The following is a 57671-nucleotide window of genomic DNA, read 5'->3' on the forward strand; positions in this document are numbered from 1 at the left end:
GCAAGAATATAACGCGGCTTTAGCCAAAGAAGATGGGGATGTTTTAGAAAAACAAATTATTGCAAAAAAGATTAAAAAACATACCATTCAGAAACAAAAATACATTGGGTATCAAAACACCATCGATACTACAGGGGTTACCCAAATTTCGACTTCGGATCCTGATAGTCGCCAAATAATGACGCGAAACAACATCTCGGAAGTGGCCTATACGGTACAAACTACAGTGGATGCGCTGCATAACATTCCAATTGATTTCAAGGTGACCAATGAAAACGATTCCAAAGCCATGGGCGGCATGTTGCGCCGAAGCAAAACCATTTTAGGTCATGCTAATTTTATAGCCGTTTATGACAAAGGCTATCACACCGGCAGCGAATTTGACTACGCTAACCGTCTTGGTGTCGATGTTTTAGTGGCTATTCCTGGCGTGTCTGCACACGCACCTGATACCGCTTTTGATGTAGAATATTTTAAATACAACATAACTGCCGATTCTTATACCTGCCCTGCCCAGGAAACCCTGACCACCAACGGAAATTGGTACGCCAAAAAGAACGGCAAATCAATAACCCAGATGAAGCATTACAAAACTAGTGCGTGTTTGACTTGTCAACTTTATAAAAAATGTACCAAAAATGTCAAAGGCAGACTCATTGAACGCTCCCAATACGCTGATTTAATTTATCAAAATAAAGTAAGAATCGAAAACAATTATGAAACCTACCGCAGAAGGCAAGCCATAGTGGAACATCCCTAGCCTGTCCCGCTCTTTGCGGGAGAGTCATTAAAAGACAATGGGATTTTTATTATATCATGACCAAAAAAACCATCAAACGCGCCTCAGCCGATGTAGGATTGATTTTCTGTGCCTACAATCTGCGCCGAATTTTTAACCTGATTGACCACAGTCTATTAAAACAATATTTAAAAGTATTGGCTTTATATTTTGGGACTCTAAGAGCAATTTTTAAAGCTTTTTACGGCCTGTTTTATTTTGATAATCCTAAACCGACTTTTCCCAGAAAGAGTTTCAATTGTAGTTTAAATCATATATATTTACTTATTGATTAACAAAATACTGTTCGTTTGAAGGTTTTTAGACGAACTGACGTTATCGGTCAGCTTAAAAAACAACACCAAAAATGAAATGGACATTAATATTCATATTGACTTTCGGACTTTTATCCTGTAACAACTCAACAGATAAAAAATCCGTCAACGACAAAATTGTAAAAAACAGTTTGGTTAAAGTTGATAGTTTTCACATTGCTGAAAACAAAGAAATTTTTAATTGTAACTTTGACAAATTTTTAAACGACCCAAAAACTCCGAAACTCGCAAAAGACTTAATTAATAACACGGCGAAATATTCAGAAGAATCACTATCATACTTTATAAGCTTAAAAAGCAAAGATAAGCAAATAAGAGAATTTTATTTTAAAGCAATAACAAATTCGTATAAAATAGCTGACGGGGCATATTCAGAAGGACTGGGTTATAGTGGATTTGAATACGTAAAAAATGATACAAAAATTTTCGCTTCATATTTTGACAATGTAGAGTGTTTTACCGAAAGTGATTTAAATACTTGGGCTGGCATCGTAATGTTGGAACTAATGATCGACGGAACGGATGAAAATAATAAACCTATAATTGACGATTACATTACAAAACTGAAATCCAACTGTAAAAGCTGTACAGAAAAACAAAAGGAAACAATTAATAAGTTTGGACTGATATTAAAAGAAAAGTGGAACAATTATTTGAAAAACATAAACTAAAAGACGGAAAATAGAAAGCCGAACCGATAACAGCAACTACAACGGATTTGGGCTTTAGGCTTAATAGAAAGTTGGTTTTGTATTTGGATTGATTTGGAAAATCCGAAGATAGGGCTTAATTTAGTCCCAAACCCGCTGTAGTAGCGGGACGTCAAACTGTCTAATAACCTCCTTTCTCCCTGTTAAATAAATTGTATTAAAAATCGTTCAAATAATTTGCATAACTCGTTGGTTTTTATTATATTTAAGGATGAAATTCATCAACGGAATTGACAGAAACCAACTCCCGCTTTTTGCTTCATAGATTGATGATGCCATTGCGCAAGACAATGAAATCAGGCTCATTGACCTTTTTGTAGACAGTCTTAAACTTGCTGATTTTGGATTCGCTTTCGGTTTTGTCGAAAACGGAAGACCCGCTTACCATCCTTCGGATTTACTAAAACTCTTTATTTACGGTTACCTCAATCGCATGCGTTCTTCCAGAACTTTGGAAAAAGAATGCAATCGCAACATTGAGCTCATGTGGCTTCTGAAAGGACTCGTTCCTGATCACAATACCATTGCTAATTTCCGTAAAAACAATCCCAAAGCCATTGCTCGCGTTTTTCGGGCAACGGTAAAACTAGCCTCCCATTTTGAACTCATTGGCGGAAGCCTTGTTGCTGGTGACAGTACCAAACTCAGAGCGCAAAACTCAAAGAAAAACAATTTTAATTCTAATAAAATAGAACGTCACATTGCTTATATCGATGCTAGACTGCAAGAATATAACGCGGCTTTAGCTAAAGAAGATGGGGATGTTTTAGAAAAACAAATTATCGAAAAAAAGATTAAAAAGCATACCATTCAGAAACAAAAATACATCGGGTATCAAAACACAATTGATACTACAGGGGTTACCCAAATTTCGACATCGGATCCCGACAGTCGCCAAATCATGACTCGAAATAACATCTCGGAAGTGGCCTATACGGTACAAACTACAGTGGATGCGCTGCATAACATTCCAATTGATTTTAAGGTGACTAATGAAAATGATTCCAAAGCCATGGGAGGAATGTTACGCCGAGCCAAAAACATTTTGGGACACAACAATTTTACCGCCATTTATGACAAAGGCTATCACACCGGCAGCGAATTTGACTACGCTAACCGTCTTGGTGTCGATGTTTTAGTGGCTATTCCTGGCGTATCTGCACACGCATCTGATACCGCTTTTGATGTAGAATATTTTAAATACAACAAAACTGCCGATTCTTATACCTGCCCTGCCCAGGAAACCCTGACCACCAACGGAAATTGGTACGCCAAAAAGAACGGCAAATCAATCACCAAAATGAAGCATTACAAAACCAATGCTTGTTTGAATTGCAAACTCTTTACAAAATGCACTAAAAATGCCAAAGGCAGACTTATTGAACGCTCCCAATACGCAGATTTGATTTATCAAAATAAAGTACGAATCGAAAACAATTATGAAACCTACCGCAGACGCCAAGCCATAGTGGAACATCCCTACGGTGTTATAAAACGCCAATGGGATTTTTATTATATCATGACCAAAAAAACCATCAAACGCGCCTCAGCCGATGTAGGATTAATTTTCTGTGCCTACAATCTGCGCCGAATTTTTAACCTGATTGACCACAGTCTATTAAAACAATATTTAAAAGTATTGGCTTTATATTTTGGGACTCTAAGAGCAATTTTTAAAGCTTTTTACGGACTGTTTTATTTTGATAATCCTAAACCGACTTTTCCCAGAAAGAATTTTAATTGTAGTTTAAATCACATATATTTACTTACTGATTAACAAAATACTGTTCGTTTAGAGGTTTTTAGACGAACTGACGTCAAACTGTCTAATAACCTTCTTTTTGATTGCTTGCGTTTTTTGTATTAAAAATCACTCAAATAACTTGCGCAACTCGTTGATTTTTTGTACATTTAAGTATGAAATTCATTAACGGAACCAACAGAAACCAACTCCCGCTTTTTGCATCATCGATAGATGGTGCCATGTCGAAAGACAACAAAATCAGGATCATTGACCTTTGTGTAAATAGTTTAAAACTTTCTGATTTTGGCTTTACTTTCAATTTTGTCTAAAATTGATCCCAATCTATCAAAACCATATCTAAAAGTATTGGCTTTGCATTTTTGGATCGTAAAAGCTATTTTAAATGCTTTTTACGAGTTGTTTTATTTCAGAAATCATTAACTTCCTTTTCTCAGAAAAAAATTTAATTGTAGTTTAAGTCACATATATTTACTTGCTGATTAACTCAAACAAGGGACAACGATGGTACTTATACGAACTGCCGTTATAAAGCATTTTAATAAATTGTGTAAAAAACAACTAAAGAAAAATGAATGGAGTTGTTTTTATAATTGACTGCGGCTAAGTATAATATTTTCAAATACTAATTTTACTCATTCAAGCTCAAACGCATAATCATAGTGAATTTTCTCTACATAAAAATACTCTAAACATATCTAACTTTTTGGGGTAGTCTAATATACGTATCAGCATCTCGGCAGCAAAAAAAACCACGTTATTAAAACGAATAAGTTGTTGCGAGCAAGGCGTAAGCCGTAACTCCTTTTGGCGCTGCATCACTATTTGAAAATATATCTTCAGATGCTGTATCTAAACGAAACTCCGGAATAATTGATAAATTTCCCACCTTATAATTCAACGATAATGTATTCCCTACCAAACTTTTTCCTGCCAACAAACCAAGTGATGCAGTCGCTTCTTTAGCATCAAAATATTCTAATCTGTAAGCAACACTTAATGTTTCATTTAAAGCTAAATTCGCATATCCAACGAAAGAAAACCATTCTCCATCCAACCTACTATCAAAATCATTGATAGTCATTGCATATGTTCCGTTGAAACCTAATGAAAAAGCATCACTAATTTTTTTTGTACCAACAAAGTCAAACTGAGTTTTATTTTCATCAGAAGATGGGTTACTGCTTCCTGAAGTTACATTAAAATAAGCGCTTCCAGTATCCCCTAAAAATGCAACTTGTCCAACAAATGTTTTTTGAGAAGAACCGGCTTCAATAGTAGTCTTGAAATCTGTTGGGTTTGACACTCCTGCCATAAAACTAAACTTTCCGGAAATATACTGTGCTTTTACACCTGTATTAAAAAACGGACCGTACGTAAACGCATAAGACATACTATAGTTTTTATTATCTACTGCATCCAATAGTTCATATCCGACGTGAGTTCCAAAACTTCCCGCAGTTACTTTGAACTTATCTGAAAACTCATATGTAAAAAATAATTGTTTAATCATAAATGTAGCCGAATCATCATTATAGGTAAATTGCGACGCTCTCTTTCCGAAACCCAAGTCAACAAAAACATCTGCTTTCCCCATTTTATGAGAAGCCTCGAGACTTGCCATTCCCAATTCAAATGAGTTGTGCGAATTTGTAAAACTGGTTAAACTATTATCTATTCCGGAAAAATCATATTTGTAATAAGCATCTGCAGAACCCGCAAAAGTAGTTGCAGGTACAGGCGTTGTTTGTTGTGCAAATGTAACTGTTGTTGTTAACAGTACTGCAATCGAAGCGAATTGGTTTTTCATCTTTACTTGGTTTTAATTAGTACTCTAGTTTGGTGATTTTTTGGTTTTGGTTAATAATTTTTTCAAGAAGAGGACTTTAGTTGTTATCAAAAAACATGTTTTTCATGCTCTTTTTGATGTTCTATTTTCCTGTACCTGAAACGAATTTATTAACTTTTATTTCACTAAAATTACTATTTATAACTTTTTTACGTTGATTAAAGAAGAATTATCAATAATGAAAAATGAACAAAAATAACTGGGCATTCCATATTTAAACGAAACAATTTTAAAGATTAAACAATTACTTTTTAAACTTATACCCCTTTTTTATATAGTAAAAAACAATAAAATGGATTTTAAATAAGAAAATAACCCAAAATACATATTTTTAAATCATCATACCCCATGAAAAATAGTTTTTAATAAAAATAAACGATAATTATACTTTTCTTTAAAACATAAAAAATGAGCATAGTCAATTCATTTTTTTTTAAAAAAAAGTTCTTAATCACCAATTTAAGTGCGACTCATGACAGTCCAAATAAAAGTACCAATAGTTTTGCTTTTTTATAAAAATTTTAATTCTTAGTAAATTCCTTTTTTATTATATTTAGAACATGATTAGACTGCTGAGCAAAATCTTTGTAGTGCTGTTATTTGTCAGTTTCTCCTTTGTTTGGTAAAGTGATCAATTTGCTACTTAATCCAATGAAAAAAAATATGATTTTTACGAGCAATCCGAAAAGAACACAGAAAAAAATAATTTGGAAAACAAAACTAAAACTTTTTTTATGGTAATAATTGAAAATTTCAATAGCTTAGATTACAGCCCATTCAAAAAAAAGAACATCTATTCTTCCTACTTGTTTAAAGCAAAAGAATATACTTTAAAAAATGTGACACCTCCACCAAAAAACGGATATTCATTTTAGTTTCGCTAAAAAAATAAAATTAGGTTCCAAAAAAGCTTCAATAAATCTACCTACATCCCAAAAAAATGAGAAATATTTACACAATACTCACGCTATTAATAACAATGTCATTAGTAGCACAAACACATGAAATCACCACACATAACGGAAAAAAAATGGAGGTGAATTTCATTAAAATAGCAAATAATTTATTGTACTACACCACCGCACAAAGTCAAGAAGAAAAGAGCATTAGTCAATATGCAATTTCTAAATTGCACGAAAAATCAAAAACAGAGACGAAAACCATATCCGAAAAAATAGCGCTTTCAGGAAAAGCTGACTACACGAAAATAATCGTATTGAAACCGTCTCAAACCGAAGGCTTAAAAGAATCAGGCATTGTCACTAGTTTTTTAGGAAAAACAAAAGGAGAAACCAATCAATCTTTTTTGGATGCAGCAAAAAAAAGATTGAAACAAAATGCAGCGCTCAAAGGATCTCCATTTATTGTAATTGTTTCCGATAAACCAAAAAATTTGAAAGCGGTAATGTACACGTATTGATGATACAGCGAATGCTGTAAGTTTTTAACACAAAAAAATCGAGAGTAGATTTGCGTCTGCAAGTTCTAATCTCGATTTTCATATATTTAGCACACTACTGTTTTACCTAATAGTAACCGCTATTGGATAATCACTGATTTCATGTTCATGAATTCTTTTATTCCTACAGTTCCCAATTCTCTTCCATAACCGGATTTTTTTATTCCTCCAAAAGGAATTCTGGAATCAGAGCGAACAAGAGAATTTACAAAAACATTGCCTGCCTCTATTTTTCTGGCCAACTGTAAACCTTTCTCTCGATCTTCAGTCCATACTGAAGCAGCCAAACCATATCTGTGGTTATTAGCAATCGCTATGGCATCATTCTCATCTTTAGCTCTAACAATCGTTGCCAATGGCCCAAAAGTTTCTTCCTGAAACGCTAAATTATTTGAATCCACAAAATCAATTAGCGTAGGCTGAAAATTGCAATTATCCCGCTCCCCGCCCACTATTAATTTAGCACCTTGATGTAATGATTTTTCCAATTGATCCGCTAATTTATCGGCTATATCCAAGCGGGCCAGAGGTCCCATTTGTATTCCTTGCTGCAATGGATTTCCCTGCTGAATTAATTGTATTTTTTGTGCAAACAGTGCGGCGAATTCATCCGCTACTTTTTCGGTAACTATAAATCGCTTGGCACAGATACAAGCCTGACCAGCGTTGAGCATTCTGGATTGTGTTGCAATTGTTACCGCTTTTTCGAGATTAGCATCATTCAAAACGATAAAAGCATCAGAACCACCCAATTCCATTACCGACTTTTTGATGTGCTTTCCAGCCAACGAAGCCACGGAAGAGCCTGCCATTTCACTTCCAGTTAATGTAACGCCGCAAACAATATCAGCAGCAATTACAAGCTCGACTTGAGGAATGTCAATCACAATTTGTTGAAATACACCTTGGGGAAAACCAGCTTCTAAGAATGCGTTTTCAATAGCTTTAGCGCAGCCTGTAACATTTGGAGCATGCTTTAAAAGTGTAACATTCCCCGCCATAATTGCCGGAGCAGCATAACGTAATACTTGCCAAAACGGGTAATTCCAAGGCATAATGGCAAACACGGCGCCCAATGGATCATAAACCGACATGGATTTGAAAGGGGTATCGTAAGTTTCCTCTTTTAGCATTTGCTCCGCGTGTTCTGAATAAAAGTCACAATTTTCCGCTGATTTTTCTACTTCGGCAATACTTTCAGATAAAATCTTACCCATTTCATTTGTAATTAGCATTCCTAATTTCTCCTTATTTACGCGGAGAATCTGAGCCAATTTTTGCATCTTGTCTGCTCTTTCCTGAAAAGAAGTAGTTTTCCATTTCTGGAAAGCGGTTTCAGAAATATTTAGTTTTTGATTGAGTTGTGCATTCGTCAATACTTCATATTCCGCAATCACTTCTTGTGAAAATGGATTTATCGATTTAAATATCATGTTTATTATATTTTAAATTCTTTGTCTGTATGTTTTAAAAAAAATGAAAATCATTTAAGAAGCAGGCAATCCGATTAATTCAAAAACAAAGACAAATAGAATAATAAAAGTAATCAAATAGAAATCTTAAGTGCTGTTTATTATTAAATTTTAAGAATTAATTTCCACAAAAATAGTATCCAATAATTCGAATATTTTTTCTTTGTCCAATGGTTTTGTAATATAGTCCATAAAACCGAATTGCATGATTCGCTCTTTGTCTTCAAAGGATGAATACGCCGTTTGGGCAATAACAGGAAGTTCCGGTTTTAATATTTTGATTTGTTCAAACGCATCGAAACCGTTTAAGACTGGCATTTTTATATCCATGAAAACTAAACTTATATGGGGGTTTTCAGCACAAATATCTACTGCTTCCTGACCATTATTAGCGCGTAAAACGGTGTGCTTTTTTGATTCTATAATTTTCTTTAGCAGCAAGAAATTAATATTGTCATCTTCCGCGATCAAAATAATCTCATTCTCATAATTTCCAGAAAAAGATATCTTTATTTTTGGGATACTTTCCACAACAGTTTCATCATACTTTAACGGTATTGTAAATGTAAAAACAGATCCAATTCCCATAGTTGATTCTACACTTATTTTTCCGCCCAGCATTTCCACATACGCCTTCGTGATAGACAAACCAAGTCCCAATCCTGTTATTTCGGTAGTTGCATTGTCTTCGATTCTTCTGAATCTGTCAAAGATAACTTTTATATGATCCTTACTAATTCCTAAACCAGAATCTTGAATCGTAAACTCTAAAACATCGTTTTCCTTATTTATAAAATATCCAAAAGAAACAAAGCCTTTTTCTGTAAATTTTACAGCGTTCGTTATTAAATTTCCAATTACCTGTTTCAGTTTTGTCTCATCGGTAACAATATTTTTCTGAATCTTATCGCTACTTTCTACTACATAAAACTCAATATCTTTTTCTTTAGGAATGGTAATTTTGATAGATTTATACAATTCGGCAATGCATTTTTCTATATTCAACCCTTTATAATTCGGTGTAATTTGCTTTGCATCAATTCTGGACATTTCAATTAAATCCTCAATAATTGACACTAAATTATTTCCGCTGTTTTTGATAATTTTCAAATATTCGAATTTCTCTTTTTCCGTCAGATTAGCATCCGTAAGCAAATCACTGAATCCCATAATGGCATTCATAGGCGTTCTAATCTCATGTGATAAATTAGCTAAAAAGGAAGATTTTAGCGTATCGCTTTCCTCTGCTTTTTGTTTGGAAATTTCTAATTGCTTCCTTTGATTACTATTCTCTTCAAAGAGATTTCCTATGTAACCAAACTCTCCTTTGGATTTTTTTAAACTATATATAGAAGTGACATTTCCGGTTTCCAGAATATTCTTAATCAATTTTAATGGATTATAAACCCATTTTTTAGTGTAAAAAGTAAAAATTAAAATATTAAACAAAGAGGCTACAACAACGATAAAAAGAATTTCTTTCGTTTTGCTATAATTTAAATTAAAAGGCCTTTTAAAAAGTAATTTGCTGACCACATTGTTTTTCCAATCTTTTAAATCCAATGCAACAGTGACAAAATCATCCTCAGCATTAACGACGTGATCCACTGCAACTAAATTAACTTTAGAACTGCTAATATTCCCAAGTGAAGTAAAAAAGGATCTGTCTAAAAGCCTCGCGATAAAAAAATAGCCCGAAGGTTTTGTTTTATTCTTTTTTGGGTCATTTGAAGGATGAATTGTTGCAGCAAAAACCTCAACAATTCCCTCAGGAATTTTTATATAAAACCTTTTCAATTTAGATTTGTAAAGTGAAGTCATCATCGCTTTTGGAATAAAATCAAAGCTTTTAAGCTTAGCAGATGTTGTCTTATTTATTATTTTTTGATTTAAACCATAAATTCCAATATAATCCACTTCGTACGATTCAAATTCGCTTACTACATACTTATTGTACCATTTTTCATCCTTTTTTTTGGTAAAATTGACTAATTCATCCCAAAATGTAACATCAATAATTGTTGCAGTATGCGTTTTAGAGTTCAGCCTGAATAATGATTTTACCTCATTATTATATTGGTCGTAGGTCACTTTATAAAAACGATTCTCTTCCTGAACGGTATAAAGGTACAATGAAGTGTATAGAATAAAAAAGAACACAGTTGCTGATGCAATCAACAACAATAATTTAAAATACGTATTTAGGTTCAATAATCTCTTCATATGACGTAAGAAAATAAAAAAATAACCAAATCATCTTACCTGTAGTTTTGTAAGATATATCACTTTTTTAGCTGGCGCAAGTTAGGCTTTTTTTGTCATAAAAAAAACTCAACAATTTAAACTAACGTACTTTATCATAAACACAATTTGTTTTTAAGTTGCTAAAATCCAAATCTTTATCCAACTTGTGCTCTAATTAAAATTTTATCTCATAGATTCAATTCCAATTTATATCTTCTTATTTTTCAAAAAATTGTCCCCCCTGACACCGAAACCAAATAATAATTATGACGAAATCTGAAATGAATAATTCTTACATCATAAAACATCATTCGGATTTTCGAATTTTTTTTCATAAAAAACCCCAAATAGTATGTAACTTTTTGGGGCAGTTCAAAAATTAATTTTTATTTAATTCTATTCAATAATTACAAAGGTATATTCCCGTGTTTTCGGTTAGGAGTAATGCTTACTTTATTTTCGAGCATGCTAAAGGTCTTTATCAATTTGCGTCTGGTGTCTTCGGGTAAAATTACCTCATCTACAAAACCACGTTGCGCTGCAGTGTACGGATTCGCAAACAAATCAGCGTATTCCGCTTCTTTTTCTAACAGTTTTGCTTCATGATCTTCGGCTTCATTTATTTCTTTCTTGAAGATAATTTCAGATGCCCCTTTAGCTCCCATTACGGCAATTTCAGCTGTTGGCCAAGCAAAATTCATGTCGGCGCCTATGTGTTTCGAGTTCATCACGTCATACGCACCACCGTAAGCTTTACGAGTAATCACGGTAACTCTCGGCACGGTCGCTTCACTTAAAGCGTACAACAATTTTGCACCGTGAACAATAATCCCGCTCCATTCTTGATCGGTTCCAGGCAAAAAGCCCGGTACATCCACCAAAACCAATAACGGTATATTAAAACAATCGCAAAAACGGGTAAATCGAGCCGCCTTTTTCGAACTGTTCACATCAAGACAGCCTGCTAAAACCATCGGTTGGTTTGCTATAATTCCAATGCTTTTTCCTGCCAATCGGGCAAAACCAACCAGAATATTTTCGGCATAATTTTTATGAATTTCAAAAAAAGAATCTTCATCAATAATTCCCCCAATCACCATGTGCATGTCATACGGTTTGTTTGGATTATCGGGAATAATATTCGCTAATGTAGTACGAACCTCATCGTTCAGGTCGTAAGGTAAATTGTGTGCTTTTTCTTTATTGCTTTGCGGCAAATAGCTCAACAAGCGTTTTAAATCCTCCAGACATTCCACATCATTAGCCGACGTGCAATGCGCCACACCCGATTTACTAGAATGTGTGCTCGCACCACCCAATTCCTCCGAAGTCACGGTTTCATTCGTTACGGTTTTCACAACATTCGGCCCTGTTACAAACATATAACTGGTATCTTCAACCATCATCGTAAAATCAGTCATTGCTGGAGAATATACAGCTCCACCCGCGCAGGGTCCCATAATAGCAGAGATTTGCGGAATCACTCCTGAAACTTGTACGTTTCGATAAAAAATATCGGCGTAACCACCCAGAGATCGAACACCCTCCTGAATACGAGCGCCACCAGAATCATTAAGTCCAATCATGGGCGCTCCCATTTTGACTGCCATATCCATGACTTTACAGATTTTTTCGGCATGGGTTTCGGATAACGAGCCACCAAAAACCGTGAAATCCTGTGCGAAAATATAGACTAATCGTCCGTTTATGGTTCCATATCCCGTAATGACACCATCCCCGTAATACAGTTCTTTTTCCATTCCAAAATCAGATGTTCGGTGTGTAACCAACATACCAATTTCTTCAAAAGAACCCTCATCCATCAAATAATTTACACGTTCTCTTGCGGTAAGTTTTTTATTGGAATGTTGTTTTGCAATTCTGTTTTTACCTCCACCCAAATGAGCTTCAGCAATTTTATCGTTTAATATATTTATTTTGTCTTTCATATTTGTTCTTTTTTAACCGCTGATCCGCTAATTTTTATCTAATTTTCCTTCAAACCATTAAGTTATTAAGAAAACTAAGTGCTGCTTTTTCTAATTAAAATTAAATCTCTTCATCGTGAATAAATATTTTAAATAGGTAAGCGTACGATTTTTTGATCTTCAAAATATTGTTTCAAAGCTACCAAAGCAGCGATTTCAGCCTCTTGCGCCATCTGTTTTTTCAACACATCCGCATTGTAATAGTTTTTTACGAAATGCGTGTCAAATTTCCCGGAACGAAACGCCTCATGTTCAAAAACAAATTTCCCAAAAGGTAAGGTTGTTTGTACACCTTCAACTTTATACGCTTCAATGGCTTTTAACATAACTTGAATCGCTTCTTCGCGAGTTTCGCCGTATGTAATCAATTTGGCTAACATTGGATCGTAATAAATAGGAATATCCATTCCTTGTTCAAAACCATTATCCACACGAATTCCCTCACCAACGGGCAATTGATACACATCCAAATGACCGACACTTGGCAAGAAATCATTCATAGGATCTTCGGCATACACACGTAACTCCATCGCGTGCCCTTTTATTTTCAAATCTTCTTGTTTGATTGCCAATGCTTCTCCTCTGGCAACTCTGATTTGCAGTTCTACCAAGTCGGTTCCGGTAATCCATTCTGTAACGGGATGTTCCACTTGCAAACGCGTGTTCATCTCCAAGAAGTAGAAATTGTTATTTTCATCCAATAAAAATTCGACGGTTCCCGCTCCTAAATAATCACAGGATTTGGCCACCAAAACAGCTGCTTCACCCATTTTTTTACGCAATTCCGGTGTTAAAACCGAAGAAGGCGCTTCTTCAATTACTTTTTGATGACGACGCTGGATGCTGCATTCTCTTTCGAATAAATACAAAACATTTCCATGACTGTCTGCCATCACCTGAATTTCGATATGTCTTGGCGAGCCCACATATTTTTCGATAAAAACCGAACCGTCTCCAAAGGCAGCAATCGCTTCACTTATGGCGCGATCCATCTGAGATTCGAAATCAGCTTCACTTTCAACTACTCGCATTCCTTTTCCACCTCCTCCGGCCGATGCTTTAATTAAAATTGGAAAACCAATTTCCTTGGCAACGACTTTTGCTTTTTCGACATCCGTAATGGCTTGGTCAAAACCGGGAACCATTGGAATATTGTATTGCTTAACGGCATCCTTAGCCGCTAATTTACTTCCCATTATTTTTATTGCTTTCGATTTTGGACCAATAAAAATGATGTTATTTTTCTCCGCTTCTTCGGCAAAATCAGCATTTTCACTCAAAAATCCGTAACCCGGATGAATGGCGTCCACGTTTAAAGATTTCGCAACCTCTATAATTTTACTTCCTAATAAATAGGATTGACTCGAAGGGGCTTCTCCAATCCAAACGGCCTTATCCGCAAATTTTACGTGCGGTGCATTTCTATCGGCCGTTGAATATACTGCTACGGTTTTTATGCCCATCTTTTGTGCGGTTTTCATCACCCTGATGGCGATTTCCCCTCTATTGGCAACTAATATTTTTTTCATTTTATATTTTTTAACCGCAGATTCGCTAATTTTAATTCTCTTACAATCAATTGTATTGCAGAATTCAATATTCAATTTTTAATTAGTGAATGAGTGGTGTTTTATTCAAATTCAATTAACAACTGTCCTTTATCCACGGCATCTCCCATCAGTACCGATATGGTTTTGATAACGCCATCACGTGGAGAGAGAAAACTATTTTCCATTTTCATGGCACCCAAAATAATAAGGTTATCATTCTCTTTTACAGTTTGTCCTACCACAACACTGATTTCTAAAATCAATCCGGGCATAGGTGCTTTGATGAAATTGACTTGTTTGGTAAGTCCGGTTTCAAATCCCATTTCCTTAATCAAAATATCCAAAGGATTTGAAATAGCAATGGTGTACGTGTTGTTGTTTACCTTGACGGTGTAGTTTTTTTGAAGAAAATCAGAAGTGATGATTTCCGCGTGATAAGGAGTGTTTTCAAGTAATACGTGGAATTTATTCTTCTCTACACTTACTGCATCTAGTTGTGAAACACTTTCCTTTTCCAAATCAAAATGAAAAGTGTCGTTTACATTAACTTTATAACCAATACTCATTTGTTTCTATTTTAGAATCGTAAAAATAAGTAAAAGAAAACGTTTTCGTAATCGAAAAATAAAAGTTTTATGCTAATTTACTACAGTTTAACGAAACAAATTTATAAAACTAATAATCCAAACTCTCCGAGGGTTTTAATTGGTTTTGAGTACCAAAATAATTCAAAGTCTTCCAGAAATGATTCAAAATCAGCTTTAACTTCTTGGTAATTATAAATTTTAGCATTAGAAACGGAGATTTTCTGTAACATTTCTACCAACCATTCTCCTTCATTTTTATTAGTTTGAATAGAGAAACTTTCCTTTTTATCATGAAAAGTCAGGGTCATCATTTCCCAAGAATTTCCTTTTTTAGATTTGGTAAAGTGTTCTAAAAATGGCTTCCCGCCCAACCAAACGATTTTTGCTGTAGGTTTAATATTGAATTCATTCTCTTCCTGAAGTGCATCAAAAATAAAATCGGGTGAAATTGTAGTCTTTGGAATTTTAAATTCGAACCAATCTTGCAGTTCATACTCAAAACAGATTCCGTGCATAAAATTAAACAAGGATTTCTTAAGTCCAAAACTGAATTTATCATGGTCAATTCCTGTTGCATCCGTATAATTAATATCGTTATTGGCGAAAGTTCCAATGATTTCTGTTTCTTTTACCACACCAAATTTCTCTGGATACAAACCCACGGGACTGTGCGCGGTCATCGCAAATTGATGCCAAAATCCCGACTGTAATACACCAACTTCAAACAATTGACGCACCATTTCAAGACTGTCAACCGTTTCTTGAATGGTTTGTGTAGGATATCCGTACATTAAATAGGCATGCACCATTACGCCTGCTTCAGTGAAATTTCGGGTGACTTTCGCCACTTGCTCCACCGTTACGCCTTTATCAATCAGTTTTAATAATCTATCAGAAGCGACTTCGAGTCCGCCAGAAACGGCAATACAACCGGAAGCTTTTAGAAGCAAACACAAATCTTTGGTAAAACTTTTTTCGAATCGAATGTTTGTCCACCACGTTACGGCTAATTTTCGGCGAAGTATTTCTAGTGCCAAAGCGCGCATCAAAGCCGGAGGAGCAGCTTCATCAACAAAATGAAATCCATTCTCGCCTGTTTGGGCAATCATTTCCTCCATTCGATCGCACAATAAATTAGCAGCAACGGGTTCGTAAATTTTGATGTAGTCCAAAGAAATATCGCAAAATGTACATTTCCCCCAGTAGCAGCCGTGCGCCATGGTGAGCTTATTCCAGCGTCCGTCACTCCACATGCGATGCATTGGATTCACAATTTCGATAACCGAAATGTATTTATCCAAAAATAAATCCGAATAATCAGGCGTTCCCACTTGTGATTGTTTGTAATCGTGTTTTAAGGAATTATTTTTATAAACTACTTTTTCTTCTTCCAATAGAAAGGTTCGTTTATAGGAATTGTAATCCGAATTTTCAATATTGGAAATTAATTCTTCAATTGGCATTTCGCCATCATCCAACGTAATAAAATCGAAAAACTCAAACACACGAGCGTCAGAAAGCGACCGCAATTCAGTATTCGGGAAACCGCCACCCATCGAAATTTTAATGTTTGGATAATGCTTTTTTACCCATTGTGCTGAACGAAAAGCCGAATATAAATTTCCTGGAAACGGAACTGAAATCAAGAATAATGTAGGCTGGATGGTCTCTATTTTTTCTTTTAAAATAGAAAGAAGAACGGTATCAATATAAGTTGGTTCCTGTTGCAGGGCTTCATATAATTCGTCAAAAGAATTCGCACTCCGCCCCAATCGTTCAGCGTAGCGGCTAAAACCAAAATTAGCATCAACACATTCGACAATAAAATCAGAAATATCTTCGAGATACAAAGTCGCCAAGTGTTTCGCTTTATCCTGCGTTCCCATCGTTCCAAAAGCCCAATCGAGTTCTTCCAGTTGTGAAAATCGAGATGCTTCAGGCAAGAAATCTTCCTGACAAATTTGAAGTGCCAAGGTTGGATTCTTCCCTTGCAGAAAAGCAATTACGGGATTTATGGTTTTAAGATATTCATCTTGTAATGCTTGAATTCTTTGGGAGTTGGATGTTAGATTTTGGTTGTTGGACGTTGTAAATGCAAACACATTCTCCAAACCTTCTTTAGAAAACAATTTCAAAATCACTTCGATACCCAAATCTGCTTGAACAGACTCAATATTTTTGGTATTCAGAAAACCTTTGATATAAGCGGTAGCCGGATACGGTGTATTCAGTTGGGTAAAAGGCGGCGTAATTACGAATAATTTGGTTTTCAAAGGGAATAAGTTTGGTGCAAAAATAAGGGATATTTATTGTTTTTCAACAAAAGAAACAACTTGCAGTTATCCGAGTAAAATTGCGTAATTATTTGAATTAAATCTCTCGAAAAACAATGTGATTTCTGCATTTTGATCCTTACCATTTCAAATATAAAATTCATACAAAAATTAATATCTTTGACTCTAAAACCCTGATTTTTTATTTACTTTTGTTTACAAAATTCCCACAATGAAGCTTAAAGTCCTACTGCTGTTTATTCTATTTCACCAATGTGTTGTTGTTTTTTCTCAAGAAACAAATCCAAATTCTTCCAAAAAAATTTTATTGGAAGATAAAAATGGTCATTTAATTCAAACTTTGGATAAGCAAAACGAGTTTTTGAAAATTCGGGAAGAAAAAAGGAAAAAAGAAATCCTGAATTTAAAAAAAGTAAATCTGAATTTGAAAGCAACAGCCACACAACAAGCTGTAGAAATGTGTACCAATGGAAGTTTCGAACAATATGAAACTATCAGTGGAAGTAGTTCCCTCAAGAATTTTCTTTATACCATAGGTGATCCTCCTGGACCAACGCAATGCCGCTCTATTACCAATACCGCCAATTCATACATCAATCGATATGACCCTAATAATATGAATATTATGGCGACTGGTGTATCTTCAAATTTGGTTGATCCTTATATGGGAGATATAAAAGCATTCGATCAATATGCCCTTAAAATTAATCATGAGAACTCCTCTACTTATGGCTCAATTGTTCAGGGTAAAAGGTTTAAAACTAATAATGAAAATTATCTAAAATTCAACTACAAAGCAGTATTACAAAGTGTATATGACAATAGTCACACTGACAATCAGGCATTTGTAAAGGCAAGGATTTTAGATAAAAACGGCGTTGTCGTAAATGAATTTTGTTTGGTAGGTGACGAAAAAAATTGCATTTTCACCAAAGTTCCGAGTCAAACTTCTTCGTACGTCACTTTATATACTGCCAATTGGCAATCTGGAATACTGGATATTTCATCTCTACCTAACAATGAAGAATTTACCGTGGAATTTATGGCTTCAAGATGTGGATTGGGTGGACATTTCGGATATATGTATGTAGATGATATTTGCTTACTGCATTCTACAGAAAATTTACAAGGATCTGTAGAATTAGATCCTTTAGATAAAGTTTGCCCTAGTTTACCGATTTCCGTGTGTGGAAATTATACCATTCCTAATTCTGGCGGAATTTCTGCATCAGTAAAAAAAATCACATTAAATATTTATAACAGTAATAACGTATCAGTTTATAGTACAGCTACAACCTCAAGCTTAGACACAACAAATAAAAAGTTTTGTTTTACACTGAATGCCACTGATTTTCCAAATAGTACCAATGCTAATTATAATGTTGGAGTACAAGTAGATTATGATATTTCTGGAACTTCTTGTGCCGGAACTACATTTAATTCGGCCACAGATCCTGATGCGAATTCTGGTTGGGATATTTCTTTTTTAAATTGCACTTCAAGTTGCAGTATTAATGTAACAACAGCAAAGATATCTCAATGTGATGCAAATCGTGACGGGATTGAAAATTTCAATTTGTCTAAAGTAAATGCTTTGGTGGTAACGTCTGCAGCAGGTTTAAGTTTTAGTTATTACAAAAATTACAATGATGCGGAAGCTAACTTGAATGCAATCGCCAATTCCTCAAGTTATCCAAGTTCAAGCACTTCTATTTTTGTTAGAGTGAGTAAAAATGCCACTTGCTACAAAATAATTTCTGCAAGTTTAGAGGTGAAAAATCCAACGGCAAATATTACAGGTATTCTAAATGTTTGTTCAGGAATCACTGTGTTAACAGCTTCTTCAGGATCATTCTATCTATGGAGTACAGGAGGTACTTCGCAAAGCATTACAGTAACTTCGACAGGAAATTATTCTGTTACTGTTACTGATTCTTTTGGATGTAGCAGCGATGCTATTGTTTCTATAGAACCTAGCCAAACTGCTGTTTCACCAATTTTGCACATCACTCAACCCTCGTGTTTTTCTACCACAGGAAGTATAAAAGTAACTTCAGCTGCATCACAATATAGTTTTAATGATGGTTTAACTTGGAGTACAAACGACACAAAGAGTAATTTATATCCTGGAACGTATTTAGTAAAAATAAAAACTATAAATGGATGTACTTCTTATTCTCAAAGTGTAACTATTACTGCTGTCTCAACTTCATATCCAAATTATAACTATACCAGTCCTTTATTTTGCGGGGATGTAGGCAGTATTAGTATTACTACTCCATCTACATACTATAGTTTTGATGATGGTGTAACTTGGGTAAATTATGCTACTGCAACCAATCTTTCTCCAGGGAATTATAAAATTCGCACAAAAGATTTACAAGGTTGCATTTCTTCGGCTAACAATGTACTTATTAGTAGTAATACGCTAGAAACCCCAATTTATACTACGACACAGCCTGCTTGTAATGTAACAGGAAGCATTACCATTAATACGGTTTCAGATTTTTATACTTTTGACGGAGGCACAACATGGAGTACCAACAATACAAAGAGTAACTTAGGCTCAGGAAGTTATTCTTTAGGGATAAAAAATGCTTTAGGTTGTACTTCCTATTATACCTACGTTTATTTAAATGATTTTCAATATTTCTATCCTGAATATACTACAGAGCAACCCGTTTGTGGAAGCAATGGAAGCATCACTATTACTACAGTTGCAGCTTCGTACAGTTTTGATAATGGTGTAACTTGGACTAACAATAACGTAGCAAATTTACCATATGGAAACTATCCAGTAAAAGTGAAAAATAGTGCAGGATGTATAAGCTCCACTACTTATGTTAATTTAAATCAGCCCTATTTGTATTCACCAATTATTAGCATCGAACAGCCAACTTGTGGTGTAAACGGCAAAATCACGATTAATTCTTTATCAGATTTTTACAGCTTTGACAATGGTGTAACTTGGACAACCCTCAATATTAAATCATTGCCTCCAGGGTATTACAACATAATTATAAAAAATAGCATTGGTTGTACTTCCTATCCAACTGGTGTTTATTTAAACAATCCAAATATAGCAGAACCTACTTTTACTGTCATTCAGCCAACTTGTACTGCCGCAGGAAGTATTACAATAAATACAATTGCAGATTTTTACAGCTTTGACGGGGGGTATACTTGGGGAACCACACCTTCATTATCAAATATTAATTCTTATGGATATTACAACATTTCAATAAAAAATAGTTTAGGATGCGTATCACAGAATATAGGTATTCCGATTAATAACCCTAGTCTTCCAGATCCCGATTATACAGTTACTAATCCAAGTTGCGGAAATATTGGTAATATTAAATTCAACAGCACTGCAGATTACTATAGTATAGATTATGGCACAACCTGGAGTACCAATACTATTTTTAATAATTTAAGCCCAGGATATTACTATCTATTGGTAAAAAAAGCAGATTGTACATCCAAATATATTTCTGTTTATTTAGATTCAGCTAATTTAGCACCGCCAAAATACACGATCATTCAATCAGCTTGTGATACAAAAGGCTCCATCACCATAACCACTACTGCAGATTTGTACAGTATTGATGGACAAACTTGGGTTACAAGTCCTACTTTTTCAAATCTTTCTTCTGGCTATTATAACCCTTCCATAAAAAATGCCCAAGGTTGTATTTCTAACCCGAATTCTGTAACCCTTCAGATTTTTTATCTTCCTAATCCTACTTTTACAACAACACAACCCACTTGTGGAAACGGAGGCAGCATAACTTTTATTACTACTGCAACACAATACAGCATAGATGGAGGTAATACATGGAATACCAATCCTGTTTTTACTAATCTTAATTCTGGTTCTTATCATTTAGTGGTAAAAAATGCTGCTGGATGTACTTCTTATCCTTATAATTCTTACACAAATTTAAATCCATATTATTTGCCAAATCCCGATTTCACATTCGTCCAACCAACTTGCGGTACCAATGGAAGCATTACTATTGCAACAGTTGCAGATTCATATAGTTTTGATGGTGGTAGTACTTGGACAACAAACCCCAAACTTTCTGGACTAACGTCGGGATATTACAATATTGTTATAAAAAATGCAACTGGCTGCAAATCTTTTGGCATATCGATATACATTAACCCTTTTTATCTTCCGAATCCAAATGTAAAAGTGATACAACCAAGTTGTGGAAATGGAGGAAGTATTATCATCAATACTCCTGCTGATCAATATAGTTTTGATGGAGGTGCAACTTGGACTACCAATCCTATTTTACTAAATCCTGCAGCATCATCCTATAATATTGTTATTAAAAATACGACTGGTTGCAAATCACAGTCGCAATATTACTACATTAATAAATATTATTTGCCCACACCAAATGTAACTTCCATTCAGCCAACTTGTAGTTCTCCTTCTGGGACTATAATAATAAATACTACTGCAGATCAATACAGTTTTGATAATGGCACAACTTGGACTACAAATCCCATCAAGAAAAATCTAGCTGGCGGTTCATACAATATAGTAATAAAAAACACATTAGGTTGTATCTCTTACGGCAGTTATTCCTATATTAACTCACCGCCTACCATTCCTCCAGCACCCGCTGTACAGATTGTTCAGCCCTCTTCTTGCGGAGCAACTGACGGTAGCATAACTATATCTACAACTGCCCTAAGTTATAGTTTCAATGACGGAAACAGCTGGACAACAAATCCAACAAAAATAAATGTAGGAGCTGGAACGTACATTATTAAAATCAAAACAAATTCTTATAGTTGCGAATCATCAACAACAGTGGTAAATTTAAGTTCAGGCACAACAATTGATGCTCCTGCTTATACTTCAACCCAGCCGAATTGTAGCTCTGCAAAAGGTTCTATTACTATTACTGCAACAGCTGCAACATATAGTTATGACAATGGATTAACCTACGTTTTTTCGAATACAAAAACGAATCTTTCTCCAGGAATTTATTTTATAAAAATTAAAAATTTAGCTGGTTGCGTTTCGGAAGCTGCCACAGTCACTATTTCAACATTATCTGCACTTCCAGCCCCTGCCTATAAAGCAAGTCAACCAGATTGCACCAACTTAACAGGATCATTATCCATCGATACCGTTGCCGATTTATATAGTTTTGATAACGGAATCACGTTTGGAACATCAAATACAAAATCCAATGTAGTACCAGGAACATATAATTTAATGATTAAATATAATTCTGGTTGTATTTCTCTTAGCGCACCCATTACCATAGATGCTGCTCCCGCAATTCCGGCAGCACCACAAGTTGTAGTTACAAATCCTATTGGTTGCACATCATCAGCAGGTAGCATTATGGTTTCTACTATTGCTAATCTATATAGTTTTGATGATGGTGTAACTTGGAATACGACCAATACTGCTAGTTTATCTCCAGGGAATTATTTAATCCGAATAAAATATACAAATGGTTGCCCTTCGATTGCCTATGCTGCAACCATCAATGCACCTCCAAACGCACCTTCAACTCCAATCTTAAACGTTTCTCAACCTGTGAGTTGTAGTAATCCGTTTGGTTCTATTTCCATTACAAGTGCCGCTTACCAGTATAGTTTTGACAATGGCGTAAATTATTCGACAAATCCTATTTCAGGAAATATAGCAGCTGGAACCTATTTAGTTCGGGTTAAAAATAGTAGCGGTTGCGAGTCTGTAGCATTATCCATAAAAATTAATCCTCCATCTGATTATCCAGTAAATCCTGCATTTACAACTATTCAGCCAGACTGTAATAATCCTAAAGGGACTATTATAATTACCGATATTAACGCAGAATACAGTTTGGACGATGGAGTTACTTGGAAAACAAATACGATACAATCAAATCTTGATCCTGGAACATATTATATAAAAATAAAAAATAACATTGGTTGTATTTCAAATGCCACCACAGTTATACTAATTCCTTTTACAAATTTTACTTTGAAACCTACATTAACAAATCCTCAAATTTTCTGTATCCAACAAAATGCTACTTTGAGTTCAATTGCAATGACGGGTCAAAACATAAAATGGTATGATAGTTTGACTAATGGAATTCCATTATTAAACACAACTCCATCACAAAACGGTACCACTTATTACGCTTCGCAAACCATTAATGGATGTGAAAGCGAAAGAATTCCTGTCCTAATAAACATCCAAAATACTCCTCCTCCAACAGGAAATGTAAGTCAGACTTTTTGTTCCAGTCAAAATCCAACTTTAGAAACCATCGAAATTTCAGGTAATGAAATAAAATGGTACAAATCAGACGGGGTTATTTTGTCTAATTCATATTCTTTACAAGACGGCGTGACTTATTATGCTTCGCAAACAGAAAACAGCTGCGAAAGCATAAATAAACTAGCCATTACGGTTTCACTAATAAACACTTTACCAGCAAATAATTATGAAGAATTATTGTGTGATGATTTGAATGACGGCACCGAGATAATGAATTTATCAGTTTACGATTCGAAGTTGATTTCAAATACTTTAGGATATAATTTTTCTTATTATTCGACTTTTTTAGGTGCAGAAAACCAATTGGTAATCAATCAAATTACTAATTTTTCAAATTACAAATTATCTTTAGACGAGAATAAAATCTACGTTCGCATCAATTCAAATACACCTTGTTATGCCATTATTGAATTAAAATTAACTCTTGTATCAAAACCAATTATTACAATTCCTGATGTTGTTCCCATTTGTGAAAACAATTCCATTACTATTGATGCTGGTCTAGGTTTCAACACTTATTTGTGGTCAACTGGTGCGACGACATCTTCGATACTTATCGCCAATCCCGGAAATTATTCGCTTACCGTCACTACTAATTTCAGTACAATCTCATGTTCGAATACGAAAAATTTTGAAGTACGAAAATCAAATATTGCGACCATTACTTCTGTACAGACTAAAGATTGGACCGACAATCAGAATATAATAACGGTTTTTGCGTCTGGAGCAGGTGATTTTGAATATTCAATTGACGGTATTTATTTTCAGGACAGCAATCAATTCTCGACATTATTTAGTGGTGATTACACTATACATGTCAGGGATAAAAATGGTTGCGGAACAGTCACCGATGAAGTCTTTTTATTGATGTACCCAAAATACTTCACTCCAAATGGCGATGGCTTTAATGATACTTGGAATATTAAATTTTCAGACTCGGAATCCAACTTGACTGTAAAAATATTTGACCGTTATGGAAAATTAATCAAAGAATTAAACCAAAATGGACCTTGGAACGGAACCATGAATGGACGCGAACTTCCATCCGATGATTATTGGTTTGTAGCAACCAGAACTGATGGAAAAGAATACAAAGGACATTTTAGTTTGAAGCGATAAGTATTATTTTGCTAAACATATCTTAAACCAAAAAAACCTAACTTTACTTTTTAGTACTTTAGCATCAAATTTAGAAACTCAAAACATGCCCACCGACTGTATCAGCTATCAGAACTCAGGATATTTTTCTGCTTTAATGAATGATTATTTAGAAGAAAAAAGCAATCTTCACTCTTTATACCATCGTTTTCCAACTCTTGAAAACTTCGAAGAACAAATTCAGGAGAAGCAAGCTAATTTTAATGATAAATCAAGAGCTACTTTAGTTTCCGTTTTACAAAAAGAATACGCTAAAAGCGAAACGTCGGCTTTAACAAATCAAAATATTGAAGCTTTAAATAATCCAAATACATTCACGGTTACAACTGGTCATCAATTAAATCTTTTCAGCGGACCTTTGTATTTTTTGTATAAAATCATTTCGACTATTAATTTAACAACCGAATTAAAAGCGAAATATCCAACTTATAATTTCGTACCCATTTACTGGATGGCGACCGAGGATCATGATTTTGAAGAAATCAATTATTTCAATTTTAAAGGCAAAAAATTCCGTTGGAACAAAGAAAGTACAGGTCCTGTTGGTCGATTGTCTACTGCAGGTTTAGCTGATTTCCTTGAAGTATATGCGCTGGAATTAGGCTCTAGTACGAATGCAGAAACGATAAAAAAACTATTTACCGATTCGTACCTTGCTCACGATAATTTAGCAGATGCCACGAGATTTTTAGCAAATTCGCTTTTTGGTGCGTATGGGTTAGTCATCTTGGATGCGGATAATCAAGATTTGAAACGCAACTTTGTACCTTATATAAAAGAAGAATTATTACAGCAATCTTCTCACAAATTAGTGTTGGAAACTGCTGAAAAATTAAAAGAGTACACGGTTCAGGTAAACCCACGAGAAATCAATTTGTTTTATATTGAAGATGACATCAGAGAACGCATCCTATTTGAAAACGATATTTACAAAGTAAACCATACTAAAATAGAGTTTTCTGAAACAGAAATTCTAACCCTTTTAGAAAATCATCCCGAAAAATTCAGTCCAAACGTGATTATGCGTCCATTGTTTCAGGAGGTGATTTTGCCAAATTTATGCTATATCGGCGGAGGTGGAGAAATTGCGTATTGGTTGGAACTAAAATCCTTTTTTGCTGCTGCAAAAGTAACTTTTCCAATTCTTTTATTGAGAAACTCTGTGCTATTAGCAAGCGAAAAACAAGCGAAAAAAGCAGACAAATTAGAATTGAATTGGGCGAATTTATTTTCGAAACAGCCCGATTTAGTAAATACTAAAACTACAGTACTATCAGATTTCCCAGTTGATTTAACGCATCTAAAAGCCCAATTGCAAAAACAATTTAGCACGCTTTATGAAGTAGCGAATAAAACAGATGAATCTTTTCTTGGAGCTGTAAAAGCGCAGGAATCAAAACAAATTAAAGGATTAGAAAATCTGGAGAAACGTTTGCTGAAAGCACAAAAAAGAAAGTTATTCGATATTTTACAACGCATTACCGACTTGCAAAACGAGTTATTCCCGAACCAAAGTCTACAGGAACGACAAACTAATTTCTCTGAATTTTATTTGGAATATGGTGAAAATCTGATTCCAACATTGATTAAACAACTCAAACCATTGGATAATACATTTGATATTATTGTACTTTAATCAGATTACGCTCATTTGAATGCCGTATTTGTAAAAATAATCAATAAAAAAATACTAATTTTGCACAAAATTAAAAAAAAATTAAAAGATGGCTACTAATAGAACATTTACAATGATTAAGCCTGATGCTGTTGCTAACGGACACATCGGAAACATACTTGCAATGATTACAACTGCAGGTTTCAAAATCGTTTCTTTGAAATTAACACAATTAACTGTTGCTGATGCTCAGGCTTTTTACGAAGTACACGCTGCAAGACCATTTTACGGCGAATTAGTTGAATTCATGTCAAGAGGACCAATTGTTGCTGCAATTTTAGAAAAAGAGAATGCAGTTGAAGATTTCAGAACTTTAATTGGTGCTACAAATCCAGCTGAAGCTGCTGAAGGAACTATCCGTAAAGCATACGCAACTTCTATCGGAGAAAATGCAGTTCACGGTTCTGATAGCGATGAAAATGCAGCTATTGAAGGTGCGTTCCATTTTGCTGGAAGAGAGCAGTTCTAGTATTCAGTTTTCTGTCGCAAATTAAACTGAAAATAAAAATACAAAAAATCCCATTTCAAAATTGAAACGGGATTTTTTTTTACACAAATCTCCCGTCCTGAAATAACGATACACAAAATGTCCCGTCCTGAAATAGAGATACACAAAAAACCATCATTATGGAAGCAAATATAAATTATGTGAAGCGAAAAGAGATTATAATATATCTTTATTTATGCCTTAGTCTGATTGGGTTTTTCCATTAATATGTTCCCTTCAAACAAAATAAAGGAACAAAATTAAATCAAATTTAAATAATGGGAAAAAATAAATCGGAACAGAATTACTTCTGTTCCGATTTAGCTGTTTTAAATTGTAAATCTAGTCAAACTTTTAAAGGATAACTCATTTAAAAATTATCAGGACAACATATCTTTCAACAAATCTATTATCTATGAGTCTATTATCTTTTATCTCAAATAAACTTCTAAATAAATCTTATTCTTTGGCAGCCAAATACCTTTCGGCATCAAGAGCAGCCATACAACCAGTTCCGGCCGCAGTTATCGCCTGACGATACACATGATCAGCAGCATCTCCCGCTACGAAAACGCCTTCAACATTTGTTTTGGAAGTTCCAGGAGTATTGATAATATACCCTGTTTCGTCCAATGTAATAAAATCTTTAAAAATATCTGTGTTGGGTTTGTGTCCAATAGCTACGAAGAAGCCGGTAACAGGAATATCAAAAACTTCATTAGTATTTTTGTTTAAAGCCTTTACCCCAGTAACTACCTGCTCATCTCCTAATACTTCAACAGTATCGTGGTTCATTAATATGGTAATATTCTCTGTTTTCCGAACGCGCTCTTCCATGATTTTAGAAGCTCTAAATTTTTCGCTACGCACTAACATGGTTACTTTTTTACAAAGTTTGGACAAATAGTGTGCTTCTTCACAAGCTGAATCTCCTGCGCCTACGATTACTACTTCTTGATTTCTATAGAAAAAACCGTCGCAAACTGCACATGCCGAAACTCCGCCACCCATTTTTAAATAGTGCTGTTCTGATGGCATTCCCAAATATTTAGCTGTTGCTCCTGTAGAAATAATTACGGTTTCGCAATGCAATTCTATCGTATCATTGATCCAGACTCTATGGATCTCACCTGAAAAATCAACTTTAGTAGCCCAACCATCACGTACTTCAGTTCCAAAACGTTGTGCTTGTGCCTGCAACCCCACCATCATTTCTGGACCAGTTATCCCTTCAGGATTTCCAGGCCAATTTTCTACTTCGTTAGTTGTTGTCAGCTGACCTCCTGGCTGCATTCCTTGGTATAAAACAGGATTCATATTTGCTCTGGCAGCATAAATTGCTGCAGTATAACCTGCTGGACCAGAACCTATAATAAGACATTTAATTTTTTCGATTGTATCAGACATAGTAAGTGTGAATTATAATTTTTTAACAATGCAAAAATAAGTCATAATTGCTTTATTACAGAACCTGAAGCATCAGTTTTTATTATTCTGCAATAAAAAAATCCCTTCTGTTAATACAGAAAGGATCTTTAGTCGGGGTGGCAGGATTCGAACCTGCGGCCTCCTGCTCCCAAAGCAGGCGCGATAACCGAGCTACGCTACACCCCGAAAGCGGTGGCAAATATAGCACTATTTTCGGCTTCTGCAAAACTATTTCGGAAATAAGAAATAAATTTATTTTGCTCAGAAAACGGTATAAAAACAAAACTACAGATCATATTTAAATGTCAAGTCCCATATTCCAGATGGACGTGAAAAGCTTCCCAAAATACTCCTTTTTTTTGACACAAAAGAGCAACTGAATCACGGCTACAGAAAAAAAGAAGTAGTTCCAGTCCCGAACTATGGGGATTTCAACGTACCGCTAAAATAGCTTCAGAAAATCTATTCCATTCTAAAAATGGGAATGTGTCAAAAGACAAGGAATCAAGCTTTAACAAATGTTAACAAAATAGATTTTTAGAAACCATAAATAATTGTATTTTTACGGTTCAAAATTTAGAAAAATAAATGGGCAAAATCATCGCGATTGCTAATCAAAAAGGAGGAGTTGGAAAGACTACAACATCAGTTAATCTTGCTGCTTCATTGGGAGTTTTAGAAAAGAAAGTATTACTTATTGATGCTGATCCACAGGCAAATGCGTCATCAGGATTAGGAATTGATGTTGAATCTGTCGAAATAGGAACGTACCAAATTTTAGAGCATAGTCATACGCCAAAAGAGGCCATCATAAAATGTTCTGCCATAAATGTAGACGTGATTCCATCACATATCGATCTAGTCGCCATTGAAATCGAATTAGTCGACAAAGAAAACAGGGAATATATGCTTAAAAAAGCATTAGAAAGTGTCAAAGATGATTACGATTATATCATTATTGATTGTGCGCCATCGTTGGGATTACTTACCCTGAATGCTTTGACCGCTGCTGATTCCGTGATTATTCCTATTCAATGTGAGTATTTTGCACTGGAAGGTCTAGGAAAATTGCTGAACACCATAAAAAGTATCCAAAAAATTCACAATCCGGATTTAGACATCGAAGGATTGTTATTGACCATGTTTGACTCCCGTTTGCGTTTGTCAAACCAAGTAGTTGAAGAGGTTCAGAAACATTTTAACGACATGGTTTTTGAGACAATCATTCAGAGAAATGTAAAATTGAGTGAAGCACCAAGTTTTGGCGAAAGCATCATAAACTACGACGCTACAAGTAAAGGCGCAACCAATTACCTGCATCTGGCTCAAGAAGTTATAAAGAAAAACAGTAAATAGTTTTATGGCAAAAGCACTTAAAAAACAAGTCTTAGGAAGAGGATTATCGGCATTATTAAAAGATCCGGAAAACGATATAAAATCTGTTACCGATAAAAATGCTGATAAAGTCGTAGGAAATATTATAGAACTTGAAATCGAGGCGATTGAAATAAACCCGTTTCAACCAAGAAGCAATTTCAATGAGGAATCATTGCGAGAATTAGCAACATCTATCAAAGAATTAGGTGTAATTCAGCCCATTACCGTGCGTAAACTGGACTTCAATAAATACCAGTTAATTTCCGGGGAACGTCGTCTTCGCGCGTCGACTCTCGTGGGATTAAAAACAGTTCCTGCATATATTCGTATTGCAAATGACAACGAATCATTGGTTATGGCCTTGGTAGAAAACATCCAGCGTCACGATTTAGATCCAATTGAAATTGCACTTTCATATCAACGTTTGATTGACGAAATTCAATTGACTCAGGAACAAATGAGCGAGCGTGTAGGGAAAAAACGTTCTACAATTGCTAACTATTTGAGACTTTTAAAACTGGATCCGATAATCCAAACTGGAATCCGTGATGGTTTCATCAGTATGGGGCACGGCCGGGCTATCATCAATATTGAAGACCAAGATATTCAAACTGATATTTACCAAAAAATTGTCAGTCAAAATTTATCGGTTCGTGATACAGAAGCTTTGGTGAAAAACTATCAGGAAAGTTTAAAACCTAAACCTGCCGGAAAACCAAAAGCAGCTTCGTTTGAAATAGCGGATGCTCAAAAAAGCACTTTTACTAATTATTTTGGTACCAAAGTAGATGTAAAAGTAGCCGGGAACGGTAAAGGAAAAATTACTATTCCATTTCACTCTGAAGAAGACTTTAACAGAATCATAAAATTAATAAACGAATAGTGAACAAAATCATTTTCATCGTTCTATTCCTTTTTACAGTGGGAAATACTACTGTTTTTGCGCAAACGGAAACAGAAGCGGTTTTGGTCGCTGAAGACACTTTGAAATCAAATGACATTGATCCTTTGACACCTGCAAAAGCAGCTTTTTATTCCGCCGTTCTGCCGGGTTTGGGTCAGGCTTACAATAAAAAATACTGGAAAATACCGCTTGTATATGGAGCTTTAGGAACGAGTATTTATTTTTATGTTGACAATAATAAAAAATACCATCAATATAGAGACGCTTATAAAAGTAGACTGGAAGGTTCCGTTACTGACGATTTAGCTTTTCTGGACAACAACCGTTTGATTGCCGGACAGAAATTTTACCAACGCAACCGCGATTTATCCGCTTTAGTGACTTTAGCGTTTTACGCATTAAATATTCTTGATGCCAATGTGGATGCCGCTTTAATCCAGTTTAATGTAGATGAAAACTTGTCCATAAGACCTATTCTTTATCCGAATGATGTAACGTTAAAGACGAATGTAGGACTAACTTTTAATTATAGTTTCTAGCTCCAAAAATTAGTTGATAGGATTAGATAAATAAAACCATGCGATATGTCATTAATCAATAGAATTGGGAAGAAATATTTTTTTATTGGAACTACGATTTTATTACTAATCACCTTAGTAAATTATTCCGAAAATAAGACATTCGATTCAATCCGAATGAACACTTTCTTTTCAGGATTCATTGCCGGAGTTTTATTGGCATTACTAGCTGCAGGACTCTTTAATTATTCGAAATTTAAAAAATAAAAAAAATGAAAATTGCGCTTTTAGGATACGGAAAAATGGGCCAGGTAATTGAAAAAATTGCGCTGGAAAGAGGCCATGAAATCGTTTTGAAAAAAGATGGAAATACTACTTTTGATGGCCTTTCAACTGCTGATGTAGCAATTGATTTCAGTGTTCCAACTGCTGCAATGAGTAATATTTCAAGCTGTTTCCATGCAAATGTACCGGTAATTTCCGGCACCACAGGTTGGCTGGAACACTATGACGAAGTAGCGGCACTTTGCCATGAAAAAAAAGGAGCATTTATTTCCAGTTCTAACTTTAGTTTAGGGGTAAATATATTCTTTGAACTAAATGAATATTTGGCTAGAATCATGTCGAAATTTGACAGTTACAAAGTAGCCATGGAAGAAATTCACCATACACAAAAACTGGATGCACCAAGCGGCACTGCGATCTCATTGGCTAAAGGAATTATTGAAAATAGTTCGTACACTAATTGGACATTAGAAAAACCGGAAGCGGAGCAAATTCATATTGAAGCCAAAAGAATCGGGACTATTCCGGGAACTCATATCGTTAACTATAATTCATCCGTAGATGCAATAGAAATCAAGCATACTGCACACAATCGCGAAGGCTTTGCAGTTGGGGCGGTTATTGCTGCAGAATGGATTGTGGGGAAACAAGGTATTTTCACAATGAAAGACGTATTAGATTTAAAATAAAAATTATTCGCCTGTTTAAGAGCCACCGTTTCTTCTGAAACATACTTAAACTTTAAACTTTAAACAAAAAAAAACGATGACACTACTTCAATGGTTTGTATTTTTTCTGCTGGTACAGATAGTTCACTTTTTAGGAACTTGGAATTTATATGAAGCTGCCGGAAGAAAACGTTGGGAAGCTGCCATTCCAGTTTATAATGCAATTATTTTGATGAAAATAATTGGTCGTCCTACGTGGTGGACTATCTTATTATTTATTCCAATAATCAATTTAATTATCTTCCCAGTTATCTGGATTGAAACATTGAGAAGTTTTGGAAAAAGATCTGGATTAGATACTTTCTTAGGAATTATTACGCTAGGATTCTATATCTATTATGTAAACTACACCCAAAAATTAGAATATGGAGCTGACAGAAGTTCAAGCCCACAAAACAAGGCTGCTGACACGGTTAGCTCATTGCTTTTTGCAGTTGTTGTAGCGACAATCGTTCATACTTATTTCATTCAACCTTACACGATTCCGACTTCTTCGTTGGAAAAATCTCTATTAGTTGGTGACTTTTTATTTGTCAGCAAAATGAATTATGGCGCCAGAGTTCCCATGACAACTGTTGCTTTACCAATGGTTCACGACTCTATTCCTTTGACCAAAAGCAAATCGTATCTGACTTGGCCACAATTACCGTACATGAGATTGCCTGGAATTCAAAATATAAAACGTACTGATATCGTTGTTTTTAACTGGCCTGTTGATACCGTTTACAGATTTTTTGACACTTCAAAAAGACGCGCTTATAAACCAGTCGACAAAAAATCAAATTATGTAAAACGATGCGTGGGAATTCCCGGTGATAATTTATCCATAAAAGACGGTGTCGTTTACATCGATGGTAAAATACTACAATTACCGGAACGAGCTAAACCGCAATTCTCTTATAAAGTAGCAATAGATGGAAAAACCCCTATAGATTTTGAAACTCTATACAAAGAGCTAGACATCACAGATCCTTCAGGATTCATAAATGAAACTACAAAAGACACTATTTTCATGAGTGCCCTGACTGAAGCCGGAGCGGAAAGATTGAAAAACACACCTGGTGTAACTGCTGTAATCAGACAAATATCGAGAGATGTTGACAAGGCAAACTATGGAAAAGGAGTATTCCCGCATATCAATAAATGGAATAGTGATAATTATGGACCAGTTTACATTCCTGAACAAGGAAAAACAGTGGAGCTGAACAGCGAAACATTGCCATTTTACAAAACTATTATTGATGATTATGAAAATAACGATTTAAAAGTAAATGGTACAGAGATCCGAATAAATGGTAAAGTTGCCACTAGCTATACTTTTAAACAAAATTATTACTGGATGATGGGTGACAACCGTCACAACTCAGAAGACAGTCGGTATTGGGGATTTGTTCCTGAAAATCATATCGTCGGAAAACCTATTTTCATATGGTTGAGTATCGATCCAAACGGAAAAGGAATAAACAAAATTCGTTGGGACAGAGTTTTCACAACTGTAAGTGGTGAGGGTCAACCGCAATCATACTTCAAATTATTTCTACTTGGATTAATAATTTTCTTCGTCGGAGAATATTTTTGGAAAAAAAGAAAAAATAGAAAAAATTAGACAAAAGTCTTACAGTCGAAAGTCATAAAGCTGCATTTAATATAGCATTATGACTTTCGACTTTATGACTTTAAAAACTTTAGACAAAAATGAACATTCTCCTCCATCCCACTTATTTCCCATCAATCAGCCATTTTGCAGCAATGGCTCAGTCGGAAAACATTACGTTTGAGATAGAAGATAATTTTCAGAAACAAACAAACCGCAATCGCGCTTACATTTACAGTCCAAATGGCATTCAATTGTTAAATATTCCGGTAAAGCATTCGAAAGAAAGCCATCAAAAAACCAACGATATTAGAATTGAAACCGAATTTGATTGGCAAAAACAACATTTCAAATCACTGGAAGCAGCTTACAGAAGTTCTCCCTTTTTCGAGTTTTTCGAGGATGACCTGCGTCCTTTTTTTGAAAAAAAACATGAATTTTTATTGGATTTAAATTTTGAAGCTTTGGAAGTTGTGTCAAAATGTCTTCGAATGAAAATGAATTATACAACAACAACCGAATATTTTCATGAAGTTGATACTACTGTAATTACCGACTATAGAAGTTTAGTAAATGGGAAAAAAGACTTTTCAATATTTGAAAATTACACCCAAGTTTTTGACGACAAACATGGCTTCATAAACAATCTCAGTGTGTTGGATTTACTTTTTAATGAAGGAAAATATGCAATGGATTATTTAAGAAAACAGCAACTGATTATCGAATAACAATTCCATTCGAGTTATTCAAAAGATAATCGTGCCATGATAGGAAAATGATCCGAGTTTATAAAACGAGGGAAATGTTCAAAACTCTTGACTTTCATTTTTTCATCAGCAAAAATATAATCTATTCGAGCGGGATAATACCTAAACTTATAAGTTTCTCCAAAACCAATACCTGCCTCTTCAAAGCTATCTTTCATCTTACCTTTTATATTTCGGTATACGTAGGAAAACGCACTGTTGTTCATATCTCCACAAATAATTATAGGGTAAATACATTTCATTTTGTGCTCTTTGAACATCTCTGCTTGTTGCTGTTGCTGCTTGAACGCTTTACTGATTCTAATGAAAAGCATCTGTGATTTTTGTTGATTGATAGCATCTATATTTTCATCAATCTCATTTACATCCGGAGAAATTTTAATGGACTGTAAATGCATATTGTACACTCTGATAATATCTTTCCCTTTTTTGATATCTGCAAATACTACGTTATTGCTGGAATTAGGAAAAATAATATTCCCTTGGTTAATAATTGGAAATTTAGAAAAAATTGCCTGACCGGTTTTTATTTGGTTTCCATCTGTAAAAATATAGCGATGCGGATATACTTTTAAATCTATATTAGCCGACGAGGAGAATTCTTGCATACACAATATATCGGGATTTTTGTCATTTATGAAAGTGAGAATATCCGAAGGCACATCATCCCTGTCAATCCACCTGAATACATTTAACAACCGAACATTGTAACTCATTACGGTAAAATCTTTTTCTTCCTTAGAAAATTTAGGAGAAGAAAACTTATAGAACTTATTTATAAAAGTGATTCCGATCAGTAAAACCAATCCGGAAACAATCAATTGCTTTTTGAACTGCATTGCCCAATACACAAAAAAAAGCGCATTGAAGACAAAAAAAAGCGGCATGAAAAGTGTCAAAACAGATAAAAGGGGAAATGATTTTGGTGCTAAAAAAGGCAAAACATAGGCAATAAAAGTCACGAAGGTCAGCACTATATTGAAAAAAAACATTCCCTTATTAAACCATGAAAGATTTTTCATTTTCTATATTTTATTATTTTTACAAAAAGCCTACCGTTCACTTAAAAATTTATTTACCTGCTTTAAACAAGAATTCTTTTTCTTCTTTGGACAAACTATCGTACCCTGACTGACTAATTTTGTCTAAAATTTCATCAATTTGTTGTTGCGATTTATCCTTAGTAATTATTTTTGAAACGCTTCTTTCCAATGGTTTACTGTAGTTTTTATGCACTTTCTTGAATGGTGTTGACGTGTTTTTTTTGAATAAATTTTCAAAAAAATCTAATACACCAGAAACTATTTTACTTAAATCCGTTCCATTTTGAAGCAATTTAATAAAAATAAAGCCAAAAAATGCACCTGCAAGATGAGAAATATGTCCACCCATATTCTCCGAACGCAATTGCATCAAATCAACAATAATAATGACGGCAGTTATATGCCATAACTTAACATTTCCAATAATCAGTAAACGAAGATCCATCAATGGATAATACGTAGTTGTAGCGACTAAAATAGCCATAATAGCAGCAGAAGCGCCTACAATAGGAGCACTAATATTTAAAACATAAAACACCAGAATATAACTTATTCCTGCAAAAATGGCACTTAGTACATACAAGCCAAATAATTGCTTAGATGTAAAATACGTCATAAATAATCGCCCCGAAAAATTCAAAACAATCATATTAAAAACGATATGCATGATTCCGCTGTGAAAAAAAGAATACGAAAGCAATGACCACGGTTTCCAGAGCAAAAGCGCCGGATTAGAAGACAAACTTACATACTGAATATAATCGATAGTGATGCCCAACAACGATAAAAGTGCAAAGAGGAGCCACGGAAGCACAAACAAAGCTACGTTCCAAAATATTAGCCTGGCTACTATTCCTCCCGTTTTATAATGTAATTTCAGGTCGTCAATAATATTCATAATTCTATCGGGATTTAAGAGCTGCTATTTAAGTTGTACTACTTGTAAAAATATTACAATTTTAATTCCAACGGTTTTTATTGAACTGATTTTTTTTCCAATACCACATAATGATAAATCCAAACAAAGCGCCACCAACGTGGGCAAAATGGGCAATTCCACCACCTCCGAAAATTGATTTTCCAGAAATCCCTAAATACAAATCGACTAAAACTAAACCGGGTACAAAATATTTTGCTTTTATAGGTACAGGAATAAACATCAAGGCCAATTCAGCATTTGGAAACATAAAAGCAAATGCCACTATTATTCCATAAATAGCTCCAGACGCACCAACAGCAGTTCCAGCAAAGGCACTGGTAAAATTCTGAAAATCAGAAATGGATATAAATTGTTGCCATCTGGTATCAATTTTACCCTCATTCAAAAGTTGCAAAATATCTTGTTTTTCAAATCCATTAGAAACCAAAGTATTTAAACCATCTTGAAAATAGTAATAATTGACTCCGGTATGCAACAACGCCGCGCCGAAGCCACATGAAATATAGAAGAACAAAAATTTCTTACTTCCCCAAATTTGCTCTAAAGCAGATCCAAAAGAAAACAATGCAAACATATTGAAAAAAATATGCATAAAACTTCCATGCATAAACATGTGCGTTAACGGTTGCCACAATTGAAAATCTCGATTTTCAGGAAAATACAAAGCTAATATTTTATAGGCAGCATCACCTATTATCAAAGTACCTACAAAAAACAATACATTGATAATAATCAATTGTTTTACGGTTTCAGTTACATTTCTCATATTGCAAATTTTTTATCTAAATCTTCCACACGCATCGTGATGAAAGTGGGTTTATGAAAAGGGGAAACATTTGGATCTTTACAGGCAAAAAGTCCGTTGACCAAGTTTTCCTGCTCTTTTTCGGTTAAGTGCGTTCCTGTTTTCACGGCTAAACTTTTGGCCATCGATTTGGCAATCGTATCATTCTGACTGAAACTGCTTGCCGGTATTCCGTCATGTAAATCGCTTAACAATTGTTCTAAAACCAATGAAACTTCACTCTCCGTTACATTTACCGGAATTCCTGAAATAACGATATGATCTGTATTATTTTCTTCAAAAACAAATCCGGTGTTCATCAATGACAGCTGTAACTCCCCAATAAGTTCCATTTCGCTTGACGAAAAAAACAGGTTCAAAGGAAACAACAATTGCTGACTTGAAGCTTGTTGAACGGTCATATTTACCAAAAACTGTTCGTACAAAACACGTTGATGCGCGCGTTGCTGATCGACAATTACCATTCCTGATTTAATAGACGAAACGATGTATTTTTTATGTATTTGATAGGTCTTATGAACGGAATGCTCTACTTCTTCGTCATTGAACAAAGAGGAAGTCACTTCTTCATTCTCGAAAGTCATGTGTCCAATTTCATCCGTATCTTGTTTTAAACCTACATAAAGACTTTCCCAATTGGCTGTTGGTTCCGGTTTTCTATAACTGGAAAATTGTTTGCTGGGTTTATCTTCAGAGAATGGATTGAAAGTACCATCTACCTGAATTGTAGGCGTTTCTCCAGTTAAATCTTTGTAATGATACGGGGTGTCTAAATTAGAATCCCTATCGAAATCCAATACTGGAGCCACATTAAACTGTCCCAAACTATGTTTTATAGAAGCTCTCAAAATCGCATATAATGCATGCTCGTCATCAAATTTAATTTCTGTTTTGGTAGGATGAATATTGATATCAATTGTGTTTGGTGGCACTGATAAATATAAAAAATAACTCGGCTGTGCGCCGTCTTTCAGGATTCCGTCATAGGCAGCCATAACTGCATGATGTAAATAACCACTTTTTATAAAACGCTCATTGACAAAGAAAAACTGTTCTCCCCGACTTTTCTTGGCAAATTCTGGTTTGCTGACAAATCCCTGAATGGACACTATTTCTGTTTCTTCCTGAACCGGCACTAATTTTTCATTGGTTTTACCCGAAAAAATATTGACAATCCGTTGTCTCAAAGTAGATGGCGGCAAATTAAACATTTCACTGCCATTGTGGTAAAACGTAAAGTGAATATTGGAGTGCGCCAAAGCGACACGATGAAATTCATCAACAACATGACGGTATTCCACGGTATCCGACTTCAGGAAATTACGTCGCGCCGGAATATTAAAAAATAAGTTTTTAACTGCAAAAGAAGTTCCTTTTGGCAAAACTGCCACTTCTTGTGATATAAATTTGCTACCCTCAATGATGATATGGTTTCCCAGTTCCTCTTGATCTTGACGCGTTTTCATTTCTATATGCGCTATGGCAGCGATAGAAGCCAAAGCTTCACCACGAAACCCTTTGGTGTGCAATGAAAATAAATCTTCGGCTTGACGGATTTTCGAAGTGGCGTGTCGTTCAAAACACAGGCGCGCATCCGTTACGCTCATTCCTAAACCGTTGTCGATTACTTGTACCAACGCTTTTCCGGCATCTTTTATAATTAATTTGATATCTGTAGCTCTTGCATCAACCGCATTTTCGAGCAGTTCTTTGACCACTGAAGCTGGTCTTTGAACAACTTCTCCAGCAGCAATTTGATTGGCAACATGATCAGGAAGTAATTGAATTATACTCGACATTAAAAAATTTAGGTTTAAAGTTTAAGGTTTAAAGTTTTTTAAAACCAAGAGGTACAAATTTAATAAATTTCTATTGGGTTTTATTATTAATGTGCTTTAAAAAAACAAAAAATCATAACCTAAAAAAACCGTCAATTAGGACTTTTTAAAAACTGCTTTCAACCATCGTTAACTCGCAAATACAACTACGCAAACTAATAAATACGTTCTGAAAAATTATATAAAATTATATGTCAAAAAAAATAAAATTATAAATTAAAAAAATTTAAACACCTGAAATACAGTATTGTAAAATGTAAATTATGGAATGTTTTAACAAAATTCTATAATTGCTGTGCTTGTTTAAAACTTACATTTGTTAAAACAAACAAGTTAACAATTAAAAAAATCTATTATGAAAGCGACCAACGAAAAACAAGAAAAAGAAGAAGTAGCCTCTAAAAAAGGAGCTGTAAAAGCAAAACCAGATGCGGCACAAGGTTTAAGAGATTTTTTTGAAGATGGATTAAAAGATATTTTTTGGGCAGAACATGCCGTGGTGAAAGCCTTACCTAAAATGGCAAAAAATGCCACCTCTTCAAAACTGATACAGGCTTTTGAACATCACTTAAAAGAAACAGAAGAACATATTACTCGTTTAGAAAAAGTGTTTGAATCTTTAGGACTGAAAGCAGTTGGGAAAAAATGTGATGCAATGGATGGTTTACTAAAAGAAGCCGATGGGATTATGGCAGAAACTGAATTAGGAGTAGTACGAGATGCCGGAATAATTGCAGCTGCACAAAAAGTAGAACATTACGAGATAGCTACGTACGGTACGTTGAGAGCTTATGCTGTTACTTTAGGCGAAAGCAAAGTGGCTACTCTGCTGGATAAAACCCTTGAAGAAGAGAAAAAGGCTGATGTTACCTTAACAGAAATCGCTTTGGCTGAGATTAATATTGAAGCTGCAAATGCCGATGAAAAATAGGCTGATCAATAACTGATTTGTCATTTATAAAAACCTGTTTTTTCAGGTTTTTATAAATGTGTTTGTTTAAAACAGTATTGGTTTCGAATACAGAACGAAACTGCATAAAAAAACCTACTCCATTGGAATAGGTTTATATTATTAATCTAAAAAATAACAGGTAATGCTATTATTTATTCTTTTAATTCGAGAGGAGTTCCTTCATCTAACTGAACAGCACCCGAAGATAATAAATGTTGGTTGTCAATTTGATGTGACAACGAGGATTGTTGACGAATATAAGCCATTTTGATAGCGGCAATAGCAGCTTCGGTACCTTTATTTCCGTGAATTCCTCCACTTCTGTCAATGGATTGTTGCATTGTATTGTCAGTAAGTACACAAAATATAACTGGAATATCCGTTTGAACATTCAAATCTTTTATACCCTGCGTTACGCCTTCACATACAAAATCAAAATGTTTGGTTTGCCCTTGAATGACACATCCAATAACAATAACAGCATCAACATTTTGTGTTTGCAACATTTTTTTAGCGCCATAAATAAGCTCAAAGCTTCCTGGAACGTTCCAACGGATTATTTGTCCAGCTGGAACTTCGTTTTCTAACAGGGTTTTGAACGCACCATTAAAAAGACCTTCAGTTATATTCTCGTTCCACTCAGCAACTACAATTCCAAAACGAAAATTTTTCGCATTTGGAACAGTATTTTTGTCGTATTCGGATAAATTTTTATTTTCGGTAGCCATTTGATTTTAGAATTTTGATTTTAAAATTTTGATTTCAGATATTAAAGATAGCATTTTGAAATCAAAAGTCTACAATCTTAAATCACCAATCTTAAATCATTTTTTACTATTGTGCTAATCCTATCAAAACGTCAACTGAAGCAGCTTCTGGAGTAGCTTCATAATTTTCTTTGATATCAGTAAAATATTTTAATGCATCTGCCTTATTTCCTAGAGCCAGAGCAATTTTTCCAGCTTTCAACAAGAAACGCGGCGTTGTAAAATCATTTTTGTTTGATTCAGCAGCTTTTACATAATTTTCCAAAGCTTCCTTTGGTTGATTTTTTTGAGAATAAGCATCTCCAATCGCTCCTTTTGCCAAAGCTCCTAAAACAATATCATCTGATTTAAACTTGCTCAAATAATCAATTGCTTCTGTATATTTTCCTGTATTCAAATAGGCAATTCCAGCATAATAATTTGCTAAATTACCCGCATCAGTTCCCGAATATTCATCTGCTATTTTCAAGAATCCAAATTTCCCTTCTGAACCGTTTAAAGACAACTTATATAATGAATCACTTGCTACTCCATCCGTTGCTTTTTGAAAATTTTGTTGTGCAACGAACATTTCATTAGCGGCCTCATCTTGTTTTGGCGAAGCAATAAATCTTTGGTATGCTAAATATCCAATAGTTAATATCGCTGCAGCGGCAACTAATCCAATAATGATTTTTTGATTTTTGGCAACCCAGTCCTCCGTTATTGTAGCACTTTCATCTAATTTTGAAAAAACTTCAGCAGTTGTACTGTCTTTTTCGTCAATGATTACCGCTTCAACTCCTTCTTCTTTTACTTCTTTTTCTTTTGGTGCTTTATATCCTCTTTTATTGTAAGTAGCCATTTAAATTTAATTTAGTGAGTCGCAAAAATAAAATTTTTATTCAAACCCACACAAAAAATATGCTTTTATATTAAAAAAAAATATACTGCGGAATTCTTGGTTTCCAAAGACAAAATAATTCTCAGAGAAAAAACAGAAAAGAAGGTTTTATCGATATTTTTCAATAATTTGCACCCACTTTAAAAAACCCATTTAAAAACAGTAAAGTTCTCAATACCAGCAAGCCTTACCCATGTATTTAAAAAAGATTTCATTATTCAATTATAAGAATTTCTCAGAAGCAAATTTTGATTTCGACAGCAAAATAAATTGTTTTGTAGGCAAAAACGGAATTGGTAAAACAAATGTGCTGGATGCTATTTATCATTTATCATACGGAAAAAGCTATTTTAATCCGTTAGCGGTCCAAAATATTAAACACGGAGAGGAATTTTTTGTCATTGACGCTACATTTGATAAGAATGAACGAACGGAACAAATAGTCTGCAGTCTTAAAAAAGGCCAGAAGAAAATATTGAAACGCAACGGCAAAGCATACGATAAGTTTTCGGACCATATTGGATTTATTCCTTTGGTGATTATATCCCCAGCCGACAGAGATTTGATTGTGGAAGGCAGTGAAACCAGACGGAAATTTATGGACAGCGTCATTTCGCAACTGGATTTCCATTATTTGCAGCAACTTATTCAATACCAGAAAGTAATGAGCCAGCGCAACGCTTTATTAAAATATTTTGCATTGAACCATGTTTTTGATACCGATACGCTGTCTATCTATAATGAGCAACTCAACGGTTTTGGCAATTATATTTTTGAAAAAAGAAAAGAATTCATAGAACAATTCATTCCTATTTTCAACACGCACCATCAAGCCATAACAGGTTCGCAGGAAACTGTTCAGCTTGTGTATGAAAGTCATTTATTTGAGAAAGATTTACTAAGCCTTTTACAGGAAAACATTAATAAAGACCGCGCTTTACATTACACGAGTGTGGGAATTCATAAAGACGATTTAGCTTTTGATATTGATGAACATCCAATAAAGAAATTTGGCTCACAAGGCCAACAAAAATCCTATTTAATCGCTTTAAAACTAGCACAATTTGAATTTTTAAAAAAACAAAGCGGTGTGAAACCAATTCTGTTATTTGATGATATTTTTGACAAATTAGATGAAAGTCGGGTGGCCAAAATAATCGAAATGGTCAACAGTGATACTTTTGGACAACTATTCATTTCGGATACGCATCCGGAGCGTACTGAAGTTATTTTAAAATCGACGCATCAGAGCTATAAAATTTTCAACTTATAACTTTTATTTAATAGTTTTTATAGCGTTCAAAAATCGAAAAAAACTAATTTAGCCTATTCAAATTTAAATCAAATTACAATGAAATTCAGTTCAATATTTCTATTAATCATATCTTTTGCTTTTTTATCTTGTAATGGACAAGCATCAAAAGAAAGCCAAACTATCGATGCAAAAGCTTTTAGCGAAAAAATCGCAGCAACAACAAATCCACAAATTCTGGATGTACGAACGCCTGCGGAATTTTCGTCAGATCATATAGACAAGGCCGTCAACGTAGATTGGCTCGGAGACAGCTTTGTTGCGGGAACCGAAAAACTGGACAAAACAAAACCTGTTTATGTGTACTGCAAAAGCGGCGGAAGAAGTCAAAGTGCCGTTGCAAAACTGGAAGAACTTGGTTTTACAAATGTTTATCAATTACAGGGCGGTATTTTAAAATGGGACGCTGCAGGACTGTCTAAACCGAGCAACAAAATAATCGGAATGACTTTGCAGGACTACAATAAATTAGTAGACTCCGATAAAAAAGTATTGGTTAGTTTTTATGCTGAATGGTGTGCGCCTTGCAAAAAAATGACACCCTACATCACAAAAATGCAAACTGAACTAGCAGATAGTGTAACCATCATACGATTGGATGCCGACAAAAACAAAACTTTAATGACCGAAATGAAAATTAGTGAACTTCCTACAATATTATTGTATGAAAAAGCAGCAGTAAAATGGAGAAAATCCAGTTTCATTAGCGAAGGAGAATTAAGAGAACAAATACAATAGTACTAGATGCTTTCAAAAGAAACACTGCAATTTTTGGATGATTTAAAAGCCAATAACAACCGGGATTGGTTTTTAGAAAATAAAAAACGTTACGAAGCTTTCAAGAAAGATTACCAACAATTAGTTGCTGATTTACTGGATGCCATGAAACCGCTGGACCCATCGCTGGAAATGCTTGAAGTCAAAAATTGTACGTTTAGAATCAATCGCGACATTCGGTTTTCTAAGGACAAAACGCCGTACAAATCCCACTTAGGAATCTGGCTTTCGTCTGGTGCGAAAGGGCTGAATCGTTCCGGTTATTACATTCACTTAGAAAAAGACGCAAGTTTTATTGCTGGTGGATTGTATTGCCCAGAGTCCGAAGATTTAAAAAAAATGCGCAAAGAAATTGCCTATTTTCATGATGATCTCGAAGCTATTCTTGAGGAAAAAAATTTCAAAAGGGAATTTGGCGACTTTGATAGAAATGAAAAAGATACTTTAAAAAACCCACCAAGAGGCTATGACAAAGAACATCCGGCGATAGAATTATTAAAATTAAAGAGCTTTGAGTCTTCTCAGAAAATTGAGTTCTCAGCTGCTGCAAAAAAAGATTTTGTTGGTGTAATGAGCCAAAAACTGATTGCGCTAAAACCATTGAACGATTTCATCAATCGCGCCTTAACGTCGGAATAATTAAAATGAAAAAAAAGAAAATACTTTTTCTTGGAGAATCCTATAGAGCCGATGCCATCACTTGGATGAACGGACTCAGGGAATTTGGCAATTTCGAAATCATCACTTGGGAATTAAAAACGCCCAGCGATTGTTTTAGGAAACGAATTTTAAGGATTTTCGAATTTGAATTTGCTATTTTCAAAATCAAAAAACTAATCCAGCTGCATAAACCGGATATGGTTATTGCGGAACGAACTACCAGTTATGGCTTTCTTGCTGCATTGTCCGGAGTAAAACCTGTAGCAATTGCGCAACAAGGCCGAACAGATTTGTGGCCGGAAAAATCTATTTCACTTCCGTTAAAAAAAATAATTCAGTATTACGCTTTCAAAAAAGCCGATTTAATTCATGCTTGGGGACCCGTGATGACTATATCTATGCTGCAGGCTAAAGTTGACATGAGTAAGGTCTTGGTATTACCAAAGGGAATTGATTTGGCACAATTTGGCAATCAAAACACTGCCAATCCTGAAAAAATTTGCGCTATCGTCACCCGCTCTTTGATGCCGGAATACCGCCACGCTACTATTTTAAAGGCATTTGCTATTTTAAACCAAAAAGGGATAGATTTCGTCCTTAAAATTGTAGGAGAAGGAACGCAACTTGAAAAATTGAAAAATTTAGCAAAACATTTAGGTATCGAAAATAAAGTCAATTTTACCGGAAGAATTCTGAATACGGAATTGCCAAAGCTATTGCAAGAATCTAATATTTACATCAGTATGCCCATAACAGAAGGCGTTTCGGCATCCTTATTTGAAGCGATGGCTACAAATTGTTATCCAATAGTGAGTGACATTACAGGAAATCAAAGTTGGATTGAGCATCGAAAAAACGGTCAATTAGTTACCGTTGACGATTCTGAAAAGCTTGCCGAGGAATTAATTTGGGCTTTTGAAAATAGAGATCACAGGGCACAAGCCGTTTCTAACAACAGGACATTTGTTGTAAAAAATGCTGACTACATTACAAATATGAAGATTATTGCCCAAAAATACCACGAATTAATTAACTCAAATCACTCCAATTAATTATGTGTGGAATTAATGGAATCTTGCATTTACAATCTCAAAAAAAAGTAGACGAACGCAATCTTGTAAAAATGCGGGATTCTCTGGAACATCGCGGCCCGGATGACAAAGGATTATTTATAGCAAGTAATATTGGTTTAGGACACCGAAGACTTTCAATTCTGGATGTTTCTTTAGCCGGACACCAACCTTTCTTTTCAGAGGACGGAAGATACATTATGGTTTACAATGGCGAAATCTATAATTATAAAGAATTTTACCCTGAGTTGAAAAGCAGCGGTTTTGACATCAAAACTACTTCGGATACGGAGGTTTTAATGAAATTATTTGAATTGCACGGCTTAAAAATGCTCGGCCGCCTCAATGGAATGTTTGCTTTTGCTATTTGGGATAAATTAGAAAAAAAGCTGACTCTTGTTCGAGACAGAATGGGCGTTAAACCGCTATATTATTCTTTTTATAACGAAACATTTTATTTTGCATCGGAGCAAAAAGCACTTTTCACGGCCGGAGTTCCGCTTAAAATGGCGCAAGACGGACTGGAAGAATATATTTTTAACCGATTTGTAGCCGGCGAAAACACATTGTACCAGAACATAAAAAAAGTGTTGCCTGGACATATTATGACCATTCATGAAGGTGGAAAAACCACTAACCAAAAATGGTGGGATTTAAAAAAGGAAATTCAAAATCAGCCTAAAATAAAAAATCCTATTGAATGGTTTCGGGAAACCTTTGATGATTCTGTTAAAACGCGAATGGTGAGCGACGTTCCTGTCGGTGTACTATTAAGCGGCGGACTGGATTCTTCCTCGGTTTTAGCGTCATTGCACCATCAAAAATACAAAGACATCCAGACGTTCAATATGGGTTTCAAAGAAAAGGAACACAACGAAGCGCACTTAGCAAAAATGATGGCCGAGAAGTTCAATTATGGATTTCACACAATGCAATTAGAAAATAAAAATCTTTATGATCAATTAATCAGTTCAACTTATTTTCAGGATGAACCCATTATGCATTTAAGCGAACCACATATTTTAGCAGTAGCACAAATGGCAAAACCTGCCGTAAAAGTATTGCTGTCGGGTGAAGGCGCCGATGAATTAATGGGCGGTTATGTACGCTACAAAGCTTTGAAATATCCGTCTTTGTTAAATTCAATTGCGACCATCAGCAACATCGAATTATTTTCTAAAACACCGAGGTATGAAAAGCTGCGTCGTTACGCTCAAATCAGTAAAAAATCTGATTTGGTTATTTACAATGGCTCGAATATTTACCCTAATGATATTGCAAAAACTTTTGGCATAAATACACCTCCAACAAACGAATATAGGAGAAAAATCTACGAAGAAGCAAAATCATTGTATCCTGATAATTTACGCAGACAAGCACTTTATTTTGACCAACATACCTATTTATGCTCGCTGCTGGATAGAAACGATCGTTGTACAATGGGCGCATCCATTGAGTGTAGAGAACCATTTCTGGACCCGAGATTAATTATTGGGCTAGGATCATTGGATGACAAGTGGCTCTTCTCAGGAAAAAAATGGAAATTCATTCTGAAAAAAGCAATGGAAGAACGTTTACCAAATGAAATTCTGAATTTTAGAAAAGTAGGTTTGAGTGCGCCTTGGGGCGATTACATTACAAAAAGCCCGGCTTTTAAAGACGAATTAGACTCTTTTTCAAAAAGTGATCTATTTCAAATCCCTTATTTCGAACACATTAATATCCAGAAATTATTACTGAATTTACAAAAAGGCGATACTAGAATGACTCCTTATATTATGCCATTGTTTATGATGCATATCTGGATGAAAACGTATGCAACTAAATTTTAATTCTTACTTTTGATGCATAATTCAACAATACAAAACGCACTTTCTTTTATGGAAATACAGCATAATTTCTCTTTAAAAAAATACAATACATTTGGTATTGAAGCCAAAGCAAAACAGTTTGTCGCAGTACATTCTGTGCAGGAATTAAAAAATGTTTTAGAAGAAAATAAAACCATCCAAAAATTTATTTTAGGCGGTGGAAGCAATATGCTTTTTACAAAGGACATTGATGCGCTAGTAATTCATATCGATTTAAAAGGCAAGAAAATTATAAAAGAAAACGACGATTTTGTCTGGGTCGAATGTCAAGCTGGAGAGAGCTGGCATGAATTTGTGCTTTGGACCATCAACCAAAATTTTGGAGCACTGGAGAATATGTCACTTATTCCGGGAAATATTGGAACTACGCCAGTCCAAAACATTGGAGCGTATGGAACCGAAATAAAAGACACTTTTGTTTCCTGTGAGGCAATGACAATAGCAAGTCAGGAAATGAAAACGTTTACGAAGGAAGAATGTCATTTTGGGTACCGAGAAAGCATTTTTAAAAACAAAGTAAAAAACCAATATATTATTACATCAGTTGTCTTTAAATTGACAAAAACGAACCATAAAATTAATACTTCTTACGGAGATATTTCGGCTGAATTAGCCAGAAACAACATCACTAATCCTACTTTAAAGGATGTTAGTAACGCCGTAATTACTATTCGGAAAAGCAAATTACCCGATCCAAAACAGTTGGGTAACAGCGGTAGTTTCTTTAAAAACCCAATTCTCCTGAAATCAGATTTCCAAAAAATTCATCAACAATTTCCTGAAATGAAATATTTTGACATTTCAGAAACCGAAGTAAAAGTTCCCGCTGGCTGGCTAATTGAACAAGCTGGTTTCAAAGGAAAACGTTTTGGAGATGCCGGAATCCATAAAAACCAAGCTTTGGTTTTAGTGAATTACGGTAATGCAACCGGTCAGGAAATTTTGAATGTTTCTAAAGATATTCAGCACACTATTTTTAAAATGTTTGGAATTCATATTGAAGCCGAAGTTAATGTGATATAGATTTCAGCTTGCAGTGTTCCGTCGCAGTGTTCAGCTCTACAAAAATCGGAATTTTTTATGGATTTCAGATTATTAATACCAAAATAGCATTTCAAAACTGCTAAATCCTAATTCTTAAAGTAAAAATGTACACTCCAGAAATCTACAAAAACGAGAATCAAGAAGAAATAAAAAAATTTCTGCAAGAGAATAGTTTTGGTATTCTCATCAATCAAACCAATGGGAAATTGTGCGCAACACATATTCCTTTGGAACTGGAGACCAATAATGAAGGCAAGGACATTTTATGCGGGCACATTTCTAAAGAAAACCCACAATGGATTGGTTTTACAGACAACGACCAAATTCTAGCTGTATTTTCCGGACCTCACAGTTATATTTCTTCTTCTTGGTACGATCACGAAAATGTTCCAACATGGAACTATGTTGCGGTTCATGTGTATGGAAAAATCAAAATTATTGAAGGAGAAGCCGTCATCGAATCCTTAAAAAAGCTAGTTGATAAGTCCGAAAAAAAATCTGAAAATCCGGTTCGTGTAGAAAATTTATCTACGAAAACCATGATGCAATCTCGTGGAATTGTAGCATTTGAAATTGAAATTACTGAAATCCAAGCCACAAGAAAATTGTCTCAAAACAGAGACAAAAAAAATCATCAAAACATTATATCCGAGTTAGAGAAAGCGAACACGAATCAGTCCATCGCTATCGCAAATGAGATGAAGAAATGCCCAATATAATTTCTTTCGAAATTCACGAATTGTATTTAACAATTTAGAATTCAATTCATACCTTTGCACTCTCCCGTTTCGAGGCCTCGGCATCGATATTAAAAACTCATAAAACTCAAATGCTTAGACTAATTCTTTACTTTTTTATTTTTATTGTTGTCATTCAAATTTCGTATTATTTAGGTGTTTTTCGAAAATTTGCTTTCGCTGACGCGCAGAAAATTACACCTAAAAGAATCCCGATTACGGTAATTGTTTGTGCCAAAAACGAAGAAGAAAATGTCGCAAATTTTATTCCCCTACTTGCGGAACAAAACTATCCTGATTTTGAAATTGTACTGATTGATGATGCGTCAAGTGATCGTACTTTGGATATTTTTGAAGGTTTTGAAAAGCAATATCCTAATGTTCGTTTGGTAAAAGTCGAGAACAATGAAGCCTTTTGGGGAAACAAAAAATATGCTTTGACATTGGGAATAAAAGCGGCCAGAAAAGAGTACTTATTGTTCACGGATGCTGATTGTTACCCCACTTCAAAAGAATGGATAACAGCAATGAGTTCTCAATTTACCATGCAAAAAACAATTGTTTTGGGTTATGGTAAATATGAAAAAATTCCTAATTCATTTCTGAATAAAATAATTCGTTTTGAAACTTTATTGACCGCAATTCAATATTTTTCATGGGCAAAAATTGGACATCCTTACATGGGCGTCGGAAGAAATTTAGCCTACAAAAAAGAAGAATTTTTCAATGTAAATGGATTCATTGAACACATGCAGATTCGTTCTGGCGATGATGATTTATTTGTAAACCAAGCTGCAAAAGCTAAAAACACTACTATTGCCTATACACTCGAAAGTTTTACGCTTTCTAAACCAAAAACTACTTATAAAGACTGGTTGACCCAAAAGAGAAGGCATATTGCGACGGCAAATTATTATAAACCATTCGATAAATTACAATTGGGAGCATTCTATTGTTCGCAATTACTATTCATTTTATTGCCCATTATCCTGTTGGCTTTTCAATTTCAATGGATATTAGTTTTAAGTTTAATAGCATTGCGTTATCTTGTGGCATGGATTGTGGTAGGTTTTTCAGCAGGTAAACTTAAAGAAAATGACATTAAATTCTGGTTTCCTGTCGTCGAGGTAGTACTTATCTTCACACAAATCAATATTTTTATAACAAATATATTCTCAAAACCAATACATTGGAAATAAACAAACAAATAGAAAAAGCAAAACAAGGCGATCAGGTTGCCTTCACTTTTCTATTGAATTATTATTGGAATGAAGTGTATGGTTTTATGCTGAAACGTACCGAAAACGAAACCAATGCAGAGGATGTTACTATAGAAACTTTCTCGAAAGCATTTGATAAAATAGCTTCTTACAACTCGGAATTCCAATTTAACACTTGGCTTATTGCTATTGCAAAAAATGTATACATTGATTTATTGCGAAAAAAGAAATCAAGTCTTTTTGTAGAAATTACTGATGAAGAAGACCAGCAAGCCTACAATATTGCTGACACTACTCCATCTGCAGAAGATGAATTGATTACTGAACAAAACCTTTCCCGGTTATTGCAATTCATCAAAGAATTGAAACCACATTATCAAGAAGTGATTCAGTTGCGCTATTTTCAGGAAATGAGTTACCAGGAAATTGCCAATAAAATTGGTGAACCATTGAGTAATGTAAAGATTAAATTGCTTCGCGCCAAAAAACTTCTGGCAGAAATTATTCAGAACAAAAGGTAGTTTTCTTTTTATAAAATAGCATCGATTTTTAATCCTTTAAAAATAAAAAAAGTGATCTAAATTAATTTTAGACCACTTGATTAAAATCAAAAGCGAATACCGATTACTAAAAAATTACCTTATAACTCTTTCCGGATAATCCGTAATAATTCCGCTTACTTTAAGTCCTTGTAAATTCTTAATATCCGCAAGTTCATTCACCGTCCAAGGATAGATTTTAAAATTATTCGCTTTCATTATCGCTACATTTTCAGCCGTTAAAGTTTTAAAATATGGGTTTATTGCCTGCGCATTTAGCTCTTTTCCAGTTTTTATAATAGTCTCTATAGGATCTTTGTACGTAAGCAACCCAATAGCTATTTCATTACTTAGAGACCTCATTTTTTGCAATTCTCCTATTCGAAAACTAGAAATAAAGAAATCTTTATTTCTCCATCCTTTTTTCTTATATTCTTCTATAATTCTGTACGTATCCGTTGCGGTATTAGTTCCTTTCAACTCAATATTAAGCACTACTCTTTTATCAATGGTCTCAATAACTTCTTGTAAAGTTGGGATTTGATGTTTTCCAGCAACCAAAACTTTTCTCAATTCATTGAAAGTGTATTCTTCAATTTTACCTTTTGCGTTTGTGATTCGATCCAAATCATCATCATGAAAAACAACCATTTCTCCCGTTTTTATTTTAAAAACATCTATTTCTAACATATCCGCTTTTAACTCTATTCCTTTTTCTATTGATGCCAATGTATTCTCTGTGGCATGCCCCATTGCTCCTCTGTGACCACAAACAACAAATTTATTTGAAGTGCAATTTGAAAATAATAGGACTACTGATGATGCCAATAATAGTTTAGTGAATTTCATAATTTTCATTTAAGTTTTTATAGTAAAAATAGATTATGCGGCAGTCTCAAATATTAAGGAAGGATTAAATTAAGACTATTTTATTTAAACAAATTCAATGATTTCAGTATTCAAATTGTTAACAAAATCGCAAAAAAAGGTTCTTTTTAACCTCTTTTTTAGATTTCATTAACATAAAAGTATTCTAGTATTATTGTTAAAGTAACGACCATTTTTCAATTAGTCGATTCCTTTGTCAGCACTAAAAAACAAAAAAATAGTATTCATGAAACAACTCAAATTATTTTTATTTACGATTGTGCTGACAGTATTTGTCGGCAATAAAAATTTTGCGCAAACTACTCAAGCGTCCATATCAGGTATCGTTTTAGGCAGTAATTCAGAACCTATAAAAGATGCAATGGTTCAAATTCGGAATGAGTCAACTGGATTTAAAACCAACTCCTTGTCTAATTTCAAAGGCGCTTTTACCTTCAAAGAATTACCGTTAGGCGGACCTTATACTATTAGCGTTACAGCTTTAGGTCACGGAGAACAAAAGCGCTCCGGCTACACTTTAAATCAAGGTGATTTAATAAATATTGAAATGGTAATGCAAAACGACATGCAAAATTTAGAAGTTGTCGAAGTTGTAGGAAGAGGTTTAAAAAATAAAACAGGAAACTTAGGAGCAGCGACGGCAGTAACCGCAAAACTGATTAATGCGTTACCGGTAAACGGAAGAAATTTTACCAGCTTAATGGATTTATCGCCTTTGAGCAGAGGTGGAAATATTTCAGGGCAATTAGCTTCTTCCACTAATTACACGCTGGACGGAATGAATGCTAAAAACCCAACTTCGGCAGGATCTACAACAAGTCGAAGTGGTGCTCCTTACTCCATATCGATTGAAGCCGTAAGAGAATTCAAGGTCGTTACCAATCAATATGATGTAGGCTACGGTCGAAGTGGCGGTGGAACAGTAAGTGCTGTGACTAAATCAGGGACAAATGATTTTACAGGAAGTATGTTTGCTTATAATCGTGCAGACTGGCTGTCAAGCCCGTACGATATTAGAGGAAACAGACGTCAAAATGATTTTTCTACGTCACAATATGGTTTCACTTTTGGCGGACCAATCATAAAAGATAAATTGCATTTTTTTGTAGCGTGGGACCACCAACAAGATTCCCGTCCATTAATTATAGCTGATGTTCAATCCGCAGAAGACGAATTACGTTTTAATGTTACAAGAGCCACATTAGATAATTTTGTAACTATTGCCCGCAATAAATATGGCGTTTCTAACACTCCACAATATGGAACTTTTGACAAAAAACGTAATTCTGATGCCGCTTTTGCTCGTATCGATTGGCAAATTGACAGTAATAATTTATTGACGGTACGTAATAACTTTACCTATGATAATAATAAACTAGGCTTACAAGATAATACGACCATCAATTTATATGAATCATATGGCGACGATTTTAATGTTGACAACAGTATTTTAGCTTCTTTACGAACAAAAGTAAATTCCAGAGTTACAAATGAACTAAAAGTGCAACATTTATATACTTTTCAAGACAGTAATCCAGGAGATCAATTGCCTTCGTTCAATATTCCACGTGCTGTTGTAGAAAATGTTGCTTCAACTATTAATGGAGCAGTAAGAACTTCGAATATCCAAATTGGCGGACACCGGTTTGCCCAAGAAAAATTCACCAATAATGTTTTTCAAATTGTAGATAATTTATACTTTAACACGGATAAAGTTAAATATACTTTTGGTTTTGATTTAATGCAAACCAATTCAAAATCTTTATATGGTAGCGAAGTAAATGGTCGTTTCCATTTTAATAGTGTTGCTAATTTTATCAACTTAACACCTTATCGATATTATAGAGAAGTACCATTAGTAGCTGATCCTACCGTAACTTCAAATATATTAAACGCCGGAATTTATGGTCAGCTACAAACTAAAATTGCATTGGGATTAGACCTAACTTTAGGATTGCGATTTGATTATGCTAAATACCCGACGGCAACATTCAATCAATTGGTTTTTGATGAATTAGGCATTCGTACTGATAACAAACTTCAGTCAGCTATTCTTCAACCGCGAGTGCAATTATCTTGGGATGTGAATGAAGGCCACAAAGATTATGTTCGTTTAGGAGCTGGAATTTTTGCTTCCGATTTAAATAACTATGCGGTCATCAATAATTTATATTTTGATGGAAATCACACCGCTACTGTCGATGTACGATCTCCAAATGTTCCGATGCCAAATTTCATTAATTATCGAAATAATTATGCCAGTATTCCCACTTTGGATGCGTTTCAATTACCAACTATTAATTTCACAGGAACAAATGCTAAAGTACCGGTAGTCTATAAAGCAAATATATCGTACTCCCATTTCTTCACTGATAAATTAAAAGCAGGAATAGCAGGATATGCAACTTTAGGACGCAATAACTATGTTTATGTAGACCGAAATATGGTAGCAGATCCATTTTTTACTTTGGGCAATGAAGGAAATCGTGGTGTATATGTTCCTGCAAGTTCAATTCCGGCAAATGGCGCGGGAGACTGGATGCAAGGACGTATCAGCAAGAAATTAGGACGTGTTTTAGAATTAAACAGCGAAGGTAAAGTCAATCAATTTGCACTGGTTGTAGATGCTACTTACCGTTATTTTAAAGATGGGGAAATTTCTGCGAGCTACACCTTGAATGACACAAAAGACAATACTTCATATAACGGAAACGTTGCCAACACAGCAACTTTAGTTTTACCGGTAAAAGATGATCCAAGAGACTTGAGCAAAATGAGTTATTCAGATAATCATTTTCGACATAAAGTAGTGTTTTACGGAACATTACCTACTTTTTATGGTTTCAATGTTGGTGTTCGTTATTCTGGCATCGGTGGCACTCGCTACAGCTTACTTTCAGGAGGAAATACAAATGCCGATTTTGTCGCTGCTTCAAATGACTTAGCGTATATTTTTGACATCAATGATCCAGCGGTTCCTCAGAATATAAAAACGGGATTAGAAACCATTCTTGACAACCCTGATGCAAGTCAAAGTTTGAAAGAATATATCAATAAATACTCTGGAAAATTAGCCGAAAGGAATGGCGGTGTAAATGAGTTTTATGGCCTTGTTGATGTCAGAATCAGCAAAAAGATTGCATTAGACAAAAAACAATTTCTGGAATTTACAGCTGATATATTTAATGTTGCCAATTTATTTAATAAAGAACGGGGTGTAAATAAATCTCTGGGAAGTCAATCATTATATGCTTTAGGCACACCAGCATCGGGAACAACAGCTGCAGTTCCCGGATTTGACAGCGCTAAACAACAATTTAATTACAGAGTAAACAATGCAGGACTTCCTTCGCTTTCAGGAAATCCATTTCAAATACAAATTGGATTTAAATATGCTTTTTAAATCTTAAAAATAAATTATTTTAAACCCAATAAAGCGCATTCATTAATTTGAATGCGTTTTTTTATGAATACACAACTCTAAGATTGATTAATACAATAATTAAATAGAATAAAAGTTAAATTAATAAATATAATTTAACTAAAATCAAAAATAATTACTAAATTTATATACTAATACTTTTATTTTGCACGTTACCAATAAAAACTCTTCGCTTATGATTTAATTGTACTTAACCTCTAAAACCATAAATTATGTCAAAACTAAGCATTTACGAAACAGGCTGGATTAATCTTGTTTTTCAAGACAGAAACAAAGAATATGGTGCATATCAGTTGCGCCAAGAAAGTACTAAAACGGCATTAACGGCACTTTTTACCGGTGTGTTATTTGTCTTCGGAGTTTTAAGTATTCCTGTCGTCAGTAACTATCTTAATCCTGGTAAAACTGATACGATAGGCATTCCCGAATTTACAAATATCACAGTGCGACTTACTGACATAATTCCAAATCAGCTAGAGCAAAAAAAATCTCTTCCTGCCGTAAAAACTAAAACTATTGATGCTCCCGCAAAAAGCGCCAAACTGGTAAACCCTGTGATCGTTAAGTCTTCACAAGCCAATCAGGACATTGCAAAAATTACCGATAATACGACGGTAACAAATACAACTACAAAAGGAACAGGAATTGTAGGAGTCAATCCAACTTCATCGTCAGGAACAGAAACGGAAATCACATCAGTTGTTGATACAGGCAATACCATCATCAATAGCGTTGCATTAGATAAACTACCAGAATTTCCCGGCGGAATTAATAAGTTTTACAATTATGTTGGAAATAATTTTGAAGAACAAGAAATAGATGGCAGTGGTTCGATTCGAGTGTATGTTTCTTTTGTAATTGAAAGAGACGGAAGCATGACGGATATTCAGGTAAAAAGAGATCCTGGCTATGGTTTAGGAAAAGAGGCCGTCCGAGTTCTAAAATCCATTAAAACGAAATGGGTACCCGGAATGATTGCTGGAAAACCAGTGCGGACCGCCTATAATCTCCCGATTACAGTAGAGATGAATTAAAAAAAAGAAAAGCTTCAAGTAATTTTGAAGCTTTTCTTTTTTTAACCTTTTTATTTTTTTTACATTCTATCCTAAAACAATAAAAAGTCCGAACTCCTGATTGCAGCGGCATCCTGCGCTGTCATTGTGAGGAACGTCGCAATCAGCGTGAATCTAGCGGAAAACAGGACGACTATTCCCTAAGAACAAGTACATATTGTGCTCCTAAAGCATCCGTTTCTCTTTATTCAAATAAATAAATAAAGGAATCCACAAACAAGCAACTTTCCTTATCTTTGTGCTCTGAAAATTGATATATGGAAACTGTTTTAGAAAATACTTTACTTACAGGAATTCGGGGCGGAGCGGAACTGAGCGTCGCTAAACCAAAATGGTTGAAGGTAAAGCTCCCAATAGGCAAAAAATATACAGAGCTTCGCGGCTTAGTAGATAAATATAGTTTAAACACGATTTGTACTTCTGGAAGTTGCCCGAACATGGGTGAATGCTGGGGTGAAGGAACAGCGACATTCATGATTTTGGGAAATGTGTGTACGCGTTCTTGCGGTTTTTGTGGTGTAAAAACCGGAAGACCGGAAACCGTAGATTGGGATGAACCGGAAAAAGTGGCGCGTTCTATCAAAATTATGAATATCAAACATGCCGTAATCACAAGCGTTGACAGAGATGATTTGAAAGATGGTGGTTCTATCATTTGGATTGAAACCGTAAAAGCCATTCGCAGAATGAACCCAAATACGACACTGGAAACGTTGATTCCTGATTTTCAAGGCATCGAAAGAAACATTGATCGAATCGTGGAAGCAAATCCGGAAGTGGTTTCGCATAATGTGGAAACAGTTCGGAGATTGACACGTGAAGTACGAATTCAGGCGAAATACGACCGAAGTTTAGAAGTGTTACGTTACTTGAAAGAAAAAGGAATCAACAGAACTAAGTCGGGAATTATGCTTGGTCTTGGCGAACAAGAAGAAGAAGTGTACCAAACAATGCGTGATTTGCGTGACGTTAATGTCGATATCGTTACTATTGGTCAGTACTTGCAACCCAGTAAAAAACACTTGCCGGTAAAAGAGTTTATAACACCAGAACAATTTGCAAAATACGAGCAATTTGGTCTAGAATTGGGTTTCCGCCATGTAGAAAGCGGACCTTTAGTTCGTTCGTCTTACAAAGCACAAAAACATATATTGTAGTCGAATCTCGTAAAGTCATAAAGTCGAAAGGCTTGGTATTTTGACTTTTTGACTTTCTGACTTTAAGACTTTAAGACTTATGATAAGAATTGCAATAAATGGTTTTGGAAGAATTGGTAGAAATTTATTCCGATTACTTTTAAACCATCCTTTAATAGAAGTGATAGCCATAAATGATATCGCCGACAAAAAAACAATGGCCCATTTAATAAAATACGATAGTATACACGGTGTTTTACCTTTTGCAGTTAGCGATGATGAGAAAGGAATATTGGTTGATGGAAAACATTTTTTGTTTTTTCATGAAAAAAATATTACAAATCTGGATTGGAAAAGTCTAGACATTGATTACGTTGTGGAATCTACCGGGAAGTACAAAACTTTTGAAGAACTCAATTCCCAT

Annotated in this window: 44 protein-coding genes and 1 tRNA gene (1 of these 45 running past the window's edge); 29 read left to right on the plus strand and 16 right to left on the minus strand. The window is 34.7% G+C overall.

Annotated features, from left to right (window positions below; translation table 11 throughout):
* From ACP7AT_RS10265 to ACP7AT_RS10280, 4 genes are all read left to right on the plus strand, one after another.
* The coding region (locus tag ACP7AT_RS10265) for a transposase (RefSeq protein ID WP_426064231.1) at positions 1-760 on the plus strand (760 nt) is incomplete at its 5' end.
* Positions 761-1145: 385 nt separating this feature from the next.
* Positions 1146-1784 (plus strand): hypothetical protein, encoded by a 639-nt coding sequence (locus tag ACP7AT_RS10270; protein ID WP_426064232.1) that lies wholly within the window; start codon positions 1146-1148, stop codon positions 1782-1784.
* A gap of 316 nt (positions 1785-2100) precedes the next feature.
* Complete coding sequence (locus ACP7AT_RS10275; protein WP_426064402.1) at positions 2101-3600, plus strand: IS1182 family transposase; 1500 nt, start codon at positions 2101-2103, stop codon at positions 3598-3600.
* A gap of 140 nt (positions 3601-3740) precedes the next feature.
* Positions 3741-3896, plus strand: coding sequence for a hypothetical protein (locus tag ACP7AT_RS10280; RefSeq protein ID WP_426064233.1), 156 nt, complete (start codon positions 3741-3743; stop codon positions 3894-3896).
* 449 nt (positions 3897-4345) lie between these two features.
* Here ACP7AT_RS10280 and ACP7AT_RS10285 read toward each other — a convergent pair whose 3' ends face one another.
* Positions 4346-5395 carry an outer membrane beta-barrel protein gene (locus tag ACP7AT_RS10285; RefSeq protein ID WP_426064234.1) on the minus strand — a complete coding sequence of 350 codons (1050 nt, stop codon included), beginning with the start codon at positions 5393-5395 and terminating at the stop codon, positions 4346-4348.
* A gap of 979 nt (positions 5396-6374) precedes the next feature.
* On the opposite strand from ACP7AT_RS10285, the gene ACP7AT_RS10290 reads away from it, so the two are divergent.
* Positions 6375-6854, plus strand: a complete 480-nt coding sequence (locus tag ACP7AT_RS10290; RefSeq protein WP_426064235.1) for a hypothetical protein — start codon at positions 6375-6377, stop codon at positions 6852-6854.
* Between the two features lie 119 nt (positions 6855-6973).
* Here ACP7AT_RS10290 and ACP7AT_RS10295 read toward each other — a convergent pair whose 3' ends face one another.
* The 6 genes from ACP7AT_RS10295 to ACP7AT_RS10320 all read right to left on the minus strand — a co-directional run bounded on the left by ACP7AT_RS10295 (position 6974) and on the right by ACP7AT_RS10320 (position 17007).
* Entirely contained in the window at positions 6974-8326 is a 1353-nt protein-coding gene (locus tag ACP7AT_RS10295; RefSeq protein ID WP_426064236.1) for an NAD-dependent succinate-semialdehyde dehydrogenase, read from the minus strand.
* A gap of 150 nt (positions 8327-8476) precedes the next feature.
* Complete coding sequence (locus tag ACP7AT_RS10300) at positions 8477-10588, minus strand: ATP-binding protein (RefSeq protein WP_426064237.1); 2112 nt, start codon at positions 10586-10588, stop codon at positions 8477-8479.
* 428 nt (positions 10589-11016) lie between these two features.
* Entirely contained in the window at positions 11017-12558 is a 1542-nt protein-coding gene (locus tag ACP7AT_RS10305; protein ID WP_426064238.1) for an acyl-CoA carboxylase subunit beta, read from the minus strand.
* A 128-nt stretch (positions 12559-12686) separates the two neighbouring features.
* A complete protein-coding gene (accC, locus tag ACP7AT_RS10310) occupies positions 12687-14126 on the minus strand; it encodes an acetyl-CoA carboxylase biotin carboxylase subunit (RefSeq protein ID WP_426064239.1) in 1440 nt (479 codons plus the stop codon).
* A gap of 101 nt (positions 14127-14227) precedes the next feature.
* Positions 14228-14713: an acetyl-CoA carboxylase biotin carboxyl carrier protein subunit gene (locus ACP7AT_RS10315; protein WP_426064240.1), complete on the minus strand. Its 486-nt coding sequence runs from the start codon at positions 14711-14713 to the stop codon at positions 14228-14230.
* 101 nt (positions 14714-14814) lie between these two features.
* Positions 14815-17007: a B12-binding domain-containing radical SAM protein gene (locus ACP7AT_RS10320; protein WP_426064241.1), complete on the minus strand. Its 2193-nt coding sequence runs from the start codon at positions 17005-17007 to the stop codon at positions 14815-14817.
* Between the two features lie 232 nt (positions 17008-17239).
* Between ACP7AT_RS10320 and ACP7AT_RS10325 the strand changes: the two genes are divergently transcribed.
* From ACP7AT_RS10325 to ACP7AT_RS10335, 3 genes are all read left to right on the plus strand, one after another.
* Entirely contained in the window at positions 17240-24448 is a 7209-nt protein-coding gene (locus ACP7AT_RS10325; RefSeq protein WP_426064242.1) for a T9SS type B sorting domain-containing protein, read from the plus strand.
* Between the two features lie 85 nt (positions 24449-24533).
* Complete coding sequence (gene bshC, locus ACP7AT_RS10330; RefSeq protein WP_426064243.1) at positions 24534-26123, plus strand: bacillithiol biosynthesis cysteine-adding enzyme BshC; 1590 nt, start codon at positions 24534-24536, stop codon at positions 26121-26123.
* 88 nt (positions 26124-26211) lie between these two features.
* Positions 26212-26631, plus strand: coding sequence for a nucleoside-diphosphate kinase (locus ACP7AT_RS10335; RefSeq protein ID WP_426064244.1), 420 nt, complete (start codon positions 26212-26214; stop codon positions 26629-26631).
* A gap of 477 nt (positions 26632-27108) precedes the next feature.
* On the opposite strand, the gene trxB is transcribed toward ACP7AT_RS10335, so the two are convergent.
* Entirely contained in the window at positions 27109-28056 is a 948-nt protein-coding gene (trxB, locus tag ACP7AT_RS10340) for a thioredoxin-disulfide reductase (RefSeq protein WP_426064245.1), read from the minus strand.
* 132 nt (positions 28057-28188) lie between these two features.
* Positions 28189-28263 (minus strand) — tRNA-Pro (locus tag ACP7AT_RS10345).
* 402 nt (positions 28264-28665) lie between these two features.
* Here ACP7AT_RS10345 and ACP7AT_RS10350 point away from each other — a divergent pair.
* From ACP7AT_RS10350 to ACP7AT_RS10380, 7 genes are all read left to right on the plus strand, one after another.
* A complete protein-coding gene (locus ACP7AT_RS10350; RefSeq protein WP_426064246.1) occupies positions 28666-29433 on the plus strand; it encodes a ParA family protein in 768 nt (255 codons plus the stop codon).
* Between the two features lie 4 nt (positions 29434-29437).
* Positions 29438-30337, plus strand: a complete 900-nt coding sequence (locus tag ACP7AT_RS10355; RefSeq protein ID WP_426064247.1) for a ParB/RepB/Spo0J family partition protein — start codon at positions 29438-29440, stop codon at positions 30335-30337.
* Positions 30337-30897 (plus strand): DUF5683 domain-containing protein, encoded by a 561-nt coding sequence (locus ACP7AT_RS10360; RefSeq protein ID WP_426064248.1) that lies wholly within the window; start codon positions 30337-30339, stop codon positions 30895-30897. Before ACP7AT_RS10355 ends, ACP7AT_RS10360 begins: the two co-directional genes overlap by 1 nt.
* Before the next feature lie 45 nt (positions 30898-30942).
* On the plus strand, positions 30943-31143 hold the full coding sequence (locus ACP7AT_RS10365; RefSeq protein ID WP_426064249.1) for a hypothetical protein: 201 nt from the start codon (positions 30943-30945) through the stop codon (positions 31141-31143).
* A gap of 5 nt (positions 31144-31148) precedes the next feature.
* Positions 31149-31850, plus strand: coding sequence for a 4-hydroxy-tetrahydrodipicolinate reductase (dapB, locus tag ACP7AT_RS10370; protein WP_426064250.1), 702 nt, complete (start codon positions 31149-31151; stop codon positions 31848-31850).
* Between the two features lie 76 nt (positions 31851-31926).
* On the plus strand, positions 31927-33495 hold the full coding sequence (gene lepB / locus ACP7AT_RS10375) for a signal peptidase I (protein WP_426064251.1): 1569 nt from the start codon (positions 31927-31929) through the stop codon (positions 33493-33495).
* A gap of 89 nt (positions 33496-33584) precedes the next feature.
* Complete coding sequence (locus tag ACP7AT_RS10380; RefSeq protein ID WP_426064252.1) at positions 33585-34211, plus strand: WbqC family protein; 627 nt, start codon at positions 33585-33587, stop codon at positions 34209-34211.
* Positions 34212-34225: 14 nt separating this feature from the next.
* On the opposite strand, the gene ACP7AT_RS10385 is transcribed toward ACP7AT_RS10380, so the two are convergent.
* The 4 genes from ACP7AT_RS10385 to mutL form a co-directional block, all read right to left on the minus strand.
* Positions 34226-35272 carry an endonuclease/exonuclease/phosphatase family protein gene (locus ACP7AT_RS10385; RefSeq protein ID WP_426064253.1) on the minus strand — a complete coding sequence of 349 codons (1047 nt, stop codon included), beginning with the start codon at positions 35270-35272 and terminating at the stop codon, positions 34226-34228.
* 49 nt (positions 35273-35321) lie between these two features.
* A complete protein-coding gene (locus ACP7AT_RS10390; RefSeq protein ID WP_426064254.1) occupies positions 35322-36191 on the minus strand; it encodes a rhomboid family intramembrane serine protease in 870 nt (289 codons plus the stop codon).
* Positions 36192-36252: 61 nt separating this feature from the next.
* Positions 36253-36999, minus strand: coding sequence for a rhomboid family intramembrane serine protease (locus ACP7AT_RS10395; protein ID WP_426064255.1), 747 nt, complete (start codon positions 36997-36999; stop codon positions 36253-36255).
* Positions 36996-38837, minus strand: a complete 1842-nt coding sequence (gene mutL / locus ACP7AT_RS10400) for a DNA mismatch repair endonuclease MutL (protein ID WP_426064256.1) — start codon at positions 38835-38837, stop codon at positions 36996-36998. The genes ACP7AT_RS10395 and mutL overlap by 4 nt, the downstream gene beginning before the upstream one ends.
* A gap of 394 nt (positions 38838-39231) precedes the next feature.
* Here mutL and ACP7AT_RS10405 point away from each other — a divergent pair, with 394 nt between their 5' ends.
* The gene (locus ACP7AT_RS10405) at positions 39232-39807 is read left to right on the plus strand and encodes a ferritin-like domain-containing protein (RefSeq protein ID WP_426064257.1); all 576 of its coding nucleotides are present in this window, start codon (positions 39232-39234) and stop codon (positions 39805-39807) included.
* Positions 39808-39980: 173 nt separating this feature from the next.
* Here the strand turns inward: ACP7AT_RS10405 and ribH are convergent, their stop codons facing one another.
* Both ribH and ACP7AT_RS10415 read right to left on the minus strand, forming a co-directional pair.
* A complete protein-coding gene (ribH, locus tag ACP7AT_RS10410) occupies positions 39981-40556 on the minus strand; it encodes a 6,7-dimethyl-8-ribityllumazine synthase (RefSeq protein WP_426064258.1) in 576 nt (191 codons plus the stop codon).
* A 106-nt stretch (positions 40557-40662) separates the two neighbouring features.
* Positions 40663-41439: a tetratricopeptide repeat protein gene (locus ACP7AT_RS10415; RefSeq protein ID WP_426064259.1), complete on the minus strand. Its 777-nt coding sequence runs from the start codon at positions 41437-41439 to the stop codon at positions 40663-40665.
* A 232-nt stretch (positions 41440-41671) separates the two neighbouring features.
* On the opposite strand from ACP7AT_RS10415, the gene recF reads away from it, so the two are divergent.
* From recF to ACP7AT_RS10460, 9 genes are all read left to right on the plus strand, one after another.
* A complete protein-coding gene (gene recF, locus ACP7AT_RS10420; protein WP_426064260.1) occupies positions 41672-42751 on the plus strand; it encodes a DNA replication/repair protein RecF in 1080 nt (359 codons plus the stop codon).
* Between the two features lie 78 nt (positions 42752-42829).
* The gene (locus tag ACP7AT_RS10425) at positions 42830-43528 is read left to right on the plus strand and encodes a thioredoxin domain-containing protein (RefSeq protein ID WP_426064261.1); all 699 of its coding nucleotides are present in this window, start codon (positions 42830-42832) and stop codon (positions 43526-43528) included.
* A 6-nt stretch (positions 43529-43534) separates the two neighbouring features.
* A complete protein-coding gene (locus ACP7AT_RS10430) occupies positions 43535-44206 on the plus strand; it encodes a DUF2461 domain-containing protein (protein ID WP_426064262.1) in 672 nt (223 codons plus the stop codon).
* Positions 44207-44211: 5 nt separating this feature from the next.
* Positions 44212-45279, plus strand: coding sequence for a glycosyltransferase (locus tag ACP7AT_RS10435; protein ID WP_426064263.1), 1068 nt, complete (start codon positions 44212-44214; stop codon positions 45277-45279).
* 2 nt (positions 45280-45281) lie between these two features.
* Positions 45282-47129, plus strand: coding sequence for an asparagine synthase (glutamine-hydrolyzing) (gene asnB, locus ACP7AT_RS10440; protein WP_426064264.1), 1848 nt, complete (start codon positions 45282-45284; stop codon positions 47127-47129).
* A 48-nt stretch (positions 47130-47177) separates the two neighbouring features.
* Positions 47178-48191, plus strand: coding sequence for a UDP-N-acetylmuramate dehydrogenase (murB, locus tag ACP7AT_RS10445; protein ID WP_426064265.1), 1014 nt, complete (start codon positions 47178-47180; stop codon positions 48189-48191).
* Between the two features lie 125 nt (positions 48192-48316).
* The gene (locus ACP7AT_RS10450) at positions 48317-48931 is read left to right on the plus strand and encodes an FMN-binding negative transcriptional regulator (protein ID WP_426064266.1); all 615 of its coding nucleotides are present in this window, start codon (positions 48317-48319) and stop codon (positions 48929-48931) included.
* 110 nt (positions 48932-49041) lie between these two features.
* Entirely contained in the window at positions 49042-50148 is a 1107-nt protein-coding gene (locus ACP7AT_RS10455; RefSeq protein WP_426064267.1) for a glycosyltransferase, read from the plus strand.
* Positions 50139-50690: an RNA polymerase sigma factor gene (locus tag ACP7AT_RS10460; protein ID WP_426064268.1), complete on the plus strand. Its 552-nt coding sequence runs from the start codon at positions 50139-50141 to the stop codon at positions 50688-50690. Before ACP7AT_RS10455 ends, ACP7AT_RS10460 begins: the two co-directional genes overlap by 10 nt.
* Before the next feature lie 114 nt (positions 50691-50804).
* On the opposite strand, the gene ACP7AT_RS10465 is transcribed toward ACP7AT_RS10460, so the two are convergent.
* The gene (locus ACP7AT_RS10465; protein ID WP_426064269.1) at positions 50805-51557 is read right to left on the minus strand and encodes a glycerophosphodiester phosphodiesterase; all 753 of its coding nucleotides are present in this window, start codon (positions 51555-51557) and stop codon (positions 50805-50807) included.
* A gap of 265 nt (positions 51558-51822) precedes the next feature.
* Between ACP7AT_RS10465 and ACP7AT_RS10470 the strand changes: the two genes are divergently transcribed.
* From ACP7AT_RS10470 to gap, 4 genes are all read left to right on the plus strand, one after another.
* Positions 51823-54999, plus strand: coding sequence for a carboxypeptidase regulatory-like domain-containing protein (locus tag ACP7AT_RS10470; protein WP_426064270.1), 3177 nt, complete (start codon positions 51823-51825; stop codon positions 54997-54999).
* A 251-nt stretch (positions 55000-55250) separates the two neighbouring features.
* Positions 55251-56072: an energy transducer TonB gene (locus ACP7AT_RS10475; protein WP_426064271.1), complete on the plus strand. Its 822-nt coding sequence runs from the start codon at positions 55251-55253 to the stop codon at positions 56070-56072.
* Positions 56073-56368: 296 nt separating this feature from the next.
* On the plus strand, positions 56369-57268 hold the full coding sequence (gene lipA, locus ACP7AT_RS10480) for a lipoyl synthase (protein WP_426064272.1): 900 nt from the start codon (positions 56369-56371) through the stop codon (positions 57266-57268).
* A 79-nt stretch (positions 57269-57347) separates the two neighbouring features.
* Positions 57348-57671 carry the 5' portion of a type I glyceraldehyde-3-phosphate dehydrogenase gene (gap, locus tag ACP7AT_RS10485; protein ID WP_426064273.1) on the plus strand. Its footprint extends 678 nt past the window's final position, so the window shows 324 of its 1002 coding nt (coding positions 1-324); its start codon is at positions 57348-57350; the stop codon falls past the right edge of the window.

It is taken from the genome of Flavobacterium sp. DSP2-3-1 (assembly GCF_049896865.1).
Lineage (GTDB): Bacteria > Bacteroidota > Bacteroidia > Flavobacteriales > Flavobacteriaceae > Flavobacterium.

Excerpts from the sequence above, each read along its gene's own strand:
- ACP7AT_RS10385 (WP_426064253.1), bottom strand. The coding sequence starts at position 35,272 with ATGAAAAATCTTTCATGGTTTAATAAGGGAATGTTTTTTTTCAATATA.
- ACP7AT_RS10305 (WP_426064238.1), bottom strand. The coding sequence starts at position 12,558 with ATGAAAGACAAAATAAATATATTAAACGATAAAATTGCTGAAGCTCAT.
- mutL (WP_426064256.1), bottom strand. The coding sequence starts at position 38,837 with ATGTCGAGTATAATTCAATTACTTCCTGATCATGTTGCCAATCAAATT.
- ACP7AT_RS10425 (WP_426064261.1), top strand. The coding sequence starts at position 42,830 with ATGAAATTCAGTTCAATATTTCTATTAATCATATCTTTTGCTTTTTTA.
- trxB (WP_426064245.1), bottom strand. The coding sequence starts at position 28,056 with ATGTCTGATACAATCGAAAAAATTAAATGTCTTATTATAGGTTCTGGT.
- ACP7AT_RS10285 (WP_426064234.1), bottom strand. The coding sequence starts at position 5,395 with ATGAAAAACCAATTCGCTTCGATTGCAGTACTGTTAACAACAACAGTT.
- murB (WP_426064265.1), top strand. The coding sequence starts at position 47,178 with ATGGAAATACAGCATAATTTCTCTTTAAAAAAATACAATACATTTGGT.
- ACP7AT_RS10335 (WP_426064244.1), top strand. The coding sequence starts at position 26,212 with ATGGCTACTAATAGAACATTTACAATGATTAAGCCTGATGCTGTTGCT.
- ACP7AT_RS10365 (WP_426064249.1), top strand. The coding sequence starts at position 30,943 with ATGTCATTAATCAATAGAATTGGGAAGAAATATTTTTTTATTGGAACT.
- ACP7AT_RS10465 (WP_426064269.1), bottom strand. The coding sequence starts at position 51,557 with ATGAAATTCACTAAACTATTATTGGCATCATCAGTAGTCCTATTATTT.
- asnB (WP_426064264.1), top strand. The coding sequence starts at position 45,282 with ATGTGTGGAATTAATGGAATCTTGCATTTACAATCTCAAAAAAAAGTA.
- ACP7AT_RS10325 (WP_426064242.1), top strand. The coding sequence starts at position 17,240 with ATGAAGCTTAAAGTCCTACTGCTGTTTATTCTATTTCACCAATGTGTT.
- lipA (WP_426064272.1), top strand. The coding sequence starts at position 56,369 with ATGGAAACTGTTTTAGAAAATACTTTACTTACAGGAATTCGGGGCGGA.
- ACP7AT_RS10455 (WP_426064267.1), top strand. The coding sequence starts at position 49,042 with ATGCTTAGACTAATTCTTTACTTTTTTATTTTTATTGTTGTCATTCAA.
- accC (WP_426064239.1), bottom strand. The coding sequence starts at position 14,126 with ATGAAAAAAATATTAGTTGCCAATAGAGGGGAAATCGCCATCAGGGTG.
- ACP7AT_RS10295 (WP_426064236.1), bottom strand. The coding sequence starts at position 8,326 with ATGATATTTAAATCGATAAATCCATTTTCACAAGAAGTGATTGCGGAA.
- ACP7AT_RS10290 (WP_426064235.1), top strand. The coding sequence starts at position 6,375 with ATGAGAAATATTTACACAATACTCACGCTATTAATAACAATGTCATTA.
- ACP7AT_RS10405 (WP_426064257.1), top strand. The coding sequence starts at position 39,232 with ATGAAAGCGACCAACGAAAAACAAGAAAAAGAAGAAGTAGCCTCTAAA.
- lepB (WP_426064251.1), top strand. The coding sequence starts at position 31,927 with ATGACACTACTTCAATGGTTTGTATTTTTTCTGCTGGTACAGATAGTT.
- dapB (WP_426064250.1), top strand. The coding sequence starts at position 31,149 with ATGAAAATTGCGCTTTTAGGATACGGAAAAATGGGCCAGGTAATTGAA.
- recF (WP_426064260.1), top strand. The coding sequence starts at position 41,672 with ATGTATTTAAAAAAGATTTCATTATTCAATTATAAGAATTTCTCAGAA.
- ACP7AT_RS10280 (WP_426064233.1), top strand. The coding sequence starts at position 3,741 with ATGAAATTCATTAACGGAACCAACAGAAACCAACTCCCGCTTTTTGCA.
- ACP7AT_RS10350 (WP_426064246.1), top strand. The coding sequence starts at position 28,666 with ATGGGCAAAATCATCGCGATTGCTAATCAAAAAGGAGGAGTTGGAAAG.
- ACP7AT_RS10475 (WP_426064271.1), top strand. The coding sequence starts at position 55,251 with ATGTCAAAACTAAGCATTTACGAAACAGGCTGGATTAATCTTGTTTTT.
- ACP7AT_RS10355 (WP_426064247.1), top strand. The coding sequence starts at position 29,438 with ATGGCAAAAGCACTTAAAAAACAAGTCTTAGGAAGAGGATTATCGGCA.
- ACP7AT_RS10450 (WP_426064266.1), top strand. The coding sequence starts at position 48,317 with ATGTACACTCCAGAAATCTACAAAAACGAGAATCAAGAAGAAATAAAA.
- bshC (WP_426064243.1), top strand. The coding sequence starts at position 24,534 with ATGCCCACCGACTGTATCAGCTATCAGAACTCAGGATATTTTTCTGCT.
- ACP7AT_RS10415 (WP_426064259.1), bottom strand. The coding sequence starts at position 41,439 with ATGGCTACTTACAATAAAAGAGGATATAAAGCACCAAAAGAAAAAGAA.
- ribH (WP_426064258.1), bottom strand. The coding sequence starts at position 40,556 with ATGGCTACCGAAAATAAAAATTTATCCGAATACGACAAAAATACTGTT.
- ACP7AT_RS10470 (WP_426064270.1), top strand. The coding sequence starts at position 51,823 with ATGAAACAACTCAAATTATTTTTATTTACGATTGTGCTGACAGTATTT.
- ACP7AT_RS10300 (WP_426064237.1), bottom strand. The coding sequence starts at position 10,588 with ATGAAGAGATTATTGAACCTAAATACGTATTTTAAATTATTGTTGTTG.
- ACP7AT_RS10435 (WP_426064263.1), top strand. The coding sequence starts at position 44,212 with ATGAAAAAAAAGAAAATACTTTTTCTTGGAGAATCCTATAGAGCCGAT.
- ACP7AT_RS10430 (WP_426064262.1), top strand. The coding sequence starts at position 43,535 with ATGCTTTCAAAAGAAACACTGCAATTTTTGGATGATTTAAAAGCCAAT.
- ACP7AT_RS10315 (WP_426064240.1), bottom strand. The coding sequence starts at position 14,713 with ATGAGTATTGGTTATAAAGTTAATGTAAACGACACTTTTCATTTTGAT.
- ACP7AT_RS10380 (WP_426064252.1), top strand. The coding sequence starts at position 33,585 with ATGAACATTCTCCTCCATCCCACTTATTTCCCATCAATCAGCCATTTT.
- ACP7AT_RS10395 (WP_426064255.1), bottom strand. The coding sequence starts at position 36,999 with ATGAGAAATGTAACTGAAACCGTAAAACAATTGATTATTATCAATGTA.
- ACP7AT_RS10390 (WP_426064254.1), bottom strand. The coding sequence starts at position 36,191 with ATGAATATTATTGACGACCTGAAATTACATTATAAAACGGGAGGAATA.
- ACP7AT_RS10270 (WP_426064232.1), top strand. The coding sequence starts at position 1,146 with ATGAAATGGACATTAATATTCATATTGACTTTCGGACTTTTATCCTGT.